The organism is Mesorhizobium sp. NFR06, assembly GCF_900115245.1.
Lineage (GTDB): Bacteria > Pseudomonadota > Alphaproteobacteria > Rhizobiales > Rhizobiaceae > Mesorhizobium.
The window spans coordinates 165,966-221,057 of sequence record NZ_FOVT01000010.1; the positions used below are offsets into that span (position 1 = coordinate 165,966).

General features: G+C 64.0%; 56 protein-coding genes and 1 pseudogene (1 of these 57 cut by a window edge). 31 read left to right on the forward strand and 26 right to left on the reverse strand.

The window, feature by feature from the left end:
- Positions 1-275 precede the first annotated feature (275 nt).
- Complete coding sequence (locus F3H96_RS18905; protein WP_149803237.1) at positions 276-905, forward strand: glutathione S-transferase family protein; 630 nt, start codon at positions 276-278, stop codon at positions 903-905.
- Positions 906-1,004: 99 nt separating this feature from the next.
- Here F3H96_RS18905 and F3H96_RS18910 read toward each other — a convergent pair whose 3' ends face one another.
- The gene (locus F3H96_RS18910; RefSeq protein WP_149803238.1) at positions 1,005-2,252 is read right to left on the reverse strand and encodes an RNA polymerase sigma factor; all 1,248 of its coding nucleotides are present in this window, start codon (positions 2,250-2,252) and stop codon (positions 1,005-1,007) included.
- Between the two features lie 11 nt (positions 2,253-2,263).
- The gene (locus F3H96_RS18915) at positions 2,264-2,629 is read right to left on the reverse strand and encodes a YciI family protein (RefSeq protein WP_149803239.1); all 366 of its coding nucleotides are present in this window, start codon (positions 2,627-2,629) and stop codon (positions 2,264-2,266) included.
- A 248-nt stretch (positions 2,630-2,877) separates the two neighbouring features.
- On the opposite strand from F3H96_RS18915, the gene F3H96_RS18920 reads away from it, so the two are divergent.
- The 3 genes from F3H96_RS18920 (at position 2,878) to F3H96_RS18935 (ending at position 6,573) form a co-directional block, all read left to right on the forward strand.
- Positions 2,878-3,837, forward strand: a complete 960-nt coding sequence (locus F3H96_RS18920; RefSeq protein WP_149803240.1) for a TAXI family TRAP transporter solute-binding subunit — start codon at positions 2,878-2,880, stop codon at positions 3,835-3,837.
- 232 nt (positions 3,838-4,069) lie between these two features.
- The gene (locus F3H96_RS18930) at positions 4,070-6,199 is read left to right on the forward strand and encodes a TRAP transporter permease (RefSeq protein ID WP_149803241.1); all 2,130 of its coding nucleotides are present in this window, start codon (positions 4,070-4,072) and stop codon (positions 6,197-6,199) included.
- Positions 6,196-6,573 (forward strand): DUF1850 domain-containing protein, encoded by a 378-nt coding sequence (locus F3H96_RS18935; protein ID WP_149803242.1) that lies wholly within the window; start codon positions 6,196-6,198, stop codon positions 6,571-6,573. The genes F3H96_RS18930 and F3H96_RS18935 overlap by 4 nt, the downstream gene beginning before the upstream one ends.
- A 256-nt stretch (positions 6,574-6,829) precedes the next feature.
- On the opposite strand, the gene F3H96_RS31525 is transcribed toward F3H96_RS18935, so the two are convergent.
- Both F3H96_RS31525 and F3H96_RS18940 read right to left on the reverse strand, forming a co-directional pair.
- Positions 6,830-6,955, reverse strand: a complete 126-nt coding sequence (locus tag F3H96_RS31525; protein ID WP_280177781.1) for a hypothetical protein — start codon at positions 6,953-6,955, stop codon at positions 6,830-6,832.
- A 2-nt stretch (positions 6,956-6,957) separates the two neighbouring features.
- Positions 6,958-7,104 (reverse strand): hypothetical protein, encoded by a 147-nt coding sequence (locus tag F3H96_RS18940; RefSeq protein ID WP_140545780.1) that lies wholly within the window; start codon positions 7,102-7,104, stop codon positions 6,958-6,960.
- A gap of 396 nt (positions 7,105-7,500) precedes the next feature.
- On the opposite strand from F3H96_RS18940, the gene F3H96_RS18945 reads away from it, so the two are divergent.
- The 3 genes from F3H96_RS18945 to ligD all read left to right on the forward strand — a co-directional run bounded on the left by F3H96_RS18945 (position 7,501) and on the right by ligD (position 11,513).
- Positions 7,501-8,007, forward strand: a complete 507-nt coding sequence (locus tag F3H96_RS18945) for a ferritin-like domain-containing protein (protein ID WP_149803243.1) — start codon at positions 7,501-7,503, stop codon at positions 8,005-8,007.
- A gap of 108 nt (positions 8,008-8,115) precedes the next feature.
- Entirely contained in the window at positions 8,116-8,979 is an 864-nt protein-coding gene (locus tag F3H96_RS18950) for a Ku protein (protein WP_149803244.1), read from the forward strand.
- Between the two features lie 14 nt (positions 8,980-8,993).
- Positions 8,994-11,513, forward strand: a complete 2,520-nt coding sequence (gene ligD, locus F3H96_RS18955; protein WP_149803245.1) for a DNA ligase D — start codon at positions 8,994-8,996, stop codon at positions 11,511-11,513.
- Between the two features lie 216 nt (positions 11,514-11,729).
- Here ligD and F3H96_RS18960 read toward each other — a convergent pair whose 3' ends face one another.
- A complete protein-coding gene (locus F3H96_RS18960) occupies positions 11,730-12,404 on the reverse strand; it encodes a winged helix-turn-helix domain-containing protein (RefSeq protein WP_149803246.1) in 675 nt (224 codons plus the stop codon).
- 171 nt (positions 12,405-12,575) lie between these two features.
- Here F3H96_RS18960 and F3H96_RS18965 point away from each other — a divergent pair, with 171 nt between their 5' ends.
- Both F3H96_RS18965 and F3H96_RS18970 read left to right on the forward strand, forming a co-directional pair.
- The gene (locus tag F3H96_RS18965) at positions 12,576-12,944 is read left to right on the forward strand and encodes an NIPSNAP family protein (protein WP_149803247.1); all 369 of its coding nucleotides are present in this window, start codon (positions 12,576-12,578) and stop codon (positions 12,942-12,944) included.
- A complete protein-coding gene (locus tag F3H96_RS18970) occupies positions 12,941-13,285 on the forward strand; it encodes an antibiotic biosynthesis monooxygenase (RefSeq protein ID WP_149803248.1) in 345 nt (114 codons plus the stop codon). Before F3H96_RS18965 ends, F3H96_RS18970 begins: the two co-directional genes overlap by 4 nt.
- 160 nt (positions 13,286-13,445) lie before the next feature.
- Here F3H96_RS18970 and mbfA read toward each other — a convergent pair whose 3' ends face one another.
- Positions 13,446-14,429, reverse strand: coding sequence for an iron exporter MbfA (gene mbfA, locus F3H96_RS18975; protein WP_149803249.1), 984 nt, complete (start codon positions 14,427-14,429; stop codon positions 13,446-13,448).
- 168 nt (positions 14,430-14,597) lie between these two features.
- On the opposite strand from mbfA, the gene F3H96_RS18980 reads away from it, so the two are divergent.
- Positions 14,598-14,921, forward strand: coding sequence for a hypothetical protein (locus F3H96_RS18980; protein WP_149803250.1), 324 nt, complete (start codon positions 14,598-14,600; stop codon positions 14,919-14,921).
- Between the two features lie 331 nt (positions 14,922-15,252).
- Entirely contained in the window at positions 15,253-16,230 is a 978-nt protein-coding gene (locus F3H96_RS18985; protein ID WP_149803251.1) for a threonine/serine dehydratase, read from the forward strand.
- 231 nt (positions 16,231-16,461) lie between these two features.
- On the opposite strand, the gene F3H96_RS18995 is transcribed toward F3H96_RS18985, so the two are convergent.
- The 4 genes from F3H96_RS18995 to F3H96_RS19010 are packed head-to-tail and all read right to left on the reverse strand — an operon-like array spanning position 16,462 to position 20,166.
- Positions 16,462-17,598, reverse strand: coding sequence for an ABC transporter permease (locus F3H96_RS18995; protein ID WP_149803253.1), 1,137 nt, complete (start codon positions 17,596-17,598; stop codon positions 16,462-16,464).
- Complete coding sequence (locus F3H96_RS19000; protein WP_149803254.1) at positions 17,595-18,515, reverse strand: ABC transporter ATP-binding protein; 921 nt, start codon at positions 18,513-18,515, stop codon at positions 17,595-17,597. The genes F3H96_RS18995 and F3H96_RS19000 overlap by 4 nt, the downstream gene beginning before the upstream one ends.
- Positions 18,512-19,465: an HlyD family efflux transporter periplasmic adaptor subunit gene (locus F3H96_RS19005; RefSeq protein WP_149803255.1), complete on the reverse strand. Its 954-nt coding sequence runs from the start codon at positions 19,463-19,465 to the stop codon at positions 18,512-18,514. The genes F3H96_RS19000 and F3H96_RS19005 overlap by 4 nt, the downstream gene beginning before the upstream one ends.
- Positions 19,462-20,166, reverse strand: coding sequence for a DUF1956 domain-containing protein (locus tag F3H96_RS19010; RefSeq protein ID WP_149803256.1), 705 nt, complete (start codon positions 20,164-20,166; stop codon positions 19,462-19,464). Before F3H96_RS19010 ends, F3H96_RS19005 begins: the two co-directional genes overlap by 4 nt.
- Before the next feature lie 90 nt (positions 20,167-20,256).
- Here F3H96_RS19010 and F3H96_RS19015 point away from each other — a divergent pair, with 90 nt between their 5' ends.
- The 3 genes from F3H96_RS19015 to F3H96_RS19025 are packed head-to-tail and all read left to right on the forward strand — an operon-like array spanning position 20,257 to position 22,528.
- Positions 20,257-20,730: a CYTH domain-containing protein gene (locus F3H96_RS19015; RefSeq protein ID WP_149803257.1), complete on the forward strand. Its 474-nt coding sequence runs from the start codon at positions 20,257-20,259 to the stop codon at positions 20,728-20,730.
- Positions 20,727-21,659: a CHAD domain-containing protein gene (locus F3H96_RS19020; RefSeq protein WP_149803258.1), complete on the forward strand. Its 933-nt coding sequence runs from the start codon at positions 20,727-20,729 to the stop codon at positions 21,657-21,659. Before F3H96_RS19015 ends, F3H96_RS19020 begins: the two co-directional genes overlap by 4 nt.
- 41 nt (positions 21,660-21,700) lie before the next feature.
- Positions 21,701-22,528, forward strand: coding sequence for a lipo-like protein (locus F3H96_RS19025; RefSeq protein WP_149803259.1), 828 nt, complete (start codon positions 21,701-21,703; stop codon positions 22,526-22,528).
- A gap of 137 nt (positions 22,529-22,665) precedes the next feature.
- On the opposite strand, the gene F3H96_RS19030 is transcribed toward F3H96_RS19025, so the two are convergent.
- Complete coding sequence (locus F3H96_RS19030; RefSeq protein WP_149803260.1) at positions 22,666-24,042, reverse strand: adenylate/guanylate cyclase domain-containing protein; 1,377 nt, start codon at positions 24,040-24,042, stop codon at positions 22,666-22,668.
- A 191-nt stretch (positions 24,043-24,233) separates the two neighbouring features.
- A complete protein-coding gene (locus F3H96_RS19035) occupies positions 24,234-25,034 on the reverse strand; it encodes a helix-turn-helix transcriptional regulator (RefSeq protein WP_244620062.1) in 801 nt (266 codons plus the stop codon).
- Positions 25,035-25,149: 115 nt separating this feature from the next.
- Between F3H96_RS19035 and F3H96_RS19040 the strand changes: the two genes are divergently transcribed.
- Positions 25,150-26,007 (forward strand): ATP/GTP-binding protein, encoded by an 858-nt coding sequence (locus F3H96_RS19040; protein WP_149803262.1) that lies wholly within the window; start codon positions 25,150-25,152, stop codon positions 26,005-26,007.
- Positions 26,008-26,213: 206 nt separating this feature from the next.
- Positions 26,214-27,140, forward strand: a complete 927-nt coding sequence (locus tag F3H96_RS19045) for a DMT family transporter (protein ID WP_149803263.1) — start codon at positions 26,214-26,216, stop codon at positions 27,138-27,140.
- A 40-nt stretch (positions 27,141-27,180) separates the two neighbouring features.
- Here F3H96_RS19045 and F3H96_RS19050 read toward each other — a convergent pair whose 3' ends face one another.
- From F3H96_RS19050 to F3H96_RS19060, 3 genes are all read right to left on the reverse strand, one after another.
- Positions 27,181-27,450: a helix-turn-helix transcriptional regulator gene (locus F3H96_RS19050; RefSeq protein WP_149803264.1), complete on the reverse strand. Its 270-nt coding sequence runs from the start codon at positions 27,448-27,450 to the stop codon at positions 27,181-27,183.
- A gap of 80 nt (positions 27,451-27,530) precedes the next feature.
- Positions 27,531-28,232, reverse strand: a complete 702-nt coding sequence (locus tag F3H96_RS19055; protein WP_149803265.1) for a phosphatase PAP2 family protein — start codon at positions 28,230-28,232, stop codon at positions 27,531-27,533.
- Between the two features lie 18 nt (positions 28,233-28,250).
- Positions 28,251-28,589 carry a hypothetical protein gene (locus F3H96_RS19060; protein ID WP_149803299.1) on the reverse strand — a complete coding sequence of 113 codons (339 nt, stop codon included), beginning with the start codon at positions 28,587-28,589 and terminating at the stop codon, positions 28,251-28,253.
- A gap of 270 nt (positions 28,590-28,859) precedes the next feature.
- Between F3H96_RS19060 and F3H96_RS19065 the strand changes: the two genes are divergently transcribed.
- Positions 28,860-30,857: a PhoX family phosphatase gene (locus F3H96_RS19065; protein ID WP_149803266.1), complete on the forward strand. Its 1,998-nt coding sequence runs from the start codon at positions 28,860-28,862 to the stop codon at positions 30,855-30,857.
- 176 nt (positions 30,858-31,033) lie between these two features.
- Here F3H96_RS19065 and F3H96_RS19070 read toward each other — a convergent pair whose 3' ends face one another.
- The gene (locus F3H96_RS19070) at positions 31,034-32,026 is read right to left on the reverse strand and encodes an ornithine cyclodeaminase family protein (RefSeq protein ID WP_149803267.1); all 993 of its coding nucleotides are present in this window, start codon (positions 32,024-32,026) and stop codon (positions 31,034-31,036) included.
- A 131-nt stretch (positions 32,027-32,157) separates the two neighbouring features.
- Here F3H96_RS19070 and F3H96_RS19075 point away from each other — a divergent pair, with 131 nt between their 5' ends.
- Positions 32,158-32,619 carry an Lrp/AsnC family transcriptional regulator gene (locus tag F3H96_RS19075; RefSeq protein ID WP_149803268.1) on the forward strand — a complete coding sequence of 154 codons (462 nt, stop codon included), beginning with the start codon at positions 32,158-32,160 and terminating at the stop codon, positions 32,617-32,619.
- Between the two features lie 109 nt (positions 32,620-32,728).
- Here the strand turns inward: F3H96_RS19075 and F3H96_RS19080 are convergent, their stop codons facing one another.
- Positions 32,729-33,409: a GNAT family N-acetyltransferase gene (locus F3H96_RS19080; protein WP_149803269.1), complete on the reverse strand. Its 681-nt coding sequence runs from the start codon at positions 33,407-33,409 to the stop codon at positions 32,729-32,731.
- The gene (locus tag F3H96_RS19085) at positions 33,406-33,897 is read right to left on the reverse strand and encodes a MarR family transcriptional regulator (protein WP_149803270.1); all 492 of its coding nucleotides are present in this window, start codon (positions 33,895-33,897) and stop codon (positions 33,406-33,408) included. The genes F3H96_RS19080 and F3H96_RS19085 overlap by 4 nt, the downstream gene beginning before the upstream one ends.
- Before the next feature lie 239 nt (positions 33,898-34,136).
- Here F3H96_RS19085 and F3H96_RS19090 point away from each other — a divergent pair, with 239 nt between their 5' ends.
- Complete coding sequence (locus tag F3H96_RS19090) at positions 34,137-35,174, forward strand: phosphatidylglycerol lysyltransferase domain-containing protein (protein WP_149803271.1); 1,038 nt, start codon at positions 34,137-34,139, stop codon at positions 35,172-35,174.
- Positions 35,175-35,507: 333 nt separating this feature from the next.
- Here F3H96_RS19090 and F3H96_RS19095 read toward each other — a convergent pair whose 3' ends face one another.
- From F3H96_RS19095 to F3H96_RS19130, 8 genes are all read right to left on the reverse strand, one after another.
- Positions 35,508-36,269 (reverse strand): ABC transporter permease, encoded by a 762-nt coding sequence (locus tag F3H96_RS19095; RefSeq protein ID WP_149803300.1) that lies wholly within the window; start codon positions 36,267-36,269, stop codon positions 35,508-35,510.
- A gap of 14 nt (positions 36,270-36,283) precedes the next feature.
- Entirely contained in the window at positions 36,284-37,210 is a 927-nt protein-coding gene (locus F3H96_RS19100; protein WP_149803272.1) for an ABC transporter ATP-binding protein, read from the reverse strand.
- 267 nt (positions 37,211-37,477) lie between these two features.
- The gene (locus tag F3H96_RS19105; RefSeq protein ID WP_149803273.1) at positions 37,478-39,181 is read right to left on the reverse strand and encodes a phospholipase D-like domain-containing protein; all 1,704 of its coding nucleotides are present in this window, start codon (positions 39,179-39,181) and stop codon (positions 37,478-37,480) included.
- Positions 39,182-39,978: 797 nt separating this feature from the next.
- Positions 39,979-40,716, reverse strand: a complete 738-nt coding sequence (gene msrA, locus F3H96_RS19110) for a peptide-methionine (S)-S-oxide reductase MsrA (protein WP_149803274.1) — start codon at positions 40,714-40,716, stop codon at positions 39,979-39,981.
- Between the two features lie 221 nt (positions 40,717-40,937).
- Positions 40,938-41,192, reverse strand: coding sequence for a hypothetical protein (locus tag F3H96_RS19115; protein WP_149803275.1), 255 nt, complete (start codon positions 41,190-41,192; stop codon positions 40,938-40,940).
- Positions 41,193-41,281: 89 nt separating this feature from the next.
- Positions 41,282-41,980 carry a DUF1223 domain-containing protein gene (locus F3H96_RS19120; RefSeq protein ID WP_149803276.1) on the reverse strand — a complete coding sequence of 233 codons (699 nt, stop codon included), beginning with the start codon at positions 41,978-41,980 and terminating at the stop codon, positions 41,282-41,284.
- A 179-nt stretch (positions 41,981-42,159) separates the two neighbouring features.
- Positions 42,160-42,474: a DUF559 domain-containing protein gene (locus F3H96_RS19125; RefSeq protein ID WP_149803277.1), complete on the reverse strand. Its 315-nt coding sequence runs from the start codon at positions 42,472-42,474 to the stop codon at positions 42,160-42,162.
- A gap of 106 nt (positions 42,475-42,580) precedes the next feature.
- Positions 42,581-43,672 carry a TadE/TadG family type IV pilus assembly protein gene (locus F3H96_RS19130; protein ID WP_149803278.1) on the reverse strand — a complete coding sequence of 364 codons (1,092 nt, stop codon included), beginning with the start codon at positions 43,670-43,672 and terminating at the stop codon, positions 42,581-42,583.
- A gap of 351 nt (positions 43,673-44,023) precedes the next feature.
- Here F3H96_RS19130 and lepA point away from each other — a divergent pair, with 351 nt between their 5' ends.
- From lepA to F3H96_RS19200, 12 genes and pseudogenes are all read left to right on the forward strand, one after another.
- On the forward strand, positions 44,024-45,829 hold the full coding sequence (gene lepA, locus F3H96_RS19135; protein WP_149803279.1) for a translation elongation factor 4: 1,806 nt from the start codon (positions 44,024-44,026) through the stop codon (positions 45,827-45,829).
- A 542-nt stretch (positions 45,830-46,371) separates the two neighbouring features.
- Entirely contained in the window at positions 46,372-47,172 is an 801-nt protein-coding gene (locus tag F3H96_RS19145; RefSeq protein ID WP_149803280.1) for a hypothetical protein, read from the forward strand.
- Entirely contained in the window at positions 47,169-48,380 is a 1,212-nt protein-coding gene (locus F3H96_RS19150; RefSeq protein ID WP_149803281.1) for a hypothetical protein, read from the forward strand. The genes F3H96_RS19145 and F3H96_RS19150 overlap by 4 nt, the downstream gene beginning before the upstream one ends.
- A gap of 153 nt (positions 48,381-48,533) precedes the next feature.
- Complete coding sequence (locus F3H96_RS30605) at positions 48,534-49,040, forward strand: hypothetical protein (protein WP_188131456.1); 507 nt, start codon at positions 48,534-48,536, stop codon at positions 49,038-49,040.
- Between the two features lie 11 nt (positions 49,041-49,051).
- Entirely contained in the window at positions 49,052-49,561 is a 510-nt protein-coding gene (locus tag F3H96_RS19165) for a hypothetical protein (protein ID WP_149803282.1), read from the forward strand.
- A 102-nt stretch (positions 49,562-49,663) separates the two neighbouring features.
- Complete coding sequence (locus F3H96_RS19170) at positions 49,664-50,011, forward strand: hypothetical protein (RefSeq protein ID WP_149803283.1); 348 nt, start codon at positions 49,664-49,666, stop codon at positions 50,009-50,011.
- 395 nt (positions 50,012-50,406) lie between these two features.
- Positions 50,407-50,778: a hypothetical protein gene (locus F3H96_RS19175; protein ID WP_149803284.1), complete on the forward strand. Its 372-nt coding sequence runs from the start codon at positions 50,407-50,409 to the stop codon at positions 50,776-50,778.
- A 12-nt stretch (positions 50,779-50,790) separates the two neighbouring features.
- Positions 50,791-51,161 (forward strand): annotated as a pseudogene (locus F3H96_RS19180) (endonuclease domain-containing protein).
- A gap of 156 nt (positions 51,162-51,317) precedes the next feature.
- Entirely contained in the window at positions 51,318-51,944 is a 627-nt protein-coding gene (locus F3H96_RS19185) for a CDGSH iron-sulfur domain-containing protein (RefSeq protein WP_149803285.1), read from the forward strand.
- 142 nt (positions 51,945-52,086) lie between these two features.
- The gene (locus F3H96_RS19190; RefSeq protein ID WP_348530068.1) at positions 52,087-52,488 is read left to right on the forward strand and encodes an endonuclease domain-containing protein; all 402 of its coding nucleotides are present in this window, start codon (positions 52,087-52,089) and stop codon (positions 52,486-52,488) included.
- Between the two features lie 95 nt (positions 52,489-52,583).
- The gene (locus F3H96_RS19195; protein ID WP_149803286.1) at positions 52,584-54,605 is read left to right on the forward strand and encodes a hydantoinase/oxoprolinase family protein; all 2,022 of its coding nucleotides are present in this window, start codon (positions 52,584-52,586) and stop codon (positions 54,603-54,605) included.
- A 144-nt stretch (positions 54,606-54,749) separates the two neighbouring features.
- Positions 54,750-55,092, forward strand: partial view of a malate synthase G gene (locus F3H96_RS19200; RefSeq protein WP_149803287.1) — the start only. 1,838 nt of this gene lie beyond the right edge of the window; only the first 343 of its 2,181 coding nucleotides appear in the window; it begins with the start codon at positions 54,750-54,752; its stop codon lies off the right edge, out of view.

Below are 55,092 nucleotides of genomic sequence, written 5' to 3' on the forward strand. Positions count from 1 at the left end.
CACTTGGCCCACCTGGGGGAGATCAGCAGCTTCGGCGCCTAGCTCGATTTTACAACGTTGGAGATTGGCGAAAGCCAACGCGACGGCCAATCTCCCCGGGGGAGATGTCCGGCAGGACAGAGGGGGCGCTGTCCCTCCAACCCAACAGGTTGATCGTCTCCCGCTTACTGGACCACTGAAAAAAACACCTCTGGCGCCCGTAGTTTCGCTTGAGCGAGGTGAGGCTTCGATCCAAACCTGTGCCGCTGTCCCGAATCGGCCGGCGGGAGGATTTCATGTACAAGCTCTACACGCGTCCGGGCAGCGGCGGCTTCGTCGTCGAGGCGGCGCTCGCCATGGCCGGCGTGCCCTTCGAACAGATCGATGTGCCGAAGCAGGGTTCGCCCGATCCGGCCTTCCTCGCCATCAGCCCGCTGAACCAGGTGCCGGTGCTGACCTTGCCGGATGGTCATTCGCTGACCGAATCGGCGGCGATCTGCATTCTGCTGGCCGAGCGCCACCTTGAAGCGCGTCTGGCGCCGGAAACGGGCTCGTCCGGCCGTGCCGATTTCCTGCGCTGGATGGCCTTCTTGTCGTCGGTGCTCTACCCGGCCATCCTGAGGCTCTATTACGCGCACCGCTACACCGTGGATGGCGAAGGCGTGCAAGCGGTGAAGAAAGCCGCCGTCGCCGAGATGGATCGCGGCTTTGCCGTTGTCGACCGGGCGCTCGCCGGCCGTGACTGGCTGGCCGGCGAGGCGCTCTCGCTGGCCGACATCTATCTCGTCATGCTGATAGCCTGGCATCCTGAGGTCGAGAAAGCGCGTGACGCCTGGCCGAACATCGAACGCCTGTGGGCCAGGCTGCGCCGGCATGAGCTGATCCGCAAGCTGAACGCATCCCATGAGATGTGGCCGCAAGCCTAATGCGCGTCGCGCGAAACGGATTCAGGCGACGCGCTTCTATGTCTTTGTTTTAATGCATGTCGTTATCCCGGAACCGTGCGCGCTTCTGGGTGACAGGCATTAATTCCTGCCCAGCTTCGCCTTCTCGCCCTGCAGGAAACGCCGCAGCGCCGGATCGCGTTCGAGGCCGATCGCCTGGTCGTAGGCTTCGGCGGCGTGCTTGATGTTGCCGAGCCTGGCCAGCAGGCCGGCGCGGGCGGCCCAATAGGGCTGATAGTCCTGCAGCCGCCTGTCGTCGCCCAGCACGTAAAGAGCCGCCAACCCAGCCAAGGCGCCCTCGGTTTCGGCAATCGCCACCGCGCGGTTGATCGCCACCACCGGTGAGCCGGCCACTTCCAGCAGTGCGTCATAAAGCTGGTGGATCGCCGTCCAGTCGGTGCCGCTGCCGCGCCGGCGCGCCGTGTGGGCGGACTGCACGGCGGCCTCCAGCTGGTAGCGGCCGATGATCCCCCTTTGCGCGGCGGTTACGAGCAAGGCTTCCGCCTCGTCGATCAAGCTGTCGTCCCAGAGCGCGATATCCTGCTCGGCAAGCGGCACGAAGTCTCCTTCCGGGCCGCGCCTGGCCGAGCGGCGCGCCTCGGCAAAAAGCATCAGCGCCAGCAGGCCCAGCGCCTCCGGCTCGTCCGGCATCAGCGAGGCGACCAGCCGGCCGAGCCAGATGCCTTCGGTGGCGAGATTGCGTCGCCTGGTATCGGTGCCGATCGGATCGGACCAGCCCTCGGCGAAGGTGGCGTAGATCGCTTCCAGCACGGCGCCCAGCCGCTCGCCGAGTTCCGCCCGCCCCGGCACGCGAAACGGAATCCCGGTTTCGCGGATACGCGCCTTGGCCCGCACCAGTCGCTGGCCCATCGCCGCCGGCGAAACCAGGAAGGCCGAAGCGATGGTCGCGGCGTCGAAGCCGAGGATCGTCTGCAGGATCAGCGGCGCGCGCACGCTCGATTCGATCGCCGGATGGGCGCAGGCGAACATCAGTCTCAACCTGTCGTCCGGCAGCTCCTCGCCGCTCATGCGGGCCTCCATTTCTTCGGCAATCAGCTGCAAGTGATCGCGGGCCGCCTCGCCGGTCAGCCGCCGCCGCACGGCGTCCACGTCGCGCCGGCGCGCCACCGCCAGCAGCCACGCCTCCGGCTGCGTGGGCACGCCGGTTCGCGGCCAGCGTTCAAGCGCGGCCGCGAAGGCATCGGCCAGCGCGTCCTCGGCGCCGGCGACGTCGCGCGTGCGGGCCGCGAGCCAGGCGACCAGCTTTCCATAGCTGCGCCGGGCGGCCGCCTCGGCCGCCGCCCGCGCGATCTCGGAGCGATCATCCATTGCGGGGCTCGCTACGCGGGTATGTAGTCGGCCATCTCCCAGATCGGCCGCACCTCGACCGTGCCCGTGCTTGCCGCCGGGCAGCGCGCCGCCCATTCGATGGCGGCGTCGATGTCGGCCACCTCGATCATGTAGAAGCCTGCCAATTGCTCCTTGGTATCGGCATAGGGACCATCGAGCACATTGGTCTTGCCGCCGGCCAACCGCACCGAGGTGCTCGCCTGGGTCGGGCGCAGCCTGTCGCCGGCTAGCCACGCGCCGGATTTGTGCAGTGCCTCGGTATAGGCGCCATAGGCCGCGAGCACCTGCTGGGTCTGCTCTTTTGGCGCATTCGCCATCGCGGCTTCGTCATTGTAGATCAAAAGCATGTATCGCATGGTCTTCTCCCGTTTCTTTGAAGGCCGCGTCGTCGCGTGCCGACCTATGTCGTGTGGGCTCGGGCGATTTCGACAGGCGCCTTGAAAATCTTTCTTCCCCAAAGCAATCGAGCGCAAGCCAGCGCCTTTCGCCGCCACTCAACTGTTCGTCTAATTGCGGGTTGGCATTTGGCTTCTCCCGTCTAAACTCACGAACGTCGCGCCGGGGAGGCGGCGCAGCGCGACCGTTTCAGGAGGAGGAAAACCATATGCTCGATTTCAGGACGAAATTTGTTGCTGCCGGCGCCTTGGCGTTGTCGCTTGGTCTCGGCGCCATGTCGGCCGGGGCGCAGGAATTCATCAATGTGCTGACCGGAGGCACGTCGGGTGTCTACTATCCGCTCGGCGTGGCTTTGTCCGAGATTTACGGCAAGGGCATCGAAGGTGCCCGCACCCAGGTCCAGGCGACCAAGGCTTCCGTCGAGAACCTCAACCTGTTGCAGCAAGGCAAGGGCGAGATCGCCTTTGCGCTCGGCGACTCTGTCAAGATGGCCGCCGAAGGCAACACGGAGGCCGGCTTTCCAGGCAAGCTCGACAAATTGCGCGGCATCGCCGCGATCTATCCCAACTACATCCAGATCGTCGCCAGCCAGGAATCCGGCATCAAGACGCTCGCCGACCTCAAGGGCAAGAGCCTGTCGGTCGGCGCGCCGGCCTCGGGCACCGAGCTCAACGCGCGCGCCATCTTCGCCTCCGCCGGTCTCAAATACGAGGATCTCGGGCGGGTCGAATATCTGCCCTTCGCCGAGTCGGTCGAGCTGATCAAGAACCGGCAGCTCGATGCCACCTTGCAGTCGGCCGGCCTCGGCGTCGCCTCCATCCGCGACCTCGCGACCTCGGTTCCCATCAACGTCGTCGCCGTGCCGGCCGGGGACGTCGCCAAGATCGGCGCGCCCTATCTTTCCGTAGTTATCCCGAAAGGCACCTATGAGGGCCAGACGGAAGATGTGGCGACCGCCGCCGTCGGCAATTTCCTGATTACCCGCGCCGACGTCTCCGACGACACCGCCTATCAGATGACCAAGCTGCTGTTCGAGCATCTCGACCAGCTGGCCGCCGCCCATGCCGCCGCCAAGGCGATCGATCCGGCCAAGGCGCTGGACGGCATGCCGGTGCCACTGCATCCCGGCGCGGAGAAATACTACAAGGAAAAGGGGCTGCTGAAGTAAAAAGAGTGGCGCGACTAGCTGAGATGTCTTCGTCAGGCACCCCCCTCTGGCCTGCCGGCCTTCTCCCCCTCAAGGGGGGAGATCAGCAGCTTGGGCGCCGGCATTTCATCTGCGGCGTTGGCGATTTGCGAAAGCCGCGACGACAGCCAATCTCCCCCCTTGAGGGGGAGATGCCCGGCAGGGCAGAGGGGGGCGCCTCGCACCACAATTCGCTCGCTTTGGAGTGCGTCGGATGAGCGAAGCCACGTCAGGAACGACAACCGACGGCAATCCGGCCACCTATCATCTCCCTGTCGCCGAAGAACAAGTCGAAGGCCTGCCGCCCGGTTTCGGCGACGGCCTCGCCGGCAAGGCGGCTTTCCTGATCGCCGTCGCCTTCTCCGTCTTCCAGATCTACATCGCCGCCTATGGCAGCCTGCCCAGCCAGGTGGTGCGCGCCATGCATGTCGGCTTCCTGCTGCTGCTCGGTTTCGGCCTGATCGCCAATCTGCGCGCCACCGGTTTGGCCGCGAAGGCTGCATTCTGGACACTCGGCGTGCTGGGCTTCGGCACCGGCCTCTACAACTGGGTCTTCTATGCCGATCTCATCCGCCGCTCCGGCTTCCTCACCACGCCGGACCTGATCGTCGGCGCGTTGCTCGTGGTGCTCGTCTTCGAAGCCGCGCGGCGGCTGATGGGCCTGCCGCTGGCGGTCATCGCCTTCCTCTTCCTCGCCTATTGCTTCGTCGGCAATCACCTGCCGCCGCCCTTCATCCATCGCGGCTATGATTTCGCCCAGCTGGTCGACACCTTCGCCTACGGCACCGAAGGCATATACGGCACGCCGGTCTATGTTTCGGCAGCCTACATCTTCATCTTCGTCGTCTTCGCCGCCTTCCTCGAACGCGCCGGCATGATCGCGCTGTTCAACGATTTCGCGCTCGGCCTCGTCGGCTCATGGCGCGGCGGCCCGGCCCAGGTCTGCGTGCTGTCCTCCGCGCTGATGGGCACGATCTCCGGTTCGGGCGTGGCCAATGTCGTCGCCAGCGGCCAGTTCACCATCCCGCTGATGAAGCGCTTCGGTTTCCGCTCCGCCTTTGCCGGCGCGGTCGAGGCGACCTCCTCGATGGGCGGCCAGATCATGCCGCCGGTTATGGGAGCCGTCGCCTTCATCATGGCCGAGACGCTGAACATCCCTTACGCCGAGGTGGTCAAGGCGGCGATCATTCCGGCGCTGCTCTATTTCGGCGCCTGCTTCTGGCAGGTGCATCTCGAGGCCGGCAAGGCCGGCCTGCACGGCATGGCCAAGGCGGAACTGCCCGATCCCTGGGAAGCGGTGCGGAAGCACTGGCCGCTGGTGCTGCCGCTCGCCGTGCTGGTCTACCTGCTGTTTGCCGGCTACACGCCGATCTTCGCCGGCACGATGGGCCTTGCGCTGACCATCGTGCTTATCCTCGGCACGCCGCTGGCGGCCTTGATCGGACCGCTCGCCTTCCGCGTCGTCTTCTGGCTGGCGCTCGGTCTCGCCGCGGCATCCTTCATGCGCTTCGGCGTCAACGTGCTTAGCCTCGTCATCGCGGCGCTCGTCGTCGCTTGCCTCGCCTTCAAGGGCGGGCGCGAGACGCTGCGCATTTGCGTCGACTCGCTCGCCGAAGGGGCAAAGAACGCCCTGCCGGTCGGCATCGCCTGCGCCATCGTCGGCATCGTCATCGGCACGCTGACGCTCACCGGCATCGCCTCCACCTTCATCGGCTGGATCATCTCCATCGGCGAGAACAACCTGTTCCTGTCGCTAGTATTGACCATGCTCACCTGCCTTGTGCTCGGTATGGGCATTCCGACCATCCCGAACTACATCATCACCTCCTCGCTTGCCGGCCCGGCGCTGCTGTCGCTCGGCGTGCCGCTGGTCGTCAGCCACATGTTCGTCTTCTATTTCGGCATCATGGCCGACCTCACCCCGCCGGTGGCGCTCGCCGCCTTCGCCGCGGCGCCCATGGCGAAGGAAAGCGGCCTCAAGATCGGCATCCAGGCCACCAAGCTCGCCATCGCCGGCTTCGTCGTGCCTTTCATGGCCGTCTATACGCCGGCCTTGATGCTGCAGGACGCGGGTCCCGTCGCCGCTTCGTTCGGCTATCCCGTCGAGGTCGCCTATATCGTCGTCAAGGCCTGCATGGGCATCGTGCTTTGGGGCGCCGCCGCGGTCGGCTTCCTCGCCCGCCGCATGGCCTGGTGGGAGCGTTTCGTCGCCTTTTGCGCCGGCCTGCTGCTGGTGGCCGCATTGCCGCTCACCGACGAGACCGGCTGGGCGCTGGCGCTGGCGTGGATCGGTTGGCACTGCTGGCGGGCCCGCCGGCTATCCGCGACCGGCGCCGCCCGATGAGCCTGTGCATCCTCGCCGCCGGCAAGACGGTGACGCTCGCCGCCGCCGCCTTCACGCTGTCCTGGACGCATTCGGTGGAGCGGACACGCTGGCAGGAGGATTGGAAAGTGTCGCCTGCCGGGCTGCAGGTCGTCGAAGCACGGGTCAAGGGCTCCGGTGCCGGCATGGAGCCGCCGGAGGGCTCGACGCTGCGGAGCGGCTGGTGGACCTATGTGCCGCGGATCGCAGCCCAGCCGCGTCTGGTGCTGGCGGCGTCCGGCGCCACCCGGGAAGGCTGGACGCTGTGCACGGCCGCGGGCTGCCGGGAACTGGGCGAGGTGGCCGGCGAACCCACCGTGCTCGAACCATGCGCCAGCTCCAGCCAGTCGCGGTAGCGCATGATCGGAAGCGGCCGTCCTCGACGGTTTCGGAGGCGTTCGAGCGCGGGCACGTCGAGCTTCCTGAGGATGAACTGGACGAACCTGAGCGGAACACGCAGACGCCGTCGAAGACGATCAGCGGCTGGCGGGCGTCATGGCTGGCGCGGGAGAGCGGGACGTTTCGGTTCGGGCAGGCCGGTCATGGCGGCCCCGGCTGCTTGTGCCCCCGGGCAACAAGCCAGGGGAGACACTAAGCCAGCCGGCGGCGGCATTAGAGTCGCGGCGTTGTCGCACGCCAGTTGGCGGCAAGCGCAAGGCGCTCGGCGCGGTAGGTCGTGGCGCGCTGGTCGGCGGCCGGCCTGCAAATGCGGCTGTGGTGATCTCGTTCGCGGGTCATGGTCAGTTCGCGCCGACGCCGAGCGAGTTGCCGCGGCGCGCGCAGGCCGGACCCGGGCCGCGCATGTAATAACGCTCCGGCCGATAGGTCGGCGCGACGAATTCGCGAATGGCGGCGGCATAGCCGGCGATGTGGTTCCAGAAGTTCATTTTACCTGTCCCTGTCCCGTTTTCGGATGTCCCTTCCGAATTGTCCGGGAGCATAGCGTCGAGGCGTGAATAGTCGGTGAACGGGATGTTAATTTCTGGTCCGAAACGCGTTGCTTCGTGGCCGGAATGCGGCTGATTCGCGGTCTTTCCAGGCCTTTTGTCGCGTTTGCGCGCCGTGTGACTTTTGCATCACATATGTTTCGTTCCGATGTCGCTTCGACGCGCTTCTGTTTCCACGTTCGGCCGCCCCTGGAAATTTCCTTTCGCGCGCCCATTCCGGCAGGAACCCGTCACAGGGGACGACGTTGACCAGACAAGGCCGGGTGCCCGGCCATGTTGACGGCTGTCCCGCCGCGCAACTCCCCAACAACCACGAAACATGGAAAGGCAACCGCCATGGGCTTCTTTTCGAAGGACATCAAGACGCTGGACGATCTCTTCATCCACACGCTGCGCGACATCTACTATGCCGAAAAACAGATCGAGAAATCGCTGCCGAAAATGATCGACAAGGCGACCGACGCGCAATTGAAAGCCGGCTTCGAGAAGCATCTTATGCAGACCAAAGGTCACATCGAACGGGTCGAGCAGGTGTTCGAATTGCATGGCGTCAAGGCCAAGACCGTGAACTGCCCCGCGATCGACGGCATCCTCGAGGAGGCCGACGAGGTGAGCGGCGATGTCGACGACAAGGAAGTCCTCGACGCCGCGCTGATCGCCTCGGCGCAGGCGGTCGAGCACTATGAGATAACGCGTTACGGCACGCTGATCGCCTGGGCAAAGCAGCTTGGCCGCAGCGACTGCGCCAACGTGCTGGCCAAGAACCTCAAGGAGGAAGAGGCGACAGACCGCAAGCTTACCGAGATCGCCGAAAGCAAGGTCAACCTGCAGGCCGCCGAGTAAACCTGCGCGGCTGGAGGCCAGCACCTTGGACGCTGGCCTCCATGCCCCTGGAACCGAAGCGGCGCCTTGGCCGTTCCGGTTTGTCGCGCATGCTGGAAGGAGTTCGTCATGGCGCCGCGTCCCGCCTGGAGCGGTTATCTCAAGCTTTCACTGGTCACCTGCGCCATCGAACTGAGCAACGTCGTCACCCACGCCGAAAAGGTCTCGTTCCACGTCCTCAACCGCAAGACGGGCAACAGGGTCCGGCGCGTCTATGTCGACCAGAAGAGCGCCAAGCCGCTGGACGAGGACGAGGAAGTCAGGGGTTACGAGGTCGGCAAGGACGAATTCGTCCGCATCGAGGACGAGGATATCGAAGCGGTCCAGATCGAATCCTCGCACACGCTCAATCTCGACGGCTTCGTCGACAAGACCTCGATAGACCAGGTCTATCTCGACACGCCCTATTATGTCTCGCCGGCCGACAAGGTGTCGGAGGAAGCCTTCGCCGTCATCCGCGATGCTCTGGCCGAGAAGAAAATGGCAGGCCTTGCCCGCATCGTGCTTTACCAGCGGGAGCGGCCGGCGATGATCGAGCCGTTCGGCAAAGGCATGATGCTGACGACGCTGCGCTACGGCGACACGGTGCGCGAGGCGTCCGGCATCTTCGCCGATATCCAGACCACCAAGCTTGACGGCGAAATGGTCGAGATGGCCGAGCGTATCATCGACAGGAAGAAGGCGAAATTCGATCCCGGCAAGTTCAGGGACCGCAATGAGGAATCGTTGCTCGAGCTGGTCCGCGCCAAGAAGGCCGGCAGGAAGGCGCCCAAGGCCAAGGCGCAGCCCAAGCCGTCCAATGTGGTCAATCTCTTCGATGCGCTGAAGAAGAGCCTCAATGCCGAAGGCGGCGCAAGAACCGGCCGGGCCGCGTCGAAAACGCCGGCCGGGAAAAGCAAGGCCAAGCCCGCATCCAGGCGCAAATCCGCGTAGAGGAGAACCGCGTCATGGCCGGCCTCGAGCAATATCACGCCAAGCGCGATTTCAGGAAAACCGCCGAGCCGGCCGGCAAGGTTGGCCGGCAGAAGAAAGGCGATGCCGGCGGCATCTTCGTCATCCAGAAGCACGCCGCCACGCGGCTTCACTACGACTTCCGGCTGGAACATGACGGCGTGCTGTGGAGCTGGGCGGTGACGCGCGGCCCGAGCCTCGATCCGCATGAGAAGCGGCTGGCCGTGCATGTCGAGGATCATCCGATCGACTATGCCTCCTTCGAGGGCACCATTCCGAAGGGCCAATATGGCGGCGGCGCGGTCCTCGTCTGGGACGAAGGCAGGTGGATTCCGGATGGCGATCCGGCCAGGGCGATGAAGAAGGGTCATATCGACTTCGAGCTCGAAGGCCACAAGCTCAATGGCCGCTGGCATCTGGTCAGGTTGCGGCCGCGCCCCGGCGAGAAGCGCGACAACTGGCTGCTGATCAAGTCCGACGATGCCGCCGCGCGTCCCGGCGAAGACGTATTGGCGGAGGAGCCCCGCTCGGTCAAATCCGGCCTGACCATCGAGGAGATTGGCCAGGGCAAGGCCGCCAAGGGCGAGAAGCCGAAGGTCTGGCATTCGAACAGGCCCGCCGCCGGCAAGGCAAAGGCCAGGCACGGCAAGCGGCTCGAATTCATCGAACCGCAGCTCGCCACGCTGGAAAAGAATGCGCCCGCCGGCGACGACTGGCTGCACGAAGTGAAATTCGACGGCTACCGCATGCAGGCGCGGATCGAAGGCAGCGATGTCAGGCTGCTCACCCGCGCCGGTCTCGACTGGACGGAAAAATTCGACGGCCCGATCACCGCCGCACTGTCGCGGCTGAAATGCCGCGACGCCATCATCGACGGCGAGATCGTGGTGCTGGCCGACAGCGGCGTGTCGTCTTTTCCGCTGCTGCAGGCGGACCTGTCGGCGCGTCGCGCCGACCGCTTCATCTATTATGTCTTCGATCTGATGCTGCTCGACGGTGAGGATTTGCGCCGCGAGCCGCTGGTCGAACGCAAGCAGGCTCTGGCCGAGCTGCTCGGCGAGCAGCCTGACGATTCGGCGCTGCGCCTCAGCGACCATTTCCACGAACCGGGCAAGATCATGCTGCAGCATGTCTGCCGCATGGGCCTGGAAGGCGTCGTGTCGAAGCGCGCCGATGCGCCCTATCGCAGTGGCCGCGGCCTCACCTGGATCAAGTCGAAATGCACCCTGCGCCAGGAATTCGTCATCGGCGGCTATCTGCCGTCGGACAAAACCGGGCGCGGCCTGCGCTCGCTGCTGGTCGGCTATTATGAGGGCGGTAAGCTGCATTACGCCGGCCGCGTCGGCACCGGCTTTTCCGGCAAGCTACTGACGGACCTCAAGAAAAAGCTCGACGACCTCGAGGCCAGGCAGTCGCCGTTTTCGGCCGCCGTCCCAAAGGGCAAGGGTCTTGTCTGGGTCAAGCCGCAACTTGTCGGCGAGGTGGAGTTCCGCAGCTGGACATCCGACCGTATAATCCGTCACGCCTCGTTCCAGGGATTGCGCGAGGACAAGCCGGCGGAGGAAGTCGTGCAGGAACAGCCGAAGAAAGCCTCCAAGGCCGAGAGCGAAGCCAAAACGGGCAGCGGCAAGGCCGCGCCGAAAGCCCCGGCCGGAACGGCGAAGACCTCGATAAAACTCTCGCATCCCGACAAGCTGTTGTGGCCGGATGAGAAGGTCTCCAAGCAAGACCTGCTCGATCACTACGCGCTGGTCTGGCCGCGCATGGAGCAATTCGTCGTCAACCGGCCGCTGAGCCTGGTGCGCGCGCCGGACGGCGTCCACGGCCAGCGTTTCTTCCAGAAACACGCCTCGCCCGGCATGAGCGACAGGATCGCGCGGATGAAGGATCCGACCGACGGCGAGGAAATCCTGTTCATCAAGGATTTCGACGGCCTCGCCGCGCTCGTCCAGTACGGCGTGGTCGAGGTGCATATCTGGGGTTGCACCCTCGACGCATTGGAAAAGCCCGACCAGATCATCTTCGACCTCGATCCGGATGAAGGCGTCGACGTCGGCCGCGTGCGCGAGGCGGCGCTCGACATCCATAAGCGGCTCGACGAGCTGTCGCTGCCGAACCTGGTCAAGACCTCCGGCGGCAAGGGCTATCACGTGCTGGTGCCGCTGAAACCATCGGCGGAGTGGGACGAGGTCAAGGATTTCGCCCATGATTTCGCCCGCGCGCTGGAGCAGGCCGCGCCCGACCGCTACACCGCGACGCTGTCGAAGAAGGCGCGCACGGGCAGGATCTTCGTCGACTATCTGCGCAACGGCAGGGGCTCGACCACGGTCGCGCCCTATTCCTCGCGCGCCAAGAAGGCCGCGACGGTGTCGATGCCGGTGACCTGGCCGGAGCTTGAAAAGGGCTTGCCGCCGAATGCTTTCCCGCTTGGCGATGCTTCCACGCTGGCGCAGCTGAAGAAAGCTGATCCTTGGAAGGAGTTCTTCGAGCTGGGGAAGGCGCTGAAGCGGGGGTAAACCTTCCAACGTTGGCGGGACAGCACCCCTCTCTGGCCTGCGGGCCATCTCCCCCGCAAGGGGGGAGATTGGCAGTTCTGGCGCCCCGCCATTCTTCCAACATTGGAGATTGGCGAAACCGGCTGAGAGCTTAATCTCGCCCTTGCGGGGGAGATGCCCGGCAGGGCAGAGGGGGGTGCCTCGCGCCAGCATTGCGAGGCTATCGTTCCACCCGCTCTACGCCAGAAACACCCTCTCAAACGCCTGCCTGCCCTTCGGCGAGAACACCACGGCACGGCTGTCCTTCTCGCGCCGCGCCCATTTCTCGGCGATGATCTTGTCGAGGATGGCGGCGCCCAGCGTGCCGGCCAGATGCGAGCGCCGCACGCTCCAGTCGAGGCAGGCGCGGCACACCGGCCGCCGCGCCTTGGCACGGGTCTCGATGCCGAGCGCGGTGAAATGCGAGGCCCCGGACGAGGAGAGCCTGATCTGATTGTCCTCGCGCAGCAGCAGTTTCCTGTCGAACAGCCGGTCGAGCATCGCCACCGCCTGCTCGCCGGCAAGGTGGTCGTAACAAACCCGCGCCACGCGCATGGCCGCGTCGCGCGGACCCGGCCGCACCCGCTTCGGGCCGACCGCCTCGGCGACGCCGGTGATCGCCTCGATCATGCCGGCCACCTGAGCGCTGGCCAGGCCGTAATAGCGATGGCGGCCCTGGCTCGCCAGCGTCAGCAGGCCGCCATCCATGAGCTTCGACAGATGCGACGAAGCAGTGGGCAGCGACACGCCGGCTTCCAACGCCAGTTCCGACGCGGTCAGCGCCGTGCCGCCCATCAGCGCGTTGAGCATGTTGGCGCGGGCCGGGTCGCCGACCAGGCTGGCGATGCGCGCGATATCGGGTCCCTCACGCATGGTTCGATCCTTATCGAAGCATTCCCGTCAGGGAAGCACTATTCTCGGGTGAGCTCAAGCAGACCGGGCAAACGCTCCTGACAGCAGAATGCCTAACACAACCGGCACAAGCGATGTTTCGACCACGGTCGAACCGTCGCCGTCCAAAAGCCAACCGGCGAGGAGACCGACATGACCATCACCTGCTTCATCCGCTATGAGATCGACCCTTTCGGCAAGGCGGCCTTCGAGCAATATGCGCGGGCCTGGGGCCAGGCCATTCCGCGCTGCGGCGCCGACCTGATCGGCTACTACGCGCCGCATGAAGGCTCGGCCACCACCGCCTATGCCGCCTACGATATCGAAAGCCTCGCGGCCTACGAAGCCTACCGCGCGCGGCTTGCCGCCGACCCGGCCGGCAAGGCAAATTACGAATTCGCGCGGCGCGAGAAATTCATTCTGAAGGAAGATCGCGTCTTCCTGAAACGGGTGTCCGGCCCGCACGGCCCGAGGCAGCTCTTCCAGACCGACGTGATCGTCAAAGAGAGGATAGAGGCATGATCGCAGTCATCTTCGAGGTCGAGCCGGCGGAGGGAAAGCGCGATGCCTATCTTGGCATCGCCGCGGAGCTCAGGCCCCTGCTCGACGGCATCGACGGCTTCATCTCGATCGAGCGCTTCCAGAGTCTCGCCGACCCGAAGCGGATGCTGTCGCTGTCCTTCTGGCGCGACGAGGAAGCGGTGAAAGCCTGGCGCAACACCGACGAACACCGCCAGGCGCAGAAGGCCGGACGCGGCGGCATCTTTGCCGGCTACCGTCTGCGCATCGCCCATGTCGTGCGCGATTACGGGCTGACCGAAAGGGCAGAGGCGCCGACGGATAGCAGGGCGGTGAATGGGTGAGCTCCCCCTTCTCCCCTTGTGGGAGAAGGTGGATCGGCGCGATAGCGCCGAGACGGATAAGGGGTGTTCCAGCGGAGTGAGACGCCGGCTTTCCCTGGAGCACCCCTCATCCGTCGCCTTCGGCGACACCTTCTCCCACAAGGGAGAAGGGGAAGTCGCCTCAAGCATTGCCGATCAGCACGCCCGCTCCGAAGACCAGCGCGCCGCCCAGCACCACCTGGAAGGCGGCGCGCCAGAATGGCGTCTGCATGTAGCGGTTCTGGATGAAGGCGATCGCCCACAGCTCGAAGAACACCACGATCGCGGCGACGATGGTCGCCGTCCAGAAATAGGGGATGAGATAGGGCAGCGCGTGGCCGAGCCCGCCCAGCGTCGTCATGATGCCGACGGTCAGGCCGCGCTTCACCGGCGAGCCGCGCCCCGACAGCTTGCCGTCGTCGGAGGCAACCTCCGTGAAGCCCATCGAGATGCCGGCGCCGATCGAGGCGGCCAACCCGACCAGGAAGGTCTGGAAGGTCTGATGCGTGGCGAACGCGGCGGCGAAGATCGGCGCCAGTGTCGACACCGACCCGTCCATCAATCCGGCCAGCCCCGGCTGCACATAGGTGAGAATGAACTGGCGCTGCTCGGCGCTCGCTTCTTCGACCTTGACCTCGCCCGGAACATGCTTCTGCTCCAATTCGTGCGCCGAGCTTTCATGGCCTTGCTCGGCCACCGCGAGGTCGTTTAGCAACTTGCGCGTCGATGCGTCGGTGGTGCGCTTGGCGGCCTCGACATAGAAGCGATAGGCCTGCTGCTCCATTTCTTCGGCCTGGCGCCGTACATGCTCGATGCCCAGCGGCCTCACCAGCCAGTCAGGCTTGCGCTCGTAATAGCCTCTCACATGCTCGCGCCGGATCAGCGGGATGCGCTCGCCGAAGCGCTTGCGGTAAAGCTCGATGAGGGAATCGCGGTGGCCATCCTCCTCCTCGGCCATGGCCTCGAAGACTTTGGCCGATTGCGGAAAATCCTGCGCCAGGCCATCGGCATAGGCGCGGTAGATGCGCCCGTCATCCTCCTCGGAAGAGATCGCCAGTGCCAGGATCTCCTGCTCCGACAGTGAATCGAAGGAACGGCGGCCGAAGCCAAAAACACGGGAAAGCATGATGGGATCACTCTAGTTTAGAATCATTCTAAACTAGGATCTTGACTGCCGGACGTCAATTGCGAACGGCGTTGGCCGCGCCCCCGGATGGGGTGGGCCCAAGCGCCCCTTCATTATTGCCGAATGTTTGCCTATATAGCTGCAACTGTCGACCTGAAGGAGCCCGCTATGACGGACAAGACCCCGCCGCACGCATTCGATCCGAAACCCATTCTCGACCTCATCGCCGCCATCGAGGCCGACTTGCAGCGCCTGAGGGGCCTGGTCGAGGAGCAGATCGAAAAATTCGATCCCGCCAACCCGCACAACAAGACGCCGGAAGGCAAGTTGACCGAGGAAGGCGTCGAGTGCTGCTACCGCATGTTCGACGAGGGCAAGTCGCGTTATTCGGTCGCCCAGCAGATGAAGATCTCGTTTGCCGCCGCCACGCACCGCTTCAACAGCTGGCGCAAGCTCGGCGGCAAGAAACGCACGCGCGCGCTGCTGGGGTGAACCCGCGCCTTCGTCATCCTCGGGCTTGACCGGCTTGACCCAAGGATCCATGCCGTGACCTCGATTGAAGGGTGCAGCGGCTCAGAACAAGCGTCTCAGTCCGTTGTAGAAGCTGCCTGATTCTGACCTGCTTTTGCGCGTCACGGACGTCACGGCATGGATTCCAGGGTCTGCGCGCGTCGCTTCGCTCCTTGCTACGCCGTGGAATGACGAGGGTGGGCGATCCACGGCCGTCATCGCCAACATTGTCTCCATCACATTTTTTCGTTGGCGCGCCGCGGCCCTTTCCGTGCACCATGGGCGATCCCTTTCTTTCGTAAGGCCCTCGCCCATGACCATCCTCCCCGGCATCTCCGACATCCGCGCCGCCGCGGCGCGGCTTTCGGGCCTGGTCGTCGAAACGCCGCTGATCGAATCGCCCGAGCTCAACGAGCGCTATGGCGGCCGCATCCTGTTCAAGCCCGAGACGCTGCAGCGCACCGGCTCCTTCAAGATCCGCGGCGCCTACAACAAGCTGTCGTCACTGAGCGAGGAAGAGCGCAGCCGTGGCGTCGTTGCCTTCTCCTCGGGCAACCACGCGCAAGGTGTGGCGGCCTCCGCCGCCATGTTCGGGGTCAAGGCGGTCATCGCCATGCCGGCCGACGCCCCGGCCATGAAAGTCGGCAATGTCCGCAGGATGGGCGCCGAAGTGGTGCCGTTCGACCGCTTCAAGGACGACCGCATGACGGTCGTGCGCCCCTATGTCGAGAAGGGCATGGCGCTGGTGCCGCCTTTCGACGATCCGGCCATCATCGCCGGACAAGGCACGATCGGCCTGGAGTTGATGAGGCAGGCGCAAGCCCTTGGTGTGGCGCTCGACGCCGTCGTCGTCCCTTGCGGCGGCGGTGGCCTGTCGAGCGGCATTTCCGTCGCCGTCAAGGATGCCTCGCCGCGCACCGAGGTGTGGGCTGTGGAGCCGGAGCATTTCGACGACACGCGCCGCTCGCTGGCCAAGGGAGAGCGGGTCTCGAACGAGCCCGGCCATGCCTCGATCTGCGATGCTATCCTCACCGCCGAGCCGGGCTTGATCACGTTCGAGATCAACCGCAGGAATCTCGCCGGCGCCATCGCCGTTTCCGACAAGGCCGTCGCCCAGGCGATGCGCGACGCCATGGCTTATCTGAAGCTGGTGGTCGAACCGGGCGGCTGCGTCGCCCTTGCGGCCTTGTCGTCGGGCGAGATCGACCTCGCCGGCAAATGCGTTGCCGTGGTGCTGTCCGGCGGCAACGTCGATTTCGGCACCTATGCCGAGATCATGGCGGCTGCGTAAGGGGGTGCCGCGCGCAGGAAGCTACCGCGTTCCTTCGCGCCCCCTCTGTCCTGCCGGACATCTCCCCCAGAAGGGGGGAGATTGGCAGTCTCGGCGCCTCGCCCATCCTAGGACGTTGGCGATTGGCGAAATCGCCCATGACAGCTGATCTCGCCCCTTGTGGGGGAGATGGCCGGCAGGCCAGAGGGGGGCGCTGTCCCGCCGACATTTAAAAGGTTCTAAAACAGAGCCTCAATCCAGCGTGCGCCTGAACCGCACCAGGGCCACGCCGGCAAACAGCGCCACGAAAACCACCAGCCAGCCGATTTCCGTCGCCACCGCCGGCAGCTCGGCGCCCTTCAGCATGACCGCCCGGGTGATGCGCAGGAAATGCGTCAGCGGAAAGATCTCGCCAAAGGTCTGCGCCCAGCCCGGCATGCCGCGATAGGGGAACATGAAACCGGACAGCATGATCGAGGGCAGGAAGAAGAAGAAGGTGAGCTGCAGCGCCTGCATCTGCGTGCGGGCGATCGTCGAGATCGTGTAGCCGAGCAGCACCAGCGACAGCACGAACACCAGCACGGCCGACAGCAGCAGCGACAGCGGTCCCATGAAGGGGATCGCAAACAGGAGCTTCGCCGCCGCCAGCACCACCACCACCTGCACCGCGCCAACCACCAGGTAGGGCAGCACCTTGCCGAGCATGATCTCGAGCGGGCTCGACGGCATGGCCAGAAGGTTTTCCATCGTGCCGCGCTCGGTCTCGCGCGTCAGCGCGATCGAGGTCATCATCACCATCGTCATCTGCAGGATGACGCCGAGCAGGCCGGGCACGATGTTGTATTGCGAGATGCCTTCGGGGTTATAGCGCCGGTGCACGACGACATCGAGCTGGCCGCGCGCCGCCTCCTTGGCTGCTTCCTGGGTGCCCTGTGCCCTCAGCAGCGCCTGGCCGGCCACGGTGCTGAGCGTCGAGATCGCGCCGCTGGCCACCGCCGGATCGGTCGCGTCGGCCTCGATCAGGATCTGCGGATTGTCGCCGCGCTCGACCCGCCGCGCGAAATCGGCGGGAATGGTGACGACGAAGGAGACATCGCCGCGCGCCATCAGGAACTCGGCTTCCTCGGCGCTCTCGGCCACATGGTCGAAGCGGTAATAGCCCGTCGTCTGCAGCGCCGAGACCATGGCCCGCGTATAGGGATCGCTGCTGGTCGCCACGAGCGCCGCCGGCAGGCTCTTCGGGTCGTTGTTGATCGCATAGCCGAACAGCACCAGCTGGATCAGCGGCACGCCGAGCATCATGGCGAAGGTGATGCGATCGCGCCGCATCTGGATGAATTCCTTGGTGAGCAGCGCGCCTAACCTGGCGAAGGAGAAGATGGCGTTCATGCCATATTGTCCTTCGAGCCGGACATGAACTGGATGAACACATCCTCGAGGCTGGTCTCGCCGGGCTTCACCGTGACGCCCTTGTGCGCCTTCTCGACGTCGGCCAGCGCCTTTTCGAGCGCCGCCTTGTCGGAACCGACGACATGCAGCGTCGCGCCGAACGGCGCCACCTGGTCGACGCCCGGTCGGCCCTCCAGCGCCTCGGCCACCTGGTCGAGCCGCGGCCCCTGCAGCACGAAAGTGGTCAGCCCGGCATTCCGCACCACCTCGTCAACCGTGCCGGTGGCGAGCATCTTGCCGTAGGAGATGTAGCTGATGCGGTGGCAGCGCTCGGCTTCGTCCATGTAATGGGTGGAGACGAGCACGGTCAGCCCGCCGGCGGCCAGCCGGTGGATCTCGTCCCAGAATTCGCGTCGCGCCTTGGGATCGACACCGGCCGTCGGCTCGTCGAGCAGGAGCAGCTTCGGCTCGTGCATGATGCAGGCGGCCAGCGCCAGCCGCTGCTTCCAGCCGCCGGAAAGCGTACCGGCCAGCTGGTTGCGGCGGCTCGCCAGGCCGAGGTCTTGCAGCGTTCGCGCCACATATTGCTCGACCGGTCTCAGCCGGTAGAGCCGCGCCACGAATTCGAGATTCTCGCCGATCGTCAAATCCTCGTAGAACGAGAATTTCTGCGTCATGTAGCCGACTTCGCGTTTGATCCTGAGCGCATCGGTGCGGATGTCGAAGCCCAGCACCGTGCCGTCGCCCTCGTCCGGCGTCAAAAGCCCGCACATGATGCGGATGGTCGTCGTCTTTCCCGAGCCGTTCGGCCCGAGGAAGCCGACGATCTCGCCTTCGGCAACCGTCATCGTCACGTGGTCGACGACGGTCTTGTCGCCGAAGCGCTTGACCAGGCCGCGGACGTCGATGGCGTTCATTGCCTCAGATCCGCGAGATCGACATCGACGATCTGGCCGGGCTGCAGCGGCCCGGCATCGCCCTCCGGCCGGGCCTCGACGAGATAGACCAGCTTCTGCCGGTTCTCGAGCGAGTAGATCACCGGCGGCGTGAATTCGGGATCGGGCGAGACATAGCTGACGCGCGCCTTCAGCCCCCCCCCGCAGCCGTCGCAATGGACGTTGAGCTCAGTGCCGACCTTGATCGAGGAAAATGCGCGTTCGGGCACATAGACGCTGAGCTTGACGGCGCCATCCGGCAGCATCGAGATCACCGGCGCGGTCGGCCCGGCGGTGTCGCCTGGGTTGCGGATGACATCATTGACGCGGCCCGGCGACGGCGCCGTCAGCACCCGCTTCGACAGCCGCCACTCGGCCTGCTCCAGGGTCGAGCGCGCCTGCTTGACCTGGTTGTCGGCGGCCTTGATGGTCTCGGGCCGCGCTGGCAGATTGCCGACGGCGAGATTGGCCTCCGCCTGGCCGACCTGGGCGTTGGCGGTCTCGAGCGAAGCCGAGGCGGTATCGTAATCGGCCTGGGTGCCGGTGCCGCGCTTATAGAGATCGCTCGCGCGATCATATTTGCGCTTGGCGTCGGCGGCCTGGGCCCTTGCCATGTCGACCGCGGCCTTGAGCACGGCGATCTCATCGGGGCGCTTGCCCACCTGCAGGTCGGCAAGCTGCGCCTGTGCCTGCGCAAGCGCGGCCTCGGCCTGCGCCACCTCGATCTTGGCGTCGGCATCCTCGAGTGTCGCCACCGCCGTGCCGCTCTCGACGCGGTCGCCGCGTCTGACCGTCACCGTCGCCACCTGCGCCACCTCGATCGGCGCCATCAGCACATATTCGCCTTCGACATAGCCGACGGCTAAAGGCGCCGCCGGCGCGCAGGCGCCGAACAACTGCGCCGCAAGCGGCAGCGAACACAGAAAGCTCATGGTTTGCCCTTCTTGCCGGCGGCCGGGTCACGTGCCGCAAGCATTGCCCTGAGGTTGTCGGTCGTGGCCGCCACCACCTTGGCGGCTTCGGCGTTGCCGATCTCGCGCCAGCCCATCCGGCGCATCACCGCTTCGCGCCCGATGCGGAAATAGATGACCTGGCCGATCACGGTGAAAACGGTGAGCTTGGTGGCTTCGCTCTCGGCCGGCTCGCCCGTCGCCTGCTCCCAGATCTGGCAAAACCGCCGGTGCGACGGCTCGAACACGCCGGCATAGATACGGTCGAGCGCCGCCGTCGGGTGCGAGAGCTCGCGAAGTACGAATTGTACGATCTCGCCGGCCTGCGGACTGGCCACGACGAAACCCACCATCCGCTCCAGTGCCGCGAATAGCTGGGTCCGGGCCGCCTCCGGGTCGAGCGGCGCGGCTGGATCTCCCTCACCCAGTGCCTGTCCGGCGATTCCCTGCATCGTCTCTACGATGAAGTCGGCGGCGGCTGCGCGCAGGCCTTCCTTACCGCCGAAGTGATAGGCGATCGAGCCGATATTGGCCTTTGCCTCCGCCGCGATCTCGCGCGTCGAGGTGCCGTCGAAACCTTGCCGTCCGAACAACTTCAGCGCCGCATGCACAAGTGACGCGCGCGTTTGATCGGCGCTGGTGGCCTCGCGCAATGGCTTCTTGAGGTTCGGTTCCTTGCTCATGCCGCAACTTTAATCAATCGATTGATTAATGTCAAATTGAGTCTCGACCCGGCTTGCCTTCGCGACCCGCGCGCGCTTTAGTGCGCGGCCATGGGCAAGGAAGTCGAGCGCAAGTTCCTGGTCTCTGACCCCGCCTGGCGCAGCCTGGTCGAGGCGGAGATCCGCATTCGCCAATTCTACGTTGCCGCCCAGCCCGGCCGCACGGTGCGCGTCCGCATCAGCGACGGGCGCTCCGCCAAGCTGACGCTGAAGTTCGGCGACAGGGCGCGCGAACGCGACGAATTCGAATATCCGATTCCTCTCCACGACGCTGAGGAGCTGATGGCGTTCGCCGTCGGACGTGTCATCGAGAAGACACGCCACCATGTTAGACACCGCGGCTATCTCTATGAAGTCGATGTGTTCGGCGGAAAGCTCGCGGGTTTGGTAGTCGCCGAGCTGGAGACGCCGGAGCACGTATCTGACGAAATGCTGCCCGACTGGCTCGGCCGTGAGGTGACCGGCGAGTCGAGGTTTTACAACGCGTCGCTGGCCCTCGGGGGGATTCCGGAGATCGCCGCATGAGCTTCCGCATCGATCCGCGCTTGCCGCTGACCGGCGAGGTCAGGCGCATATTGGCCGACGAGATCGGCAAGGCCGTCGGTCATCTCGAGACGGCGCGCGAGAAGCCGGAGCAGGGGCTGCACAAATGCCGCAAGCGGCTCAAAAGCTTGCGCGCCCTGCTGCGCCTGGTTCGCTCCGGGGACGAACCGTTCTGCCAGACCGAGAATGAGTGCTACAAGCAGGTGTCGGCGCTGCTGGCCGGTCCGCGCGAGGCGACCGCGCTCATCGAAACCGTCGACCGTTTGGCCGATGCCTTTCCCGAACAATCGGCCGGTGGCGGCCTTGATCCGGTGCGTGATCGGCTGGTGCTGCGCCAGCACGATCTGCATGCCGGTCCTGGCCTCGACGCCGCCATCAATGCGGCGATAGCGGCTTGCCGGGAGGGACTGGTACGCATCGAAAGGCTGGCCCTGCCCGATCAGCCGGAGCAGGCGGCCGACATTCTGGCCGACGGCGCACGCGCCATCTTGCGACGGGCGAAGAAGGCGCTGGACAAGGCCGAGTCGCGTGGCGCGGACGAGGATTTCCACGATCTGCGCAAGGCGGCCAAGACGCATTCCATGCATCTGTCGTTGCTCGGCCGCTTGTGGCCGACGCCGATCAAGGCGCGCCGCAAGGCGGTCGACAAGCTCGGCGAACAGCTCGGCGAATTGCACGACGTCTTCGTCATGCGCGCGCTGCTCGATGCCGAAGGCGAGCCGCTCGGCCCCGCCGACGAAACCAAGCTGCTGCGCAAGTTGTTGAAGCGCTCCGAAAAGAGCCTGACCAAGGCCTGCCTTGCCGATGCCGCCGACCTGTTCGGCGACAGTCCAAAACGCTCGGCCAAGAGGCTCGCCCGCAAGGCGCGCGACGATCTCGCCGGCCCGCAGGAAGAAGCGAAAGCGGCCTGATCGTGGCCTAATCAGCCGGCTTGTGGTAATCGCCGTCTGGCATGACTGCGCCGGCCGAAACCCTCCTGGACCGAATTGGCCGCTGGCTTGCCGGCCGGCTGCAGGACGAATCCTCGGGCTATGAACCCTATACGCCGTCCGACGCCGAAACCTTGCGCCGCACGCTGCAGCCCGGCGACATCCTGCTCGTCGAAGGCAATCAGAAAATCTCCGCGGTGATCAAGTATCTCACCCAGTCGACCTGGTCGCATGCCGCCTTCTATATTGGCGATATCCTGCCTGATCCCGAGGATGGATCGGAACGGCCGCGCCTGATCGAGGTCACGCTCGGCGAAGGCTGTGTCGCCGTGCCCTTGTCGCGCTACCGCACCTACAACACCCGCATCTGCCGGGCGAGCGGGCTCACGCCGGAGGATCGCGACAAGGTCGTTGCCTTTATGGTCGGCAAGCTGGGTCTCAGATACGACCTCAAGAACATCTTCGACATGCTGCGCTATTTCATGCCGACCCCACCGGTGCCGGTGCGCTGGCGCCGCCGCATGCTGGCCTTCGGCTCCGGCGATCCGACGCGCGCCATCTGCTCGACGCTGATTGCCGAGGCCTATGGCCAGATCCGCTATCCGATCCTGCCTGAGATCACGCGGGCGCCGGGCCGCGCCTCGGCGCAATCGAGCTATATGCGGCGCGAAATCCTGCATATCCGCCACCATTCGCTCTACACGCCGCGCGACTTCGACCTGTCGCCCTTCTTCCGCATCGTCAAGCCAACACTGGAATATGGTTTCGACTACCGGGCAGTGACGTGGGGGGACAAGGCAAACATGGACGCCGCAGCCGCAAAGGCTGGCGCAATCGCCTCAGACACGTGATGGCTTTCGGCCTAATGCATGTCGCCCAGAAGTGTGCAGCGGTTCTGGGGCAACGACATGCATCAAAACAAGTCAGGACATGTTCCCATGGCGTGGCCTACCGCTATCGGCCGAGGTGCGGCAAATGGCGGCCTGCATCACGCCGAAACCGCAGTAGCGCCTTGGTTTTCGGCTCTGCGTTCGACCCAGACATGGACCGGTTCGTCCCGGCCGCGGATGCTCACCGGTCCATGATCGCGCGCCTTCAACTGTATCGTGGGGGATTCCGCCTTCGCGGTCTCAATCAGTCGTGACCCAAAGCAAATATTCGCCCGAAGCTCACGGCAGAGCGACTGCAAACGGCTGGCGACGTTGACGGTGTCGCCCACCACCGCGAAGGACAGATTGCGTTCGCTGCCGACCGCGCCGACGACGACCGCGCCATATTGAGCACCGATCCGAACGTCCAGCGACGGGTATCCCCTGGACACCCGCTGTATATTCCAGTCTTCGAGAGCGGCGATCATCGCTTCAGCGCACTGGATGGCCCGGGTCGCGTCGTCATGGCTGGCTTGCGGAACCCCGAATGTCGCCATGATGCAATCGCCGATATAGTTGTCGACCGTGCCGTTGTGGTCGAAAACGACCTGCTCCATGCGACGGTGGAACTGACGCAGAAGTTCGAACACTGCTTCGGCCGGATGATCCTCGGAATAGTGTGTGAAGCCGACGATATCGGCGAACAACACCGCGATATCCTGTCGGCGTACCGGGCCGAAGGGCTCGTCATCCGTGGCAAGCTGGTCGACGACATTGGGCGAAAAATGCCGGGCGAGGTTGGCGCGGGCGCGCTCTGCCTTGACATAGTCTTCCGACAGACGCCGGGAACGAGAGACGACCAGCGCCATGATCGCGCCGATAATCAGCACGACCAACACATTGGTCGCCTGGGCGAATGTATCGACGAAATTGGGGTTGAGATAGAGGTTCAGTCGCTCTGTCATCGGCAGCGAATAGAGGTTCGTCGCCGGAATGACGGTTCCCGCATGAAAAATCACCCATCCCACCCCGATCGACCACGTCAAGGCCGCCAGTGCGCCGAGATAGAGCGCCAATCGTGTCGAAAGGGTCAGCGCGCCAAGGCATACGAAGATCAGCAGGAATTTGAAGCTGCCCTCGCGCAGTTGCATCGCGGCCGGCGCGACCTCCACGGAAAACGGGTTGGGCGTTACCAGCAGAACGGTCAACAGAATGATGTCCAGCGTACCGGCGAGATAACCGATCCACCATGGCGCCGTGCGTCGGCGCGCAAAGAGAAACTGGATCAGGCCGACGAACTGGAACAGGACAAGGCCCGCCAGCACGAAGAGCAGGGCGGCATCCCACCGGCTGATCAGTGAAAAGAAGCAGGAGATCGCGGCGAGCGACGCCGTACGCGCCCAGAACTGCAATGCAGCCCCTTGGCGTTCTGCGCGCTCCCGCAAATTTTTCAGGCGCGAATAGCGGCGGAGTTCAAGTGTTGGCGCGGTCGGCATAGGATCATTTCGATTTCGCGGGGACGTGTCACGCATTCGGCAAACCCGCTTTCTACAGTCCGGCAAATCAGTGGGCGAACTCTATCATGGTTGTGGCTTCATTTTTGAAGCGCGGCTGCGCGGTCGTTATCGCTGGTCGCGCGACAAAGCTCAGTCGCCGGATGCAATCCTGCTCGGAATGATTGGCCATGTCAGGCGGGCAAGGGACGTCCCTTTGCCGCCACGGCGGGCTGGTCCGACCGCGCGCCGGCATCGCGCGGATGCGGCCCGATCGGCATGATCGCGGGAAACGGCGTCGCCCCGAAGGCAAAGGTCCATTTGTAGCCGGTGAGCTGGTCCTCCGGCGTGGTGTGCTGGTCGTGATGGGCAAGCAGCCTGGCGCGTTCGGCGAGCTCCTCGGCCTCGCGCCGCAGCATCTCCGCCGTTTCCGGCCGCATCCGCCTGGAGAAGCTGATGAAGGTCGCGTCTTGTTCCATATGGGCGATCGCCCAGCCGATGAAGTTCTTGTTGGTCGTCTCGAAATGCGGCTTCAGCGGCCCCTCGAAATCCCACTGGATCGGCGTCTCGACGAGCAATCGTGCCGACAGCCCGCGTCCCAGCGCCACCAGCCCGAGCTCCTCCAGGTCGCGCAGATAAAGGAACATCGAAGCTTCGCTCAGGCCTTGCGAGCGCATGATGCCCTGCGGCGTGAACTTCTCCGACAGCATGATGAAGACAAACAGCAGCGCCGGCCGCGCCGCGAGCCTGCGTTCAATTTCGGGCCCGACGCGGTTGGCCGGGCCAGGCCCCCGGTTCATCGCGCCGAGCACGTTCTCCAGTTCGACTTCGGCCGCCGCGCAGATCTCCATGAGCCGGTCGAGCTTGCAATTCTTCTCATGGAAGATGCGCTTCACCGTCGGCTCGGAAACGCCCATGCGTTCGGCGAGCGTCCGATAGGTCAGGCCCTTGGCCTTCAGCGTCCGTTTCAGCGCCTCGAAGATCGGACCGTTCATGGATTGCACCTCATTCGCGCGATTTAGTATCGAACTGCGATACTAGTCTCGTTCCGGCTTCCAAGAAAGTATCGAAAACCTTAGCTCTTCCGCCATCAACACCAGGAGAGCATCCATGCAACGCCTCATCGCCTCTACCGTCCTCGCCGCCATCGGTGCTGCCGCCATATCCGTTGCGCAGGCCGAAGAACTGTGGCGCGCCGCCGGCTTCGAGCAGCCGGAATCGGCGCTTGTCGATACCGCCCACAACCGCATCGTCGTCTCCAACATCGTCGGCAATCCCGGCGAGGCGGATGGCAACGGCTACCTGTCGCTCTTGTCGATGGACGGCAAGGTCGTCACCCGCCACTGGGTGGGCGGCATGGACGCGCCCAAGGGCATGGCGATCGCGGGCGGCAAGCTCTACGCCGCCGACATCACCAAGGTGCGCGTCGTCGATCTCGCCAGCGGCAGACTGGTTTCGACCATCGAGGTGCCCGGCGCCGTCTTCCTCAACGACATGACCGCGGACAGCGCCGGCAAGGTCTATGTCAGCGACATGCTGGCCGACACGATCTACCGCATCGACGGCGACAAGTCGGAGCCGTTCGTCAAGGATGCGCTGCTTGCCTCGCCCAATGGTGTGTTCGCCGATGGAGGCAGGCTGATCGTCGCGTCCTGGGGCAAGGGCATCAAGCCTGACTTCAGCACCGCGGAGCCGGGCGGCCTCATGTCGGTCGATCTGTCGAGCAGGAAAGTGACGCCTTTGCCAGGCGCGCAGAATTTCGCCGACCTCGACGGCGTCGTCGCCATCGGTGACACCATCTACGCCACCGCCTACATGACCGGCACGCTTTACCGCTACGAGCCCGGCGCGGCGCCGCAAACGGTCGCCACCTTCAAGCCGGGCAGCGCCGACATCGGCACCGACGGCAAGCGCATTTTCGTGCCGCTGATGGGCGAGGGCGGGATCGTCGCGCTCAAAATCGACTGATGCGTGTCGTCCGAAACGCGCAGCAGTTTTGGCAGAACGACATGCACCGAAACTAGGACTAGCGCGTCGCCTGGTTCCGTTTCCACGCGACGCCTTCAGAGCCGCCGTGGCGAGAATGACGCCGGTCGGGCTTGGACCGCCATATTCGACGGAGCTGCCATCTGGTCCTGCCGCGCGCCCCGGAATATCCGGCAGCAATCCGTCACATGAGCGAAGCCGTGAAGACATCCAGCCCGACCGGCGCCGTTTCCCCGATGATCCCGGTGCTTGTATGCGTCCTGGCGATCCTCCTGCTGTCCGGGATGGACGCGGCGATGAAGTCGCTGGTCATCGCGGTGGGTGTGTACAATACGGTGCTGTGGCGCAGCATGGTCGCGAGCTTGGTCGCCGGCGCCGCCTGGTCGGCGGGGCCGCGCTCGAAACCGACCCTTCCGGTGCTGAGCTTGCACGCGCTGCGCGCCGCGATCGTCGGCATCGTCCTGCTCTCGTTCTTCTGGGGCTTAGCCAGGCTGCCGCTCGCCGAGGCGATCGGGCTCAGCTTCGTCGCGCCGCTGTTCGCGCTCTTCCTCGCCGCGCTGCTGTTGGGCGAACGCATAAGACGGCAGGCCGTGTGGGCGTCGCTGGCCGGCATCGCGGGCGTTGCGATCATACTGGCCGGCCAGTTCGGGCAGGCAAGCCACTCGCAGGATGTTCTGATGGGCACCGTCGCCGTGCTCGTATCGACGGTGTTCTACGGCTACAACCTGATCCTCGCCCGGCGACAGGCGCTGTTGGCCAAGCCAACAGAGATCATGCTGTTCCAGAACCTCTTCGTCGCGATCTTCCTCGGTCTTGCCGCGCCCTGGCTCGCGGTTGCACTGCCAAGCGGCCTCTGGCTTTCCTTGGTCGGGGTGACGGCGCTGTCGCTCGCAGGGCAATTCCTGATGAGTTGGTCCTACGCTCGCGCCGAAGCGCAATATCTGATCCCGACGGAATACTCGGCCTTCATCTGGGCGGTCGCGCTGGGCTGGTTCTTCTTTGGCGAGGCGATGGCCTGGACCACGCTGGCCGGAGCATGCCTGATCGTCGCCGGCTGCCTGATCGCCGCGCGCGCAAACCCGAAACTTGCCGAGCCGATTGAAGCGGCCGTTTGAGAAACATCTCATTGGCCGGCAAAATCCGCTTGCCGCGCTGTCAGCCTTGCGGGTTGTGCGCCGCGCTTGCCTTGAGGCGCACGCCCCTGCCGCCCCGATCGCTGGTCTGGTTCTCGCCGATCAGCTCAACGCCGATCTCGTCGAGCGCCTGGATGACCTTCATCAGCGAATCGACCACGCCCCTGACGACGCCGTCGCTGGCTTCCATGCGTTGTATGGTCGGGAGCGATATCCCGGCGCGCTCGGCGAGGGTTCTCTGGTCGATGCCGGCCAATGCCCTTGCAGCGCGCATTTGTGCGGCAGTCATCATCGGCCAGGATCCATGTTTCTATGCGCAATATCGATGCATAATATATTTATTACAATGTCTCAACTATCATTCAGGGCGGATCACTCGTCATCCGCCACCACCTTGCGGCGCTGCAAAAGCCGCGCCGCCAGCCAGCACAGCATGGCCCAAGCGAAGCCCGCGCACCAGCCGGCAAGCACGTCGGACGGCCAGTGGACGCCGAGATAGACGCGGCTGATGCCGACCAGCACGGTAATCAGCACGGCGAGGCCAAGCACGAAGATCTTGGTACTCCGGTCCGGAAGGAAGCGCGCGGCGAGCGAGCCGAGCGTCAGATAGGTGACGGCCGACAGCATGGCGTGCCCGCTTGGAAAGGACAGCGACGTCTCGTTGACCAGGTGCGAGACGAGATCGGGCCGCGGCCGGTCGACCTCGAGCTTGAGCAGGCTGGACACCACTTGGCCGCCGGCCACCGCCACGAACATGAACAGCGCCCGCGAGGGTCTGCGGATCAACAGCAGATAGACGATCGTGGCCGAAGTGATCAACACCAGCACCGCTGAGCTGCCGAGCGCAGTGATGTCGCGAACCGTGCCTTCCAGCCAGGGCGGCCCGATCGGACTGTCCGGCTGCCCGGAATGACGAAAGGCGAGCAGGATTTCGGTGTCGAAGGTGTGCGGCGTCGTCGCCCTCGCCATCTCCATGAGTTCCACCAGGCCCCATAGCCCGCCGGCGATCGCCAGCCCGGCCAGCAGCACCGGGAATTCCATTTTGTTGAGGAGCGCGTTGGCGGTCGATTTCATGCGGGCCCTCGGGTCTGGCTACAGCCGCTGCATATAGGGTCCGAGGGTGATCAGCGCGACGGCGGCGATCGCCAGCACCACGCCGGTCGCCTGCAACGTGTTGAGCCGTTCGCCGAAGAAGACCAGCGCCACGACATTGACCGAGACCAGCTGGATCACCGCCGACAGGCTGAACGATACCGACATGCCGAATTCGCGCACCAGCCTCAGCATGATCAGATTGCCGGCGGAATAGAGCGCAAGCGTCAAAAGGATCTTGCCGAGGCTCGGCGCCAGCCCCCATTGCTTGGCCGCCGCTGCCGCCAGCAGGAAGATCGCCGTTGAGACGCCGAGCTGCGCCAGTCCCGAGAAGCTCACCTTTTTCACCCCGTCGCCAACGGGCCGCGCCAATGCCGGCCGCAGCCCTTGTTTCCGAAGCGGGCGAAGCCGTCAAGCTGGCGGTGGAGGATACGGCGAAGGCCGCAAGCTCCTTCTCATCGTATAGTGACGCGAGAGAGGGGCCGACATCGATGGCTCCGCCAATCACCAAGAGGACGTCGAAGCCGATGTCACGAAAATGTGATCGACGCGCTTTAGGGGTCGAAAGGTCAAAAATCCAGCCACCCCAAGAAGCCAGAGGAACAGCCTATGACCCACTCCCCCGAGACCCGCTTCCGCACCAGCCAGCTCGAGGAAAATGACGGCCCGCCCGTCAACCCGACCGACAACCGCACGATGGGCGAGATCATCGCCGCGCGCTTCTCGCGCCGTGGTTTTCTGATGGGTTCGCTGGCCGTCTCGGCCATTGCCGCCACCGTCAGCCCGCTGGCTCTGATCGCCGCCGACGAGGCGCGCGCCGCCGAAGGTTCGGCCTTCAAATTCGACGAGCTCGAGGCAGGCATCGACGACAAGCACCATGTCGCACCGGGTTACGACGCCGACGTGCTGTTGCGCTGGGGCGATCCGCTGTTCGCCGATTCGCCGGACTTCGATCCGCTCAAGCAATCGGCCGAGGCTCAGGCCAGGCAGTTCGGCCACAACAACGACTATGTCGGCTATATCCCGATCGACGGCTCGGCCGAGCACGGCCTGCTGGTGGTCAACCACGAATACACCAACCCGCATCTGATGTTCCCCGGCATCGTTTCGATCGTCGAGAAGGACGGAAAGAAGAAGGCCGAGGTCGCGCCGCTGAGCAAGGAGCAGGTCGATATCGAGATGGCCGCGCATGGCGGCACCATCGTCGAGATCCGCAAAGACGGCGGCAAGTGGCAGGTCGTGCGCGATGGCAAGCTCAACCGCCGCATCATGTCGACCACCGAGATGACGCTCTCCGGTCCCGTCGCCGGCCATGATCGCGTCAAGACCAATGCCGATCCGTCCGGCACCAAGGTCATCGGCACGCTCAACAACTGCGCCGGCGGCGTGACCCCCTGGGGTACCTATGTGATGGCCGAGGAGAACATCCACGGCTATTTCTCGGGCGAGCTGCCGGAAGGCCACAGGGAAGCCGCCAACTACAAGCGTCTCGGCATTCCCGAAGGCGCCTATGAGTGGGGCGCGCATTACGACCGCTTCAACCTCGCCAAGGAGCCGAACGAGTCCAATCGTTTTGGCTGGATCGTCGAGGTCGACGTCAGCGATCCGAACTCGGTGCCGAGGAAGCGCACCGCCATGGGCCGCTTCAAGCATGAGGGCGCCGAATCGATCGTCGCCAAGGACGGCCGCGTCGTCTTCTATCTCGGCGACGACGAGCGCTTCGACTATGTCTACAAGTTCGTCACCAAGGGGAAGTTTGATCCCAACGATCGCGCCGCCAACATGAACCTGCTCGACGACGGCACGCTCTCGGTCGCCAAATTCGCCGAGGACGGCTCGGTCGAATGGATGCCGATCGTCTTCGGCCAGGGCCCGCTGACGGCCGACAACGGCTTTGCCTCCCAGGCCGACGTGCTGATCGAGACGCGGCGCGCCGCCGACCTGCTCGGCGCCACCAAGATGGATCGGCCAGAGGACATCCAGCCCAATGCCGGCAACGGCAAGGTCTATGTCATGCTGACCAACAACACCAAGCGTAAGGCGGAGCAGGTCGACGCCGCCAATCCACGCGCCGACAACGCCTTCGGCCACATCATCGAGATCGTCGAGGACGGCGGCGACTTCGCCGCCACCAGGGGCAAGTGGGAAGTGCTGTTGAAATGCGGCGATCCGTCGATCGCCGCTGTCGGCGCCACCTTCTCGACCGCCACCACCGCCCATGGCTGGTTCGGCATGCCGGATAATTGCGCGGTCGATTCCGCCGGCCGCTTGTGGGTCGCCACCGACGGCCAGGGCCCGAAGGCCACCGGCCGCACCGACGGCCTGTGGGCAGTCGACACCGAAGGCGCCGCGCGGGCGACGTCGAAACTGTTCTTCCGCGTGCCGATCGGCGCCGAAATGTGCGGGCCGCTGTTTCTGCCGGACGACCAGACCGCTTTCGTCGCCGTGCAGCATCCGGGCGACGGCGGCGAGGATTGGGAAGGCTTTGGCCGCCCCTCTTACTATGAGGATCCGTCGACCCGCTGGCCGGACTTCAAGCCGGACATGCCGGTGCGGCCTTCGGTCGTCGCCATCACCAGGCAGGGCGGCGGCAAGATCGCGGTCTGACGGAATCGCCGTTTGCACCCGCAGGAAGGGGACCTCGGACCGATGAGGTCCCTTCTTCTTGCGTGGAACCGTTCAAGCCTCGGAAACACCCTGGGCGTCACTCCTGGACCTTCTTGTGTCAGAACGAACGGCAACGCCGGAAGCCGTCGCTCGTTCGACGTACCGTATCGAGGGAGTCAGAGCGAAACCTGTCGGCCCTTGCCATTCCTGACGGCTCGGCGATAGGCGAGGTCAGCCGTGACCATGTCCTCCATTGCGATACCCATCGCTTTGTACATCGTGATTTGCTGGTCCGAGATGCGCCCCGGCCGCATCCCCAGCAACATCTGACCGAGCTCAGTGCCAGTTTTGGGGTCACGGCCCGCAAGTTCACATGAGCCCACAGGCGCGAGCTCGAACGCTTCCAGCGTCTCCACGAAGAGGTTCCCTCTGCCAAAGAGATCAATCGGGAACTCTCCTTTGGGAGGCGCCACTCCGACCGATGAGACATGCGTGCCCGGGCGCACCCAATTGGCGGAAATGGCTTCTGTGTAGGAGTGGGTTGCCAAACATACGACATCCGATGAGCGGACGGCCTCCTCCACGCTCTCAATAGCCACGACGCCGTGATGTTGACTCGCAAGCGCCTGCGCGTCGGAGAAGTTCTTGGAAACGACGCGGATTTCGGAGAAGTCGCGGACCAGCGGAAGCAGGTGAAGATGCTGGTTTGCCTGCACACCGGCGCCGACAACAGTGGCGATCTTCGCATCGCGCCTTGCGAGTTCCCTCACCGACAGAACGGCTGAACCCGATGTCCTCACCGCCGTGATATATGTGCCATCCATGATACAGACCGGCATTCCGGTTTCAGGATCGAACAGATGTATCGTCGCCAGGTGGCTGGGGATGCCTTGCCCTATGTTCCCCTCGAAAACATTGACGAGCTTTACCGTCAAATGCATGCCTTCCATCCAGGCGGGCATTGCCAGCGAATAGCCCTTGTTCGGAATGTCGAGCTCCGGGCGCGCCGGGTTCACGACCTTGCCGCCGGACAGCGCCTTGAAGCCACCGGCAAGCGCATCGAGCAGCTCGCGAAGATCGATGCAGCTTACGACTTCTTCTTCGCTCAATATGAGGACCGGAACATCACCCTTTACCAGGGTGTTCCTGATATTTGCTTTTGCATGCATGGATCGAATACCCTTAATTGCCTTGGTGCGACTTTCACGTTATTTCGATAGGATGGTTCGTTGAAATATGTTAATTTCCGCAATTATCTTTGGAATCCACGGTTCAAACCGATTAAAAGTGTGAATAGCGCATGAGCAACTTGGACAATGTAGATCGCCAGCTGCTCCGCCTTCTGCAAAATGATGGCCGTCGAACCGTGCTGGATTTGGCGCAACGTGTAGGCTTGTCGCCCACGGGCGCTTCTCTGCGGATAAAGCGGCTGTTTGAGGAAGGTGTGATCAGGGCAGTCAGGGCGGTATTGGACCCCTCAAAGATCGGTAGGGGAACGCTGGTTTTTGTCGAGGTGCGGCTGGATCACACAGCACCTCATGTGTTCGACCGGTTCGCTGAAGCAGTTTCGAAAGCACCAGAAATTCTCGAGTGCCACATGGTGGTCGGGGGCTTCGACTATCTGATAAAAGCCCGCATCTCTGACATGGCGGTCTTCCAAGAGTTTTTACAGCGCGTCATCTTATCCCTTCCCGGCGTTCGAGAGACGCACACATATACCTCCATCGCCGACGTGAAGCCCGATGCGCTTTTGCCCATATGAGCGGGCTTGCACCTACTGCCTTCGATTACGCCGCGCCGACGGTGCAGGCTAATCTCGATAAAGGCGAGGATGACGAAGCGACGGTCGGTTGGGCCAATCCAAGGGGCAATCACCCGGCGCGTCGAACAACCGCCATGTTCAGCTTGGTTCTCAACCGGAAGCCAATCGACTCGTAGAGCCTGATGGCCGCGGCGTTACTGTCGTAGGCGTGAAGGTAAGGGATCTCGCCGCGCGCCATGATCCGGTCTGCCACGAAGAGCGACAGCAGCCGGGCAAGGCCGGCGCCGCGGAAGTCTGGATGCGAGCAGACGCCGCTGAGTTCTGAGTAGCCGGGCTGCTTCATGCGCTCGCCGGCCATGGCGGCCAGCCGGCCGTCGATCTTCACGCCCCAGAATTCGCCGAGGCTCAAGGCCTCCAGCGTGAACGGGCCGGGCTTGGTGAGCGACGCCAGGGCGAGCATCTCGGCTGCATCGTCAGGCGTCAGTCGCTGCACACGCTCGTCGGACACGGCTTGAACCGGCTGCTCGGCGACCATCTGCACCAGCGACGCGGTCGAAACCGCGGAAAGCTCCGCAGGCAGGACGATCGTATCCGCCTGAACCAGGATCGAGCTCTCAAGCGGCGGGATAAGCTTGCCGAGCGCGCGCAGGCTTTCTGCGTCGTCCGCCGCGGTGGCGGCGAAAGGAACGATCGACGGCCGGTACCGCCGGGCGAGGGTACCGCCTTCCGCGAAGGCCTGATGGCGTGTCGCAAGCGCGCTCCAGATGGGACGGTCGAGAACGTGTTTCATGGCGCGCCGGCCTTGGCTTTTTCCGCGCGGCGATCGAGCGAGGTCGCGGCCAACCGGTCCTCGATGGCGGCGAGCTGACCAAGCAGCGGCCCGGAGAGATCCGCGCACAGTTCCGCCACTGCGGCCTCGATGCTGGGCCAGACGTCCCGCTTCGCCTCGTCGACCAGCCGCCGGCCGTCACGCGAGAGGGAGACGATGCGGCGCCGCTGGTCGTCGTTCGGCGGGTTGACCTCGACCAACCCCAGTTCGGCGAGCAGCGCCACGCTGCGCGTCACGCCCGGTTGCGCGACGCCGAGCGATTGCGCCAGCTCGCCGACCGGCAGCGGACCAAGCCTGTCGAGCGCGGCGAGCAGTGGGTATTGGCTCGACTGGATGCATACGTCCAGGCGGTCGAGCACACGCTGCGTGTCGCCCTGCAGCAGCTCGCCTATTCGCTTCATCCGGCTGCCGAGGCAGAGAAAGCCGAGGGATCGAAGAACATCTTCCATGGGCTCCTCCGTCAAATAACCATAACTTGATATATAACATTGCATGGAAAAATCAAGCTATATCCACGAATCCATCCTGGCTGACGAGAGGGCGCTTTACCACATTTGCCCTTCATTCGCGGCCAATTGCGTCCTATATCGCGCGGGCGGCGTGACCGATCGGTCGCGTCGGCGATTCGGGATCTCCACGGCGGTCGCGCTTGGGTTGCGGGTCCCCCATTCACCGGCACGCGGAGCTCATGGCGCCCCTGCGCATCTACTTCGACAGGCTTCTCGATGCCGCGGCGCCCAAGGTTCCGCGGCGCGAGCTGACGGATGCCGAACGCCTGGCTCTGGTGCGCCGTCACGGCGATTTCTCGCTCGCCTATTCCACCGCCGTGCAGCAGAAGCTGTCCTATTTCAGCGACGGCGATGGCTACATCGCCTTCGGCACCAAGATGAGCCGCCATTTCGCGCTCGGCGATCCGGTGGTCGATGCGGCGGGCCGCCCGGCCTATATCAAGCGCTTCGTCGAGGCCGCGGGCAGTCCCTGGTTCGTCCAGATCGGCGCCGATTCGGCCAAGGTGCTGGCCGGCCTCGGCTACCAGGTCAATCGCCTCGGCATCGACACAAGGCTGGTGTTGCCGGCGCATGATTTTTCCGGCAAGCGCAACGAGACCGTGCGCTATTCCGAACGCTGGCTGGCGAAGAAGGGTTTTGTCCTCGCCGAGGACAGGGGCGACGGGCTGCTCGACGAGATCAGCCAGCTTTCCGCCGACTGGCGCAAAGAGCGCATCATCAAGCGCTGGGAGATGGGCTTCCTCAACCGTCGCTTTTCCGAAGAGATCGGCCCAGACATGCGCCGATTCCTCCTGCACAGCCCCGAAGGCCGGCTTCTCGCCATCCTCGACTTCGATCCGCTGTTCCGCGACGGCAAGGTCGTCGGCTACACCACCGCCTTCAAGCGCAAGCAGGTCGACGCCACGCCGCATGCCGAGGTCGGGCTGACCAAATTCGCCGTCGACCGGTTTCGCGAGGAAGGCGTCTCCGTGGTGACGCTCGGGCTCTCGCCGCTGCTCGACATCGAGCCGAGCGGCTTTGCCGAATCGAGCTTCTGGCGCGGCGCCTTCCAGCGCGCCTACAACTCGCCCTGGGTCAACCGCTCGCGCTTCAACCTGCAGGGCCAGGCCGCCTTCAAGCGCCGCTTCCACGGTGTCGAGGAGCCGACCTATGTCGCGTTCCGCAAGGGGACCTTCGTGGAGATGCTGGGGCTGCTGCGGCTGATCAAGGCGATTTAGCGGGTGCTTTTTGCTCTCCCACTTCGTCTACGCCACGCACACATCTTCTGTGGCTGGCGTGACTGATCAGGCCGAGGCTTGATTGCCACGTGGTTCCCCCAATCCGCGCTGCTTCGCAGCGCCACCTTTCCCCCCTCCGGAGGGAAAGGAAGGGCGCCTTTCCTCTACCCCGTCGATCGGGGAGAGGTGGCTCGGCGAAGCCAAGACGGAGTGGGGGTCGACCAGCGCTACATAGACAATGCATGCGCCAAGCTGCCATGCACGCTATCGCCAAAGGCCAGCCGCTTGGAAATGTGTGCTGCCGTAGCCCACTTCGTGGGGCGAGGAACTCGGTCAATTCCTCAACCGATACCCGGTCCTGAAGATCCACGCCACGATCGCGATGCACACGGCCAAAAACACCAGCGTCATGCCGAGGCTGACGCCGACCGAGACGTCCGCCTTGCCGTAGAAGCTCCAGCGGAACCCGCTGATCAGGTAGACGACCGGGTTGAACAGCGTGACCGTCTTCCAGATGCCGGGCAGCATGTGGATGGAATAGAAGCTGCCGCCGAGGAAGGTGAGCGGCGTGACGATCAAGAGCGGCACCAATTGCAGCTGCTCGAAGGTTTTCGCCCAGATGCCGATGATGAAGCCGAACAGGCTGAACGTCACCGCCGTCAGCACCAGGAAGGCGATCATCCAGAAAGGATGCTCGATCCTGAGCGGCACGAACAGCGCCGCGGTGGCCAGGATGATCAGGCCGAGCATGATCGATTTCGTCGCCGCACCCCCGACATAGGCGATGATGATCTCCAGGTAGGACACCGGCGCCGACAGAAGCTCGTAGATCGAGCCGACGAATTTCGGGAAATAGATGGCGAAGGAGGCGTTCGAGATCGATTGCGTCAGAAGCGACAGCATCATCAGTCCGGGCACGATGAAGGCGCCGTAGCTGATGCCGTCGATCTCGGTGATGCGCGAGCCGATCGCCGAGCCGAAGACGACGAAATAGAGCGATGTCGAGATGACCGGCGAGATGATGCTCTGCAGCACCGTGCGGAAGGCGCGCGCCATCTCCACCCGGTAGATCGCCCACACTGCACGAAAATTCATGGCCGCGCGCGGGTTCATGGCTCCTGCCTCAAAAGATTGACGAAGATCTCTTCGAGCGAGCTGTTCTTGGTGTCGAGATCGCGGAACTGCAGGCCGGCCGCCTCGAAGTCGCGGATCAGCGAGGCGACGCCTGGACGGTCGCTCTGGTTGTCATAGGTGTAGGTGATCTGGCTGCCGTCGGCCGACAGCTCCAGCGCGTAGTTCGACAGGCCGTCGGGTATTGCGGAAAGCGGCGCGCGCAGCTCCAGCGTCATCTGCTTGCGGCCGAGCTTGCGCATCAGCTCGGCCTTGCCTTCAACCAGGATGATCTCGCCCTTGTTGATGACGCCGACGCGGTCGGCCATCGCCTCGGCCTCCTCGATGTAATGCGTGGTGAGGATGATGGTGACGCCGTCTTCGCGCAGGCGCCTGACCATCGCCCACATATCCTGGCGCAGCTCCACGTCGACGCCGGCGGTCGGCTCGTCGAGGAACAGCACGCGCGGCTCATGCGACAGCGCCTTGGCGATCATCAGCCGGCGTTTCATGCCGCCGGACAGCGTGATCGCCTTCGAATCCTTCTTGTCCCACAGCGAGAGGTCGCGCAGCACCTTCTCGACAAAGGCCGGGTTGGGCGCCCTGCCGAACAGGCCGCGGCTGTAGTTCACCGTCGCCCATACCGTCTCGAAGGCATCGATGGTCAGCTCCTGCGGCACCAGCCCGATCAGGCTGCGCGCGGCGCGATAATCGCGGCTGATGTCGTGGCCATCCACCGTGACGGTGCCGGAGGAGCGGTTGACGATGCCGCAGACGATCGAGATCAGCGTCGTCTTGCCGGCGCCGTTCGGCCCGAGCAGCGCGAAGATCTCGCCGCGCTCGATGTCGAGATTGATTTCCTTCAGCGCCTTGAAGCCGGTGGCATAGGTTTTCGTGACACCGGAGATCGAGATGATGGATGACATGCTGAAAAACGGCCGGCTGGAAAAGGTGACCTGATATAGGTCGGTTGCCGCCCGGTGCAACTGAAAATCGCCGGCGCTCCTGACAACTCTCGACAGCGGGCCCTCTGAGAGCCTCTTTCTCCCCGTTTACGGGGAGAAATGCCCGGCAGGGCAATGAGGGGCGGCGCTGACTTGGCAAGCAGAGCGATGGCACCCAACTACAAACGCTGGCGCTGCCCCTCATCCGTCACTTCGTGACACCTTCTCCCCGTGAAACGGGGAGAAGGACTAACCCTGCGCCGTCCAGAACGCGATTTCCCGCCCCTTGGTTCTGAGCTCGGTCTTGAGCCATTGATCGTCGTCGTCCAGGTAGCTCCATGGCGTCTTCCCCTGCGCCCGCATCTCGCGGATGTAGGAGCGGTAGCGATAGTGGCTGTAGACCGACATCGCGTAGGTGGCATAGGCGGCGGCAAGCTTCCGGTGGCCACGGATGATCACCAGGTTCTCGTCATTCTTCTGGCTCGCCGGCGCCGAGAAATTGTGGCTGCCGGTCACCACCACGCAGTCGTCTGAATGCGGGTCGGTGACCAGGATCTTCGAGTGCACGATGGCGTGGCCGATCTGCGATAGGAAGGTCCGCCGGTTGACCTCGGCGATCCAGGGCCCGAGCGGCGCGTCGAGGCCTTGCGGCTGTGCCACCGAATAGCGGTCGGGCGTGAACGTCCGGTCGCTGCTCACCAGGTCGATGTCGAGGAAGTTCTGCTCGGTGCCGCCCTCCTCGGCGCTCAGCGTCGAGACCACGCCGCGCACATACATGTCCTTTTCCCTGGCGCGCTGGCCGGCCAGCGTGTGCAGCCCCTGCTTGCCCGGCGTGAACATCAAAAACAGCACCGCCTGCCTGGCCGATGTGATGACCTCGCGCAGCGCCTCCATGTCGGCGCCGTCCGAGGTGCGGGTGAACCACACCGTCGCCTTGGCGCTGCCGACCGTGAAGGTTTTCGGCGCATCGTTGTCCGCCATCAGCGCCGGCGTGAAATTGGCCGGGTCGGTCTTCGGCGGCGAGGCGTCCTTCAACAGGCCCCAATGCTTGCGGAAATGTTCCGCCACCGCCGCGTCTTCGATCAGAAGACCGTTGTTGACCTGTGTGCACAGGCCCGTCGTGCTCCAGTTGGTGCTGCCCGTCCATACCATCCCGGGGACGCCGTCCTTGGAGACGACGACGAACTTGTTGTGGCCGAGGCCTTTCGACTTCAACATCCGATCGATGGTCGCGATGCCGTGGTCGTTGAGGTTCTTGCGCGCGGCCGCGTTGCCGTCGCCGCTCTTGTCGGAGCCGTTGGCGAGGATGAGATGCAGGCGCGGCCCGAGCCCGATCAGCGCCGTCTCCAGCGTCGCGTCGCCGAGCTCGTAGAGTGCGGCATGCAATTCGTCGCCGGCGACCTGCGTCAGCCCGATCATGCGCAGGCCGAGATCGCCTTCGAGGAAAGCGCGGAATTTTGCATCGCCATTGGTCTGCAGGCTCTTCTTGAACGCCGCCGGGCTGAGCTTGTTCTTGGCCATGTAGCGGGCGACGAATTGCGACAGCACCAGGCCGCGGTTGAAGTAGCAGGAAAAGCCGCCGCCGGCGTCGGTGGCAAGTGTCGCCCAGTCGGTCCAGTCGCTCGATACGCCCTTGGTCAGCGGCTTGCCGGGGCCGGCGCTGATCATCGCGGTCACCCGGTAGCGCACGACATTGCCGACGTCCGCCGCATGATCGGTCCAGTTGAAGCGCTGGAATGGCCAGACGTCCGAAGGCCTGTGGTCACCCGATCTCGGCTTGTCCTTTGGAAAGCCGACGCGGTTTTCCACCGGCTCGATCCTCTCGACCACGCCGATCTTGCGGCCACGCTCCAGCAGGAAGCCCCGGCATCCCGCGATGAAGTCGCTGGGCGCCCAGGCGACGAAAGCGTCGTCGCCGTTCGTATAGACGGACACCTTTATGTCGACGGCCATCTGTCGTTCCTCTCCGATCTGTCGTTCGAGTGCGGCGCCGGCATGTCCGGCCCGTCAACGCAGCCAACAAACCCCGCGCCGGAAGCAGGGTCCCGGATCGGTTGAAACAGAATTTTCGAAAGGCGACGGCGGTGATTATGCGGCGGCAGAAGATCGACTGTCAATGTTTAGCAGCGCCAAGTATAATTCTATGAACTGCTTCACACAGTGTTCCGTTTGCCAGCAAAACAAAGGGTGCAAACCATCCCAACCTCGTCATTCCAGGCGGAGCAGCCGCGAAGCGACGCGCGTAGACCCTGGAATCCATTCCGTGACCTTGATCGAAGGCTGCAGCGGAGCAGAATTTTGCACCGCTGCAGCGCTCGAAGTCACGGCATGATCCTCGGGTCTGCGCTGCGTCGCTGCGCTCCTTGCTCCGCCCGTGGATGACGACGAATTCGGCCCATCGCCGAGGCATGCCGCCTGCCAATTCAGACATACCCGGCTAGCTTGCCGTTTGTCGGCGGGCAGGATTTTGACCGTTCCTATCCGTGAGATCGACGCAAACGCCGGGGGTTGGCTAAAGCCGCCCCAACCTCGTCATTCCAGGGCGGAGCAGCCGCGAAGCGGCGTCGCGCAGACCCTGGAATCCATGCCGTGACCTTGATCGTAGGATGCAGCGGAGCAGAATTTTGCACCGCTGCGGTGCGTCAAAGTCACGGCATGGATCCTCGGGTCTGCGCTGCGTCGCTGCGCTCCTTGCTCCGCCCGTGGATGACGACGTCGGGCCGATGCGGCCGCCTGCCAACCGCCCTTCGTCAGCTCTTGCTGGAGGCCAGCACCAGCACCGGCTTCTCGCTGTAGAGCTGCGGGAACAGCGACTTCAAATTCTCGATCTTGGGCAGGTCGTTGTAGACGATATAGGGATAGGTCGGGTTCAGCGTCAGGAAGTCCTGATGGTAATCCTCGGCCGGGTAGAAAGTCTTGCCGGTCTCGAGCGTGGTGACGATCGGCTTGCCGAACACCTTGGCCTTGTCGAGCTGGGCGATATAGCTCTCGGCGACCTTCTTCTGCTCGTCATTCTCGGCGAAGATCGTCGAGCGGTACTGCGTGCCGGAATCCGGCCCCTGGTAGTTGAGCTGCGTCGGATTGTGCGCGACCGAGAAATAGACCTGCAAGAGCTGGCCGTAGGTCACCTTCGACGGATCGTAGGTGATCTCGACCGATTCCGCATGCCCGGTGCGGCCGGTGCCGACGATCTCATAGACGGCGTTTTCGGCGTTGCCGCCGGTGTAGCCGGAAACGGCCTTGCTCACGCCCTTGACGTGCTGGAACACGCCCTGCACGCCCCAGAAGCAGCCGCCGGCGAAGATCGCCTTCTCGGTGCCGCTCGCCGCCTTTTCGTCCAAAGCCGGCGGCGGGATCACCACCGCGTCCTCGGCCGAGCGGGCCGGGCTCTGCCAGAAGACGGCCGCGGCGACCGCCGCAAAACCAAGCGCTGCCAGCGCGCCGCGGGCAAGCAATGGCCGCGCGGCCTTTGTCTCGATGCGGTTCATGTCCTGATCTCCTGTTGTTGTTCCAATATATACGAACGAAGCCGCCAAGGGGTTCTCACATTGCCGTGCGGCGGCGGCGCTCCCCCTCATCCGGCCCCTTCGGGCCACCTTCTCCCCGAGGGGAGAAGAGACTGGCGCCGGCGCCGGCAATCTCCTCTCCCCACCGGGGAGAGGTCAGCCGAGCGAAGCGGAGGCTGGGTGAGGGGCCGTCTGAGCCCGCCTTACTGAGCCGGAGCCATCGCATCCGTCGCCGGCTTCATCGCATCCGCGGCAGGCTTCATCGCCTCGGTGCTCATCGCGTCGGGCTTCGTGGCATCGGCCGGCTTCATGGCGTCCGTCGCCGGCTTCATGGCGTCGGTCGCCATTGCATTGGCAGGCTTCATCGCATTGGCCGTGTCGTCGGCGCGGGCGCCGGCAACGAAGACGGAAGCCGAAAGCGCGAAGGCCAGCGCCGGCAGCGTGAAGAACTTGGTCATGGATAGTCTCCTTGGGTTTTGGCGCGCGGATGCGGGCCTTGGTGAAGCGTTGCCGCTCTCATGCGGCCCCGCGCGAAGGGAAAGAAAAATCAGTTGGCGGCAGCGGCCAGGATCGGTCCGCCATGCGGCGCCTGCACCAGCACCGCGGTGCTCAAGCCGCCGGTTGCCGCCGGCAGCGGCAGCGTCGTCGCCTGGCCGTTCCAGCTGCCGAGCCGTTGCAGCGCGTGCACGACATTGGCATGCGGCAGCGTGCGCCCGGTGTTCTCGCCACGCGCCACCGGCACCTCGACGACGCCTTTGTCGTAGCGCACCAGCCAGATGTCGGCCGCGCCGCGCGGCGCCTTGCCGGCACCGATGCTGACCTTGCCGTTGCCCAGCGCAAGCTCCGGACCTTGCGTGTGGCCGCCTTTGGCAATCAGGCTCTGGATCTCGCCCGGCGCCGCGCCGACGCCATCCTGGCTGCCGTTCACCACCACCTGCGGCGTGAACGGCCCGTCATGGCCGAGCGGCGGCTCGTAAGTCACCTGGCGCTCGGTGAATTCCTTGCGCCCGAACGTGTCCTTCCAGCCGAGATAGTCCCAGTAGGTGACGTTGAACGACAGCGCCAGCACGCCCGGCTGGTCCTTGACCTTGATCAGGTTGGCATTGGCCGGCGGACAGGACGAGCAGCCCTGGCTGGTGAACAACTCGACCACGGTGAGCGGTTGTGCCGAGGCGGCGCCGAGCGTTGCGGCAAGAGCCGCGCCGGCGAGCAGCGCTCTGCCGATCCTGGTCTTCAATCCGGTCATGGGAAGCAGTCTCCGTAGCGGGGTAATGCTCCCATTTCGCCGTGGCGCGGAGGTTCGTTACAGGCTTCACCGGTTTGTGATAGGGGGCTTTCCCTTCTCCCCTTGTGGGAGAAGGTGGATCGGCGCGCAGCGCCGAGACGGATGAGGGGTGCTCCAGCGGAGTGAGGCGTCGATCTTGCTCACCGCCAGGGCTTCAGGACATCGTCGTTCCAGAAGCGCAAGACCCGAAATCCTCTTGCCTTCAACTCAGCTCCGCGAGCCAAATCCGATTCCGAGTCGGCGTGCTGGCTACCGTCGATCTCGACAATCAGGCGCGCTTGGAGGCAAGCGAAATCGGCAACGTACTTTCCGATAGGCACTTGCCGACGAAACTTGATCCGATCGAGTCTGCGGTCGCGCAACTCCTGCCACAGCTTGCTCTCCGCTTCCGTCATTTCGCGGCGGAGCGTGCGGGCAAAACGGCGCTTGGCTTGGGTAATCGGCTGATGCGGCACGCTGCGAGATTAGCCCACCGCTGCGTTCCGTCCAGCACCCCTCATCCGTCTCGGCGCTGCGCGCCGATCCACCTTCTCCCACAAGGGGAGAAGGAGAAGTCGCGCCCTACTGCGTCAGCACGGTCTGCGACGGGCGCTGGTTGTAGTCGCACTTGCCCTGCACGGTGTAGAAGAAGTCGGCGTTGGTGTAGGCCGCCGGCACGGCGTTGCCGCCGTCCTCCCAGGCCTGGTAGCCCGGCTGGCCGCAGGGCACGGCGGTGAAGATGTCGACGGTCTGGCCGGCAGCGACTTCCGGCATGTCGGTCGCGCTGGTGCCGATATAGAGCCGGTTCGAGGTGGTCGGATCGTTCGATTTCAGCACTTTCGGGTTGCCCGAGGGCACGTCCATTTCGAGATAGAGCTTGTCCATCTGGCTGACGTCGATCACCGCCCCCGCGCCATTGGCCGGATAGAACGTGTCGGCGCAGGAATAGGTCGTGCCGTAGCTGTCGGTCTGGATGACCGAGCCGGACGGCAGGTTCTTCTGCAGGCTCTTCAGCGTGCCGGTGGTGCACACCTGCTTCTGCACCAGGGTGGAGGTGGCCCCATTGACTGTGTTCACGACGGTGGTGCCGTAGCCCTTCGGATCGCCATACCCATTATAGGTGTAGGTGATCGTCATCAGCTTCTGCGCGGTGGTGTCGCCGAACCTGGTGCCGTAGAGCGTCATGGTCTTGCCCCAGTAGCCCGACACCTTCGTCACCTTGAACGTGGTCTGCACCAGCGCCGGCTTCTTGCGCACCGACGAGCCGACGCCAACCTGGACCGAGTCGATGCGCGCGACCTGCATGAACGTGGTCGGCATCGGGTAGCTTGCCGTGGCGGTGAAGGTCGCGGTGCCGGAACTGTCGACATTGACGCCCGTCAGCGTCGCCGTGCCCTGCCCGCTGTTCGCCGCATAGGCCTGCTGCAGCGCCGTCTGGCGGTCGCCGAGCGATGTCGTGGTGGGCAGCGTGGTGAGCGAGATGATCGCGGCGTCGAGCGCGTTCTGCATGTCGCTTCGGGTCGTCGCCGCCGAGGTGTAGTCGACCGAGAAGCCGATCGCCGCCACCAGCGGGATCGACAGCAGCACCATCATCGGCATGATCGAGCCGTCGCGGCGCGCCAGGAAGCGCCCGGCCACCGCGGCCAGGCTGAACTTTCGAACAAAACGCAACATTTCAGGGCCTTCGTCGTCTCGGGCAGCAAGCCGGTTACCATCCGGGCGCGAAGCATGCACGAGAGCGGTGCATGAATGTTTAAGCGGTTTTGAATATTTCGTGAGCGGGAGGTGAAGGGGCGCTCTTCCCTTCGCCCCGTTTACGGGGAGAAGGTGGATCGGCGCGCAGCGCCGAGACGGATGAGGGGTGAGTCGACGATGATCTTCGTCATCTGAGGCGCGCCATGGGCTCACCCGTCCACGACGGACTCACCCCTCATCCGCCCTTCGGGCACCTTCTCCCCGCAAGCGGGGCGAAGGAAAAGCCCCCACAGCTTGCCCCTCAACCCCGCCCCTGCTAAAGCGCGGCGCATGACGACGCCCCTAGACCACATCCGAAATTTCTCCATCGTCGCGCATATCGACCATGGCAAATCCACGCTTGCCGACCGGCTGATCCAGCTCACCGGCGGGCTGGAGGCGCGCGACATGAAGGAGCAGGTGCTGGACTCGATGGACATCGAGCGCGAGCGCGGCATCACCATCAAGGCCCAGACGGTGCGGCTGAAATACCGCGCGGACAATGGCGAGGACTATATCCTCAACCTCATCGACACGCCCGGCCATGTCGACTTCGCCTATGAGGTGTCGCGTTCGCTCGCCGCCTGCGAGGGCTCGCTGCTGGTGGTCGACGCCAGCCAGGGCGTCGAGGCGCAGACCTTGGCCAATGTCTACCAGGCCATCGACAACAACCACGAGATCGTCGTGGTGCTGAACAAGGTCGACCTGCCGGCGGCCGAGCCCGAGCGCATCCGCGAGCAGGTCGAGGAGGTGATCGGCATCGACGCCTCCAACGCCGTGCTGATCTCGGCCAAGACCGGCCTTGGCATTCCCGAGGTGCTGGAGGCGATCGTCCACCAGCTGCCGCCGCCGCGCGAGGGCGACATCAAGGCGCCGCTCAAGGCGATGCTGGTCGATAGCTGGTACGACGCCTATCTCGGCGTCATCGTGCTGGTGCGCATCATCGACGGCGTTCTGAAGAAGGGCCAGACCATCCGCATGATGGGCACCGGCGCCAAGTATCTGGTCGAGCGCACCGGCGTCTTCACCCCGGCCCGCGTCAATGTCGACGAGCTCGGCCCCGGCGAGTTCGGCTTCTTCACCGGCTCGATCAAGGAAGTGGCCGACACCCGCGTCGGCGACACCATCACCGAGGACAAGCGCCCGACGACGCAGGCCCTGCCCGGCTTCAAGCCGGCGCAGCCGGTGGTGTTCTGCGGCCTGTTCCCGGTCGACGCCGCCGATTTCGAGGATTTGCGCGCCGCCGTCGGCAAATTGCGCCTCAACGACGCGTCCTTCTCCTATGAGATGGAAACCTCCGCCGCGCTCGGCTTCGGCTTCCGCTGCGGCTTCCTCGGCCTGTTGCACCTGGAGATCATCCAGGAGCGGCTGGAGCGCGAGTTCAACCTCGACCTCATCGCCACAGCGCCGTCGGTCGTCTACCGCATGAACCTCAATGACGGCACGGTGAAGGAACTGCATAACCCGGCCGACATGCCCGACGTGGTCAAGATCGCCTCGATCGAGGAGCCATGGATCCGCGCCACCATCCTCACCCCGGACGACTATCTCGGCGGGATTCTAAAACTCTGCCAGGACAGGCGCGGCATCCAGGCCGACCTCTCCTATGTCGGCAAGCGCGCCATGCTGACCTACGATTTGCCGCTCAACGAGGTCGTGTTCGATTTCTATGATCGCCTGAAGTCAATCTCCAAGGGCTACGCCTCCTTCGACTATCATTTGACCGACTACCGCGAGGGCGACCTGGTCAAGATGTCGATCCTGGTCAATGACGAGCCGGTCGACGCGCTGTCGATGCTGGTGCACCGGTCGGCGGCGGAAAAGCGCGGCCGCCAGATGTGCGAGAAGCTGAAGGAGCTGATCCCGCAGCATCTCTTCAAGATCCCGATCCAGGCCGCGATCGGCGGCCGCATCATCGCCCGCGAGACCGTCTCGGCGCTCAGGAAGGACGTCACCGCCAAATGCTACGGCGGCGACGTGACCCGCAAGCGCAAGCTGCTCGACAAGCAGAAAGAAGGCAAGAAGCGGATGCGCCAGTTCGGCAAGGTGGATATCCCGCAGGAAGCGTTTATCCAGGCGCTGAAGATGGGCGATTGAGAAGCCTCTAACGAAATGGGCCAAAGACTTGGCCGCTACATTTGACAGACCCGTTGGCGTGGCTGGCACAACTGGACTATGGTCCCTGAGCGGGAGGGGTGTCGAATGTGGATAGATCTGAAGTCAACGCGGACTAGCGACGAAGGGCGGACTGCGAAGGGCGAGCTTAAGATGTCCAAGCCAGAGATGAACAAATCTGGCAACGTAGTGGTCCGCGCCAAGGGCGACAGAGCCCCCAGTCAGCATACGCCAGCAACAGAGTACGTTCTGCAATTGGATATGGAGCCCGAAGAGGTAGCTGCGATCTTCAGATTCTTGGTGAAGTCGAGCGACAGGTCCGACGACTTCAAGCGGATTGCCTTCGCTGTAGTGGAGGAACTAGTCCGTTAGCGGGGTCCTGGTACGGCGGCGACGTCACCCGCAAGCGCAAGCTGCTCGACAAGCAGAAAGAGGGCAAGAAGCGGATGCGGCAGTTCGGCAAGGTGGATATCCCGCAGGAGGCGCTTATCCAGGCGTTGAAGATGAGGGATTGAGGAGGGCGCATGCCCAAGCTTACCGGCGGTAGGCCTGCATTTAGAAGGTGGGTGGACGGGCATGCATCCCCAAAATGGGGGCTGATGCCTCTAACTCATGTTACGAAGGGCATAGTCGCCGAAGACATCATCGAGTCCGATGCTGTTGCCGTAGGCGACTGCGATGTCTTCAACGAACCACTCGCATACCTATTCTACGGCCGACCCGCTTACCGGGTAGCCGGCGATGGTGTTATAAAGGTGGAGGCGGCCTGCCCCTTCTGTTTCGTGTTTGATGCAGCGCTTATCTCGAAAGCTAAGGCTATCTTTCCATTCGACACTGGCGCCTTTTCCAAGCGGCTGTATAGTCGAATCCTTTTGGAGGAGATGGCTCTTGAAGATTTTAGCTTAGAAACAGACACGACCCGCCCTAATCGGATCCTCGCCGAGGTCTTCGAAAGTAGACGAGGGTATTTCGACGGCGATATTTCGAAGATCAATGCATCAAAAGCGGCCCAGTCGTGGGATTTTCATGCTCGAGCCTATTTAGATCTACTGGCGTCGCCGGGGCGCAATGAGCCCGACGATAGGGTGTGCTCTATCGAGGTGATTTTTGGTGAACCCATCCCGTTACGTGGCAATTTGTTGGCTGCTATCGTCCCTCATACTCTTTGGGAGGACGACAAACGGGCGCCATGGCTGGAAAAGTTAGCTCAGAGTAACGTGACAATTAGCCCCTATGTCTTCGTGCCAGGGCGCCATCCAGAGTATTACCAAGCGCAGCTCGAAGCGTCTGTCAAAGAGCTATACGTATCGTGGGGTGCTTTATGAGCAAATCCCATGAATTTTTTGCGGTTGGTTGCATTCCTTTTCAGGGAGATCGTACGGGTTTCGCTCTACCGATATTGAGAACTGTTAGAAATCCGCAGAGTAATTTCGTCCAGGAAATTGACGAGCTGACAGGTAAAATTGCGAGGTTTCTAGAGCTCGGTGATATTGCCGAGAAGATCATACTCTCCAGCAGTGATCTTGCGGTGAAGGCAGGTGACGAGCAAGTCTTAGCCTTCGTCACGGAGGACGGGCTATGCCATATCGGCACCGCTGGCGCTATCTCGCCTATACTGAGATCATTCGTAGTCAGATTTCCGGAGCGGCATTCTGTTGCGTTGCAAATAGCGGAGCTTATTGGAGACGCGCACGAGAAGAAGCGGGCTCGTGTTGCAATGCGCGAACAGGTGGCCAAGGCAACGGGAGCCCGTTCTGCCCGTGCCTACTATGAAGGATCGGCTCTGCGATCAGCGGTCTGGGCTAATCTCTTGGCAGCAGCTCCAAGCGGAGAGGTCGCAAGGCGCATCTTGGGCGCACGTGCGCGAATAGGAGCCTCAGTGAATGCCGATGGTGGCTTGCAACTTCACCTTGAGGCGCTTGCCCAATCTGACAGAGCCTTGATCGATGAAGAAAGGCTGAAAAGGGCGATACTTGCTGAATTTGCAATAGTTTCTGGAGAAACTGGAGATCGAGGTCCATCGAGTATCGATGGCGACAGAATTCAAACAGGTCGGGTCACGGAATTGTTGACAAGAGTGCGGCACGCACCTCGGCAAGAAGAACGAATTGCAATTCTTATAAGCGGCATTCTTGACAATAAGTCGGTTGGAACGTCTGCATTGTTGCAATATGGGAGAGATCGAGCAAAATTCGCAAATCGTGCGCTGGAGAAGGTTAGAGAGTATCTCGTTCAAACAAATATTCCAAGCAAGAAGCTCGGATTGCCGGCCGCCAAGTTGGTATCTGACTTATACGAGATGCAATATCCGGCCAATAGGGGTAGTTTTCTTATGTATTTCGCAAAACACCTGTCAAAATGGCCAGAAATAAACCGTGAAATTGAGACAAGACTGTTTAGGACGAGAAGTATCTTCGTGGAGTATCTCCGCCCAACAATCGAGGAATTTTTGGGCAAGAGATCAAGCTCCAAGGAAGCGAACTTTGATTTGCCGCTTTTCGCGTCTCGAACTAGCGACGATCCGAGCAAGTGATCGAAGGAATGACGCACGAGATCATTGCTATCTGATCAATCAGCAGGTGAGTGAAGGCATTCAACAATTCCAACAAACTCGCCAAGGATCGTTCGATCACCTTCACCTTCCTTTCTCCTCATTGTATCCTCTCCCGGCTTGGGGAGACATCACATGCGCTCCGACACCATCCCCGCAATCGGCCTCGCCATCGGCGGTGCTTTTGGCCTAGGCGGCACTTTCGTTGCGAGCGACGCGCTGCGCGAGACGCTGTGGGCCATCGATGGCGTGGCGCTGGTCGTGGCCGCCGCGCTGCTCACCCTGAAATACCAGCGGCTGGGCAATGATCTCGTCGCGGCCGGCTTCCTCGTCTTCCTTGCCGGCGAAAGCCTGCTTCTGGCCGGCAATGCGGCGGGGCTGCAGGCGAGCGTTCCTTCCTATCTCGGCGGCATCTCGCTCTGGGCGGCTGCATTGGTGCTGATCAGCGCGCCGAAAACCTTCGCGCTCTGGATACGGATCACCGGCTTCATCGCCGCCGCGCTCTTCGCCGTCTCGGTGTTTGCCGCCCTTTGGGGCATGCCGCTCTTGCCCACCTCGGCGCCGCTGCCGGCGATCGGCTATCCGTTCCTGGTCCTCACCTTCATCGGCTGGATCTGGACGCTGCTGAAATCCGAGCGCTGAGCGCGAAGGCGATGCCTGCCCCGCTCGAAATCCGCAACAGCCCGTCGGGAAAGATCCTTCCCGCCGTCGGGCCGTTCCTGCTCGGCGGCATTTTCGGCTTCGGCGCGCTGCAGGGCGTGGCCTCGGGCGCGGGCGGCGGGCATGTGCTGGTCATCGCGCTGCTTTCGGCCGCCTGCCTCGGGCTCGGCGCATCAATCGCCCGCGGCGCCTTCGACACGTCGGTCAAGGTGACGCTGAACAGCCAGGGTTTCCGCGATGCTCGCGCCGGCGACGTGCTGGTGCCGTGGAGCAAGGTCAGAAGCCTGCGCCTCGCCACCGGCGGCAAGGGCGCGGCGATGCTCAATTTCGAGCTCACCGAGGAGCCGCCCGACGCAATCAGATATTCCTCCGCCAACGCCTTCGGCCTGATGCCCTTCGGCAAGACCATCGTGCACATGGAAATCTCCTCGCTCGACGTGCACGGCCAGGACATGGTGGACGCGGTGAAGATATTCGCGCCGCATGTGGCGGTGCGGCGCTGAGCCTTCCCAGGGGAAAGCGGAGGCGCTGAAGCCGCTAATCTCCCCCACAAGGGGGGAGATTACGCACTCCACCCGTGCTCTACTCCCTCCGGGGACCTCACCATGATTCGCGCTCTGCTCGCCTTCCTCCTGCTCACCTCTCCGGCCTTCGCCGCCGACATGTCGGTCTTCGTCCGCAACCAGCGCTCGGACGGCGTCGCGGTGGAGCTGTTCAGTCGCGACAGCGAAAAAGTCTGGCCGGGCGACGACAAGGTGTTCCTCATCCGGCCGAAGGCGAAGAAGTCCGTGCCGATCTCCTGCGAGCCGGGCGAGCACATCTGCTGGGGCGCCTGGGTCGTCGGCAATGACAAGGTCACCGCCGGCGTCGGCCCAGACAACGACCAGCCCTGCGACACCTGCTGCTTCATCTGCACCGAGCACTCGACCGAGACGGTCGATCTAGCGGAGTGAGCGGCGCCTTCCCCTTCTCCCCTGTGGGGTGAGAAGCGGTCCGCCTTGGCGGACGAAAAGCCAATTGCTTGGCTTTTCGAGCTCGAACGCCCTGAGCCTACGAAGGGCTGGGTGGTGGCCGCGAAGCGGCCGGATGAGGGGTGTTGGAAGGAATGAGGCGCTGGCGATCTGGCACGATACGGCGCTGGTGGCGAACGTCTTCGCCAGGCTGGAGCACCCCTCATCCGTCTCGGCGCTGCGCGCCGAGCCACCTTCTCCCACAAGGGGAGAAGGCAAGGTCGCGCCAATCGCCCCAATTTCAGTCAGCTATTTTCGTCGCCGCCCCTTGGCATCGGCTCCCGCCATGCCATCATCCCGCGTCGGCCGTGGGGGCCGATTCGACCTTGGGGGTTCTCATGTCCATCCTTTTCTCGCGCCGCGCCGCCGCGGTGCTTTCCCTTGCCATTCTCATTGCGCCTGCCGCTCAAGCCGGCGACGTCACCTTCCAGATCAAGAACAGCCATCCCAACGCCATGCGCATCGAGCTCTACAGCCAGGACCGCGACTATGTCTGGCCGGGCGATGGCAAGGATTTCTTTCTCGACGACGGCGAGACCAAGCAACTGCCGATCTCGTGCAACGAGGGCGAGAAGATCTGCTACGGCGCCTGGGTCGATGGCGACGAGAGCACCTATTGGGGCGTCGGCCCCAACAACAAGGAAACCTGCGACGACTGCTGCTACACCTGCAGCGGCGGCCAGACCGAGGAGATCGAGCTGGCCGAATGAGGGGCGAGGCGTATGCCGCATCGACCCGGAACTCCGGTCAAACGAAATTTCGCCCGCGCGATGCGCCGCGAACCGACGGAGGCAGAAGGCCGCCTGTGGCACGAATTACGTGGCCGCCGTCTGGACAAGATCAAGTTCAGGCGGCAGGTGCCGATTAGACGGTTCGTGGCGGATTTTGTCTGCGCCGAGGCCAGGCTAATCGTTGAAATCGACGGCAGCCAGCATGCGAAGCAGCGCCGCGACCAGGAGCGTGACGCCGAACTGAAGGCCAGGGATTTCGCGTGCTGCGTTTCTGGAACGACGATGTGCTGAAGGAACTGGACGAGGTCTGCGACACCATTATTGCGTATGTGAGGGATGAGAATTTGCAGCCTTGGCGGTGATGTCTTCGCCAAGCTGGAGCACCCCTCATCCGTCTCGGCGCTACGCGCCGAGCCACCTTCTCCCACACGGGGAGAAGGGGAAGCTGTTCCACCGGCCAGCTTGACGCCGTTCCCGCCGCCGCCCTAGCCTAGCGATCACCCACCAGGAGAAGAGCCATGGCAGGCACGGTCGAAGGCGAGAAGATCGACGTTTCTTTCACCGGCAAGCGCTGCATCCATTCGCGCAATTGCGTGCTCGGCAATCCGCATGTCTTCGTGCCCAATGCGCCGGGCGAGTGGATTCACCCGGATGCGGCGAGCGTCGAGAAGGTGGTGGCGCTGGCGGAGAATTGTCCCTCGGGCGCCATCACCTACAGCAGAAAGGATGGCGGGCCGCAGGAGAAGCCGCCGGTGGTCAACACGGTGCGCGTCCGCGAAAACGGCCCGCTGGCGGTGCATGCTGAGATCGTGCTGGGCGACGAGACCTTGTTCCGCGCCACGCTCTGCCGCTGCGGCTTGTCGCAGAACAAGCCGTTCTGCGACAACAGCCACATCAAGGCGGGCTTTGCCGCCACCGGCGAGCCGCCGCTGAAGGAAGCGCAGGTGCTGGAAGCGCGGGACGGCCCGCTCAACGTGACCCCCACCGTCAACGGCCCGCTGAAGGTCGAAGGCAATGCCGAGATCGTCACCGGCACCGGCCACACCATCGCCCGCACCACAAAAGTCTTCCTCTGCCGCTGCGGCCATTCGGCCAACAAGCCGTTCTGCGATGGCTCGCATAAAAGGGTGGGCTTCGTGGGGTGAAGCTGCCAATCTCCCCCCTCGTGGGGGAGATGTCCGGCAGGACAGAGGGGGGCGCCGTAGAGTGCGAACCTTAACAATCGCCGAGCGATACAAATGCCCCATACGCCACTGCCGCCAAAAACACCGCGCCAACGCCAGATCAATGCGCAAGGTGATGACAGTAGCCGAATTGAAGCTCTGGAACGAGCTTCGTGCCCATCGGTTGATGGGCCTTGGCTTTCGGCGCCAGTTTCCGATCGCCGGATTTATCGTGGATTTCGCTTGCCCGGAGAAGAAGCTCGTCGTCGAGGTCGACGGGTCTCAGCACGAAGAAGCCGATGCTGTTGCAAGCGATGAGGCACGGACTGCAAGGTTGGAGAAAGATGGCTGGACCGTCCTGCGGTTCTGGAACCACGATGTCATTCGCGACATCGGCAATGTTTGCCAGCATATCGTGATCGTGACCGGGCTCGGAACTCCGTCCCAACAGCGCGGTCAGGTCGGCGGGACAGCGCCCCCCTCTGCCCTGCCGGGCATCTCCCCCACGAGGGGGGAGATTGGCTAACCTCCACTGGCCCATCTCTCCCGCCTTTATCCGCAACCCCGTATCGGCTAAGGGGCGGGCACCAAACCCCGTTTCCCTGGACTTGCCGCGCAAAAATGACCGCCAAGCTTCACCCTCTCTTCCTCGGCATCGACACCGGCGGCACCTACACCGATGCCGTGCTGTGGTCGGAGGAGGGCGGGCCCAAGGGAAAAGTTCTGGCCAAGGCCAAGTCGCTGACCACGCGCCATGATCTCGCCGTCGGCATTTCCGGCGCGGTGGACGCGGTGCTGGAAAAATCCGGCACCGACCCGGCCGCCATCAAGCTGGTCTCGATGTCGACCACTTTGGCCACCAACGCGCTGGTCGAGGGCCAGGGCGGGCGCGTGGCGCTGGTCATGATCGGCTTTTCCGAGGCCGACCTTGCCCGCGACGGGTTGAAGACGGCTTTAGGCACCGATCCGGTGGTGTTCTGCCCCGGCGGCCATGACGTGCATGGCAATGCGGCGAAGCTCGACCTCTCCGGGCTCGAGGCGGCGCTGCCGGAGCTTGGGCGTTCGGTGTCGGGCTTTGCCATCTGCGCCTATTTCGCCACCCGCAATCCGGCGCATGAACTCGCGGCCCGCGACCTGATCCGCGACAAGACCGGCCTGCCGGTCACCGCCAGCCACGAGCTGTCGGCCAAGCTGGGCGGCCCGCGCCGCGCCCTGACCACCTTGCTCAACGCCCGCCTGATCTCGATGATCGACCGGCTGGTCGCGGCGACCGAGGGCTTTCTGGCCAAGCGCGGCATTGCAGCACCGCTTATGGTGGTGCGTGGCGATGGCGCGCTGGTCTCAGCGGCCTTTGCCCGCCAGCGGCCGATCGAGACCATCCTTTCCGGCCCGGCCGCCAGCCTTGTCGGCGCCCGCCACATGACCGGGCTGGACGACGCAATGGTCTCGGATATCGGCGGCACCACGACCGACGTCGCCGTGCTCGACGGCGGCCGGCCGCGGCTCGATCCGGAAGGCGCCACCGTCGGCGGTTTTCGCACCATGGTCGAGGCGGTGGCCATGCGCACCTTCGGCCTCGGCGGCGATTCCGAAGTCGCGCTGGAGGACGGCGCGCTCGACCCGAAGATCCTGCTTGGGCCGCGCCGCCTTGTGCCGCTGGCGCTGGCCGGCATGGCGCATGGCGAGGCGGTGACGGCCGAGCTCGACCGGCAGCTGCGCGCGCCGAACCCCGGCCGCATGGACGGACGTTTTGCCGTGCGCACCGGTGTGCCGGACCGGCTCGCCGCCGGCCTCACCGCGCCGGAAGCGAAACTCTACGAAGCGATCGGCGCGGCGCCGCTGGCGCTCGACAGGCTGCTCTCTTCGAATGCCCAGAACGCCACGCTGAACCGGCTGGTCGCGCGGGGGCTGGTGCACATCTGCGGCTTCACGCCGTCCGACGCCGCCCATGTGCTCGGCAAACAGGCCAATTGGGACGCCGCAACCGCCCGGCTCGGCGCCGAGCTCTTCGCCCGCCGGCGCGACGGCCGCGGCCAGGCGATCGCTGCGACGCCGGAAGCGCTCGCCGAGCGCGTGCTGGTGACGCTGACCCGCTGGTCGGCCGAGTACATCCTCGAAACCGCCTTCGCTGAGGACGGGCTGGACGGCGCCACTACCGTCGCGCATGCGCTGGTGCAGCGCGCGGTCGACGCCCATCCCGGCATTGCCCGCTTCACGGTCGCCCTCGACCGCCCTGTCATCGGCCTCGGCGCCTCCGCGCCGCTGCACTATGCGGGCCTGCCGCCGCTGGTCGGTAATGGCTGCATCGTGCCGGAGGACACCGACGTCGCCAACGCGCTCGGCGCCGTGGTCGGTCAGGTGCGCGTCTCGGCCGAAGCTCGCGTCAGCCAGCCCAAGGAAGGCCTGTTCCGCCTCGCCTCCGGCCAGACGGTGCGCGACTTCACCGACGAGGACAAGGCGATCGCCGCGGCCGAGGCGGACGTGCGCGCGATCGCCGCCCAACGCGCCAGGGACGCCGGCACCGACAATGCGGAGATCGACGTTGCCGCCGAGTTCAAGGTCTCGACCGTCGAGGGCCAGCGAATGTTCATCGAGGCGCATGTGGTGGCGGTGGCTTCGGGCAGGCCGAGGATTGCGATGTGAGGCGCCGCCCCCCTTCTCCCACAAGGGGAGAAGGGAAAGTCGCGCGGACCTCCACCCTAAGCCGAATTGACCCCGCAACCCCAAACATGCCAAAGGCCCCCGAGCCAGCTAACTAGGCAAAGCCCACCATCTGGAGAAGCCCTGATGACCGACCGCATCGAGATCGCCGGTTTGCAGATCGCCCGGGAGCTCCATGATTTCGTGGCCGAAGAGGCAGCAGTCGGCACCGGCATCGGCCCGGAAAAATTCTGGAACGGGTTTTCCGCCATCGTCCATGATCTTGCGCCTAAGAACCGCGCGCTGCTAGCCAAGCGCGACGCCATGCAGGAAAAGCTCGACGGCTGGTACCGCGAGCACGGCGCGCCGCTGGACATGGACGCCTACAAGAACTTCCTCAAGGAGATCGGCTATCTGGTGCCGGAAGGCCCGGCCTTCAGCGTCTCGACCGAGCATGTCGATCCGGAAATCGCCGTCGTCGCCGGGCCGC

Coding starts and splice junctions, on each gene's coding strand:
- F3H96_RS19100 (WP_149803272.1), bottom strand. CDS start 37,210: ATGTCATCCATCATCTCGATCTCCGGTGTCACGAAAACCTATGCCACC.
- F3H96_RS19040 (WP_149803262.1), top strand. CDS start 25,150: ATGCAACGCCTCATCGCCTCTACCGTCCTCGCCGCCATCGGTGCTGCC.
- lepA (WP_149803279.1), top strand. CDS start 44,024: ATGACGACGCCCCTAGACCACATCCGAAATTTCTCCATCGTCGCGCAT.
- F3H96_RS18915 (WP_149803239.1), bottom strand. CDS start 2,629: ATGCGATACATGCTTTTGATCTACAATGACGAAGCCGCGATGGCGAAT.
- F3H96_RS19165 (WP_149803282.1), top strand. CDS start 49,052: ATGCCTGCCCCGCTCGAAATCCGCAACAGCCCGTCGGGAAAGATCCTT.
- F3H96_RS19085 (WP_149803270.1), bottom strand. CDS start 33,897: ATGGAAGATGTTCTTCGATCCCTCGGCTTTCTCTGCCTCGGCAGCCGG.
- F3H96_RS19095 (WP_149803300.1), bottom strand. CDS start 36,269: ATGAATTTTCGTGCAGTGTGGGCGATCTACCGGGTGGAGATGGCGCGC.
- F3H96_RS19050 (WP_149803264.1), bottom strand. CDS start 27,450: ATGATGACTGCCGCACAAATGCGCGCTGCAAGGGCATTGGCCGGCATC.
- F3H96_RS19175 (WP_149803284.1), top strand. CDS start 50,407: ATGTCCATCCTTTTCTCGCGCCGCGCCGCCGCGGTGCTTTCCCTTGCC.
- F3H96_RS18945 (WP_149803243.1), top strand. CDS start 7,501: ATGGGCTTCTTTTCGAAGGACATCAAGACGCTGGACGATCTCTTCATC.
- F3H96_RS19055 (WP_149803265.1), bottom strand. CDS start 28,232: ATGAAATCGACCGCCAACGCGCTCCTCAACAAAATGGAATTCCCGGTG.
- F3H96_RS30605 (WP_188131456.1), top strand. CDS start 48,534: ATGCGCTCCGACACCATCCCCGCAATCGGCCTCGCCATCGGCGGTGCT.
- F3H96_RS18935 (WP_149803242.1), top strand. CDS start 6,196: ATGAGCCTGTGCATCCTCGCCGCCGGCAAGACGGTGACGCTCGCCGCC.
- F3H96_RS18960 (WP_149803246.1), bottom strand. CDS start 12,404: ATGCGTGAGGGACCCGATATCGCGCGCATCGCCAGCCTGGTCGGCGAC.
- F3H96_RS18970 (WP_149803248.1), top strand. CDS start 12,941: ATGATCGCAGTCATCTTCGAGGTCGAGCCGGCGGAGGGAAAGCGCGAT.
- F3H96_RS18965 (WP_149803247.1), top strand. CDS start 12,576: ATGACCATCACCTGCTTCATCCGCTATGAGATCGACCCTTTCGGCAAG.
- F3H96_RS19025 (WP_149803259.1), top strand. CDS start 21,701: ATGACTGCGCCGGCCGAAACCCTCCTGGACCGAATTGGCCGCTGGCTT.
- F3H96_RS18985 (WP_149803251.1), top strand. CDS start 15,253: ATGACCATCCTCCCCGGCATCTCCGACATCCGCGCCGCCGCGGCGCGG.
- F3H96_RS19185 (WP_149803285.1), top strand. CDS start 51,318: ATGGCAGGCACGGTCGAAGGCGAGAAGATCGACGTTTCTTTCACCGGC.
- F3H96_RS18910 (WP_149803238.1), bottom strand. CDS start 2,252: ATGGATGATCGCTCCGAGATCGCGCGGGCGGCGGCCGAGGCGGCCGCC.
- F3H96_RS18930 (WP_149803241.1), top strand. CDS start 4,070: ATGAGCGAAGCCACGTCAGGAACGACAACCGACGGCAATCCGGCCACC.
- F3H96_RS19120 (WP_149803276.1), bottom strand. CDS start 41,980: ATGACCGGATTGAAGACCAGGATCGGCAGAGCGCTGCTCGCCGGCGCG.
- ligD (WP_149803245.1), top strand. CDS start 8,994: ATGGCCGGCCTCGAGCAATATCACGCCAAGCGCGATTTCAGGAAAACC.
- F3H96_RS19065 (WP_149803266.1), top strand. CDS start 28,860: ATGACCCACTCCCCCGAGACCCGCTTCCGCACCAGCCAGCTCGAGGAA.
- F3H96_RS19045 (WP_149803263.1), top strand. CDS start 26,214: ATGAGCGAAGCCGTGAAGACATCCAGCCCGACCGGCGCCGTTTCCCCG.
- F3H96_RS19015 (WP_149803257.1), top strand. CDS start 20,257: ATGGGCAAGGAAGTCGAGCGCAAGTTCCTGGTCTCTGACCCCGCCTGG.
- F3H96_RS19010 (WP_149803256.1), bottom strand. CDS start 20,166: ATGAGCAAGGAACCGAACCTCAAGAAGCCATTGCGCGAGGCCACCAGC.
- F3H96_RS19195 (WP_149803286.1), top strand. CDS start 52,584: ATGACCGCCAAGCTTCACCCTCTCTTCCTCGGCATCGACACCGGCGGC.
- F3H96_RS19150 (WP_149803281.1), top strand. CDS start 47,169: ATGAGCAAATCCCATGAATTTTTTGCGGTTGGTTGCATTCCTTTTCAG.
- mbfA (WP_149803249.1), bottom strand. CDS start 14,429: ATGCTTTCCCGTGTTTTTGGCTTCGGCCGCCGTTCCTTCGATTCACTG.
- F3H96_RS18995 (WP_149803253.1), bottom strand. CDS start 17,598: ATGAACGCCATCTTCTCCTTCGCCAGGTTAGGCGCGCTGCTCACCAAG.
- F3H96_RS19115 (WP_149803275.1), bottom strand. CDS start 41,192: ATGACCAAGTTCTTCACGCTGCCGGCGCTGGCCTTCGCGCTTTCGGCT.
- F3H96_RS19005 (WP_149803255.1), bottom strand. CDS start 19,465: ATGAGCTTTCTGTGTTCGCTGCCGCTTGCGGCGCAGTTGTTCGGCGCC.
- F3H96_RS19030 (WP_149803260.1), bottom strand. CDS start 24,042: ATGCCGACCGCGCCAACACTTGAACTCCGCCGCTATTCGCGCCTGAAA.
- F3H96_RS18905 (WP_149803237.1), top strand. CDS start 276: ATGTACAAGCTCTACACGCGTCCGGGCAGCGGCGGCTTCGTCGTCGAG.
- F3H96_RS31525 (WP_280177781.1), bottom strand. CDS start 6,955: ATGACCCGCGAACGAGATCACCACAGCCGCATTTGCAGGCCGGCCGCC.
- F3H96_RS19070 (WP_149803267.1), bottom strand. CDS start 32,026: ATGCATGCAAAAGCAAATATCAGGAACACCCTGGTAAAGGGTGATGTT.
- F3H96_RS19190 (WP_348530068.1), top strand. CDS start 52,087: ATGCGCAAGGTGATGACAGTAGCCGAATTGAAGCTCTGGAACGAGCTT.
- F3H96_RS19090 (WP_149803271.1), top strand. CDS start 34,137: ATGGCGCCCCTGCGCATCTACTTCGACAGGCTTCTCGATGCCGCGGCG.
- msrA (WP_149803274.1), bottom strand. CDS start 40,716: ATGAACCGCATCGAGACAAAGGCCGCGCGGCCATTGCTTGCCCGCGGC.
- F3H96_RS19075 (WP_149803268.1), top strand. CDS start 32,158: ATGAGCAACTTGGACAATGTAGATCGCCAGCTGCTCCGCCTTCTGCAA.
- F3H96_RS19105 (WP_149803273.1), bottom strand. CDS start 39,181: ATGGCCGTCGACATAAAGGTGTCCGTCTATACGAACGGCGACGACGCT.
- F3H96_RS18940 (WP_140545780.1), bottom strand. CDS start 7,104: ATGAACTTCTGGAACCACATCGCCGGCTATGCCGCCGCCATTCGCGAA.
- F3H96_RS19035 (WP_244620062.1), bottom strand. CDS start 25,034: ATGAACGGTCCGATCTTCGAGGCGCTGAAACGGACGCTGAAGGCCAAG.
- F3H96_RS19000 (WP_149803254.1), bottom strand. CDS start 18,515: ATGAACGCCATCGACGTCCGCGGCCTGGTCAAGCGCTTCGGCGACAAG.
- F3H96_RS19080 (WP_149803269.1), bottom strand. CDS start 33,409: ATGAAACACGTTCTCGACCGTCCCATCTGGAGCGCGCTTGCGACACGC.
- F3H96_RS19170 (WP_149803283.1), top strand. CDS start 49,664: ATGATTCGCGCTCTGCTCGCCTTCCTCCTGCTCACCTCTCCGGCCTTC.
- F3H96_RS19020 (WP_149803258.1), top strand. CDS start 20,727: ATGAGCTTCCGCATCGATCCGCGCTTGCCGCTGACCGGCGAGGTCAGG.
- F3H96_RS18920 (WP_149803240.1), top strand. CDS start 2,878: ATGCTCGATTTCAGGACGAAATTTGTTGCTGCCGGCGCCTTGGCGTTG.
- F3H96_RS18980 (WP_149803250.1), top strand. CDS start 14,598: ATGACGGACAAGACCCCGCCGCACGCATTCGATCCGAAACCCATTCTC.
- F3H96_RS19130 (WP_149803278.1), bottom strand. CDS start 43,672: ATGTTGCGTTTTGTTCGAAAGTTCAGCCTGGCCGCGGTGGCCGGGCGC.
- F3H96_RS19145 (WP_149803280.1), top strand. CDS start 46,372: ATGCCCAAGCTTACCGGCGGTAGGCCTGCATTTAGAAGGTGGGTGGAC.
- F3H96_RS18950 (WP_149803244.1), top strand. CDS start 8,116: ATGGCGCCGCGTCCCGCCTGGAGCGGTTATCTCAAGCTTTCACTGGTC.